The sequence below is a fragment of the Streptomyces sp. NPDC002564 genome (assembly GCF_042889645.1).
Taxonomy (GTDB): domain Bacteria; phylum Actinomycetota; class Actinomycetes; order Streptomycetales; family Streptomycetaceae; genus Streptomyces.
Genome location: NZ_JBIARE010000002.1, coordinates 190,950 through 248,620, shown reverse-complemented (window position 1 = coordinate 248,620; position 57,671 = coordinate 190,950). Strand labels below are relative to the sequence as shown.

Annotated in this window: 27 protein-coding genes (1 of these 27 only partly in view); 16 read left to right on the top strand and 11 right to left on the bottom strand. The window is 73.5% G+C overall.

From position 1 onward, the window contains the following. The 4 genes from ACFYXE_RS07820 to ACFYXE_RS07805 all read right to left on the bottom strand — a co-directional run. A protein-coding gene (locus tag ACFYXE_RS07820; RefSeq protein WP_389310085.1) for an SDR family NAD(P)-dependent oxidoreductase crosses the window boundary here: on the bottom strand, positions 1–2,004 show its 5' end (the start). The gene continues 10,221 nt to the left of window position 1, outside the view; the window shows 2,004 of its 12,225 coding nt (coding positions 1–2,004); it begins with the start codon at positions 2,002–2,004; its stop codon lies beyond the left edge, outside the window. A 66-nt stretch (positions 2,005–2,070) separates the two neighbouring features. Beyond that, on the bottom strand, positions 2,071–14,238 hold the full coding sequence (locus ACFYXE_RS07815; RefSeq protein WP_389310083.1) for an SDR family NAD(P)-dependent oxidoreductase: 12,168 nt from the start codon (positions 14,236–14,238) through the stop codon (positions 2,071–2,073). 52 nt (positions 14,239–14,290) lie between these two features. Beyond that, positions 14,291–20,935, bottom strand: coding sequence for an SDR family NAD(P)-dependent oxidoreductase (locus ACFYXE_RS07810; protein WP_389310080.1), 6,645 nt, complete (start codon positions 20,933–20,935; stop codon positions 14,291–14,293). Between the two features lie 6 nt (positions 20,936–20,941). Continuing rightward, complete coding sequence (locus ACFYXE_RS07805) at positions 20,942–29,974, bottom strand: beta-ketoacyl synthase N-terminal-like domain-containing protein (protein WP_389310078.1); 9,033 nt, start codon at positions 29,972–29,974, stop codon at positions 20,942–20,944. A gap of 308 nt (positions 29,975–30,282) precedes the next feature. On the opposite strand from ACFYXE_RS07805, the gene ACFYXE_RS07800 reads away from it, so the two are divergent. Next, positions 30,283–31,059, top strand: coding sequence for an alpha/beta fold hydrolase (locus tag ACFYXE_RS07800; RefSeq protein ID WP_361179987.1), 777 nt, complete (start codon positions 30,283–30,285; stop codon positions 31,057–31,059). A 291-nt stretch (positions 31,060–31,350) separates the two neighbouring features. On the opposite strand, the gene ACFYXE_RS07795 is transcribed toward ACFYXE_RS07800, so the two are convergent. Both ACFYXE_RS07795 and ACFYXE_RS07790 read right to left on the bottom strand, forming a co-directional pair. After that, the gene (locus ACFYXE_RS07795) at positions 31,351–31,926 is read right to left on the bottom strand and encodes a TetR family transcriptional regulator (protein ID WP_361174969.1); all 576 of its coding nucleotides are present in this window, start codon (positions 31,924–31,926) and stop codon (positions 31,351–31,353) included. Between the two features lie 13 nt (positions 31,927–31,939). Then, positions 31,940–33,475, bottom strand: coding sequence for a DHA2 family efflux MFS transporter permease subunit (locus tag ACFYXE_RS07790; protein ID WP_389310074.1), 1,536 nt, complete (start codon positions 33,473–33,475; stop codon positions 31,940–31,942). Positions 33,476–33,756: 281 nt separating this feature from the next. Here ACFYXE_RS07790 and ACFYXE_RS07785 point away from each other — a divergent pair, with 281 nt between their 5' ends. The 6 genes from ACFYXE_RS07785 to ACFYXE_RS07760 all read left to right on the top strand — a co-directional run bounded on the left by ACFYXE_RS07785 (position 33,757) and on the right by ACFYXE_RS07760 (position 41,158). Beyond that, the gene (locus ACFYXE_RS07785; RefSeq protein ID WP_361174963.1) at positions 33,757–34,623 is read left to right on the top strand and encodes a methyltransferase domain-containing protein; all 867 of its coding nucleotides are present in this window, start codon (positions 33,757–33,759) and stop codon (positions 34,621–34,623) included. 96 nt (positions 34,624–34,719) lie between these two features. Next, positions 34,720–35,649, top strand: a complete 930-nt coding sequence (locus ACFYXE_RS07780; RefSeq protein WP_389310071.1) for an alpha/beta fold hydrolase — start codon at positions 34,720–34,722, stop codon at positions 35,647–35,649. Positions 35,650–35,760: 111 nt separating this feature from the next. Beyond that, the gene (locus tag ACFYXE_RS07775) at positions 35,761–38,214 is read left to right on the top strand and encodes a type I polyketide synthase (protein ID WP_389310068.1); all 2,454 of its coding nucleotides are present in this window, start codon (positions 35,761–35,763) and stop codon (positions 38,212–38,214) included. Between the two features lie 31 nt (positions 38,215–38,245). Further along, entirely contained in the window at positions 38,246–38,563 is a 318-nt protein-coding gene (locus ACFYXE_RS07770) for an acyl carrier protein (protein WP_389310065.1), read from the top strand. Between the two features lie 171 nt (positions 38,564–38,734). Beyond that, entirely contained in the window at positions 38,735–39,934 is a 1,200-nt protein-coding gene (locus tag ACFYXE_RS07765) for an SRPBCC family protein (RefSeq protein WP_389310062.1), read from the top strand. Between the two features lie 186 nt (positions 39,935–40,120). Further along, entirely contained in the window at positions 40,121–41,158 is a 1,038-nt protein-coding gene (locus ACFYXE_RS07760; RefSeq protein ID WP_389310059.1) for a fatty acid desaturase family protein, read from the top strand. 33 nt (positions 41,159–41,191) lie between these two features. On the opposite strand, the gene ACFYXE_RS07755 is transcribed toward ACFYXE_RS07760, so the two are convergent. Together ACFYXE_RS07755 and ACFYXE_RS07750 are read right to left on the bottom strand one after the other, a co-directional pair. Next, on the bottom strand, positions 41,192–41,947 hold the full coding sequence (locus ACFYXE_RS07755) for an ANTAR domain-containing protein (RefSeq protein ID WP_389310057.1): 756 nt from the start codon (positions 41,945–41,947) through the stop codon (positions 41,192–41,194). Next, the gene (locus tag ACFYXE_RS07750; protein ID WP_389310054.1) at positions 41,944–42,804 is read right to left on the bottom strand and encodes an ANTAR domain-containing protein; all 861 of its coding nucleotides are present in this window, start codon (positions 42,802–42,804) and stop codon (positions 41,944–41,946) included. Before ACFYXE_RS07750 ends, ACFYXE_RS07755 begins: the two co-directional genes overlap by 4 nt. 673 nt (positions 42,805–43,477) lie before the next feature. Here ACFYXE_RS07750 and ACFYXE_RS07745 point away from each other — a divergent pair. Next, positions 43,478–44,050: a hypothetical protein gene (locus tag ACFYXE_RS07745; RefSeq protein ID WP_389310051.1), complete on the top strand. Its 573-nt coding sequence runs from the start codon at positions 43,478–43,480 to the stop codon at positions 44,048–44,050. Positions 44,051–44,132: 82 nt separating this feature from the next. Here the strand turns inward: ACFYXE_RS07745 and ACFYXE_RS07740 are convergent, their stop codons facing one another. The 3 genes from ACFYXE_RS07740 to ACFYXE_RS07730 form a co-directional block, all read right to left on the bottom strand. Further along, on the bottom strand, positions 44,133–44,915 hold the full coding sequence (locus tag ACFYXE_RS07740; protein WP_389310048.1) for an ANTAR domain-containing protein: 783 nt from the start codon (positions 44,913–44,915) through the stop codon (positions 44,133–44,135). 145 nt (positions 44,916–45,060) lie between these two features. Beyond that, the gene (locus tag ACFYXE_RS07735; protein WP_389310045.1) at positions 45,061–45,291 is read right to left on the bottom strand and encodes a DUF5133 domain-containing protein; all 231 of its coding nucleotides are present in this window, start codon (positions 45,289–45,291) and stop codon (positions 45,061–45,063) included. Between the two features lie 182 nt (positions 45,292–45,473). Next, entirely contained in the window at positions 45,474–45,923 is a 450-nt protein-coding gene (locus ACFYXE_RS07730; protein ID WP_389310043.1) for a hypothetical protein, read from the bottom strand. 460 nt (positions 45,924–46,383) lie between these two features. Here ACFYXE_RS07730 and ACFYXE_RS07725 point away from each other — a divergent pair, with 460 nt between their 5' ends. The 8 genes from ACFYXE_RS07725 to ACFYXE_RS07690 all read left to right on the top strand — a co-directional run. Then, on the top strand, positions 46,384–47,865 hold the full coding sequence (locus ACFYXE_RS07725) for a hypothetical protein (protein WP_389310040.1): 1,482 nt from the start codon (positions 46,384–46,386) through the stop codon (positions 47,863–47,865). Between the two features lie 49 nt (positions 47,866–47,914). Continuing rightward, positions 47,915–49,030, top strand: a complete 1,116-nt coding sequence (locus tag ACFYXE_RS07720; RefSeq protein WP_389310038.1) for a tryptophan dimethylallyltransferase family protein — start codon at positions 47,915–47,917, stop codon at positions 49,028–49,030. Between the two features lie 24 nt (positions 49,031–49,054). Beyond that, positions 49,055–50,398, top strand: coding sequence for a cytochrome P450 (locus tag ACFYXE_RS07715; RefSeq protein ID WP_389310035.1), 1,344 nt, complete (start codon positions 49,055–49,057; stop codon positions 50,396–50,398). 69 nt (positions 50,399–50,467) lie between these two features. Continuing rightward, the gene (locus tag ACFYXE_RS07710) at positions 50,468–51,079 is read left to right on the top strand and encodes a nuclear transport factor 2 family protein (protein ID WP_389310032.1); all 612 of its coding nucleotides are present in this window, start codon (positions 50,468–50,470) and stop codon (positions 51,077–51,079) included. Between the two features lie 635 nt (positions 51,080–51,714). Next, the gene (locus ACFYXE_RS07705; protein WP_389310030.1) at positions 51,715–55,113 is read left to right on the top strand and encodes a hypothetical protein; all 3,399 of its coding nucleotides are present in this window, start codon (positions 51,715–51,717) and stop codon (positions 55,111–55,113) included. 65 nt (positions 55,114–55,178) lie between these two features. Next, positions 55,179–55,640: a hypothetical protein gene (locus ACFYXE_RS07700; protein WP_389310027.1), complete on the top strand. Its 462-nt coding sequence runs from the start codon at positions 55,179–55,181 to the stop codon at positions 55,638–55,640. Between the two features lie 187 nt (positions 55,641–55,827). Continuing rightward, positions 55,828–56,355 carry a hypothetical protein gene (locus tag ACFYXE_RS07695; RefSeq protein WP_389310024.1) on the top strand — a complete coding sequence of 176 codons (528 nt, stop codon included), beginning with the start codon at positions 55,828–55,830 and terminating at the stop codon, positions 56,353–56,355. A 110-nt stretch (positions 56,356–56,465) separates the two neighbouring features. Beyond that, positions 56,466–57,671: trypsin-like serine protease (locus ACFYXE_RS07690; protein WP_389310022.1), on the top strand; the 1,206-nt coding region annotated here is incomplete at its 3' end.

The window sequence follows — 57,671 nt, the reverse complement described above, 5'->3', positions numbered from 1 at the left end:
CTGGATCACATCGATCCGCGACAACTCACCACCATCCCCGCGCAGCACACCGGTCAACGACCAGTCCACATACGCCGACAACGCCCCCTCACACTCCGCGATCCGCGCCGCGAACACCGGCGACTCATCCAGCAGCCGCGCCCCCATCCCCACCCACTGGGAGCCCTGCCCGGGAAAGACGAGGACCGGGCCGGGGCCGGTGGCGCCGACCGATCCGGCGACGACGTCCGGCGAGGCCTCGCCCGCCGCCAGGGAGCGCAGCCCCGCGAGAAGCGTGTCGCGGTCCTCGCCGACGACGACCGCACGGTTCTCGAAGGCCGTCCGTGTCGTGGCGAGCGACCAGGCCACCTCCCGCAGCGGGACGGTCGGCGCACCGGCGTCCCCGCTGCCGGCGGCGGTCACATGGTCGGCCAGCAGCGCGGCCTGGGCGCGCAGCGCCGCGTCACCGCGCCCCGAGACCACCCACGGCACCACACCGGCCGCCATCGCTCCGGCCGCCACCGGCCCGGGCGCTTCCTCGGCGGTGTCCGCCGCGGGAGCGTCCTCCTCGGGTGCCTCCTCCAGGATCACGTGGGCGTTCGTGCCCGACATGCCGAAGGCGGAGACGCCCGCGCGGCGCGGCCGGTCGCCGCGGGTCCACGGGACCGGCTCGGTGAGGAGCCTGACGGAGCCGTCGGACCAGTCGACGTGCGGGGTCGGCTCGTCGACGTACCGGGTGGCGGGGAGCAGTTCACGGCGCAGCGCCATCACCATCTTGATGACGCCCGCGACACCGGCGGCGCCCTGCGGGTGGCCGATGTTCGACTTGACCGAGCCGAGCCACAGGGGGCGGTCCTTCTCGCGCTCCCGCCCGTACGTGGCGAGCAGGGCGCCGGCCTCGATGGGGTCGCCGAGGCGTGTGCCGGTGCCGTGCGCCTCCACGGCGTCGACCTCGGCGGCGGCCAGGCCCGCGTTGGCGAGGGCGGCGCGGATGACACGTTCCTGCGAGGGGCCGTTGGGGGCGGTCAGGCCGTTGCTGGCGCCGTCCTGGTTCACCGCGGAGCCGCGGATCACGGCGAGGACCTTGTGGCCGTTGCGGCGGGCGTCGGAGAGGCGCTCCAGGAGGAGCAGGCCCGCGCCCTCGGAGAATCCGGTGCCGTCGGCGGAGGCCGCGAACGCCTTGGAGCGGCCGTCGGGGGACAGTGCGCCCTGGCGGGAGAACTCGGTGAACGCGCCGGGCGTCGACATGATCGTCACGCCGCCCGCCATCGCCAGATCGCACTCGCCCTGCCGCAGCGCCTGCGCCGCGAGGTGCATCGCCACCAGCGAGGAGGAGCAGGCGGTGTCGACGCTCACCGACGGGCCTTCCAGACCGAGCGTGAACGAGATGCGGCCGGACAGGACGCTCAGGGCGTTGCCGGTCAGAAGGTGGCCCTCGACCGCCTTGTCGGGCTGCGCGCCGCCGAATCCGAGCACGCCCGCGCCGACGTAGACGCCGGTGGAGGTCAGCTTCAGCGCGGTCGGGTCGATCCCGGCCCGCTCCACGAGCTGCCAGGCCGTCTCCATGAGGACGCGCTGCTGCGGGTCCATGGCCAGCGCCTCGCGCGGGCTGATCCCGAAGAAGGCCGCGTCGAAGCCGGGGGCGTCGTGCAGGAACCCGCCGCGCCGCACGTAGCTGGTGCCCGGGTGGTCGGGGTCCGGGTGGTAGAGCCCGTCGAGGTCCCAGCCGCGGTTCGTGGGGAAGTCCCCGACGGCGTCGCCGCCCTCCGCGACGAGGTCCCACAGGGCCTCGGGCGTGCGGGTGTCGCCGGGGAACCGGCACGCCATGGAGACGACGGCGATCGGCTCCTGCGACCGCTCCTCCACCTCGCGCAGGCGCTGCCGGGCCTGGCCGAGGTCCACGGTGACCCGCTTCAGGTACTGACGCAGCTTCGCCTCGGTACTCGTCGCTCCGGTACTCGTCGCTCCGGCACGCGACGCTTCGGCGGGCGACACTTCGGCACTCGACACTTCAGCACTCGACATGGAACGTCACTTCTCCATCAGTGAAGGGCACAGAAAGGGCGCCGAGGGGACGGGAGGGGCAGCAGGTCACAGCTCGCGGTCGATGAACGCGAACATCTCGTCGTCGGAGACGTCGTCGAGCGCGTCCAGGTCGGCCGCGCCCGCCGCGGCGCCCGCTGCGGCGCCGTTCAGCTTCGTCAGCAGGGCGTTGAGGCGTCTGCCGACGCGGCCCCGGGCGTCGTCGTCCAGGGTCAGCGCCTCCAAGGAGGCCTCGATCCTGCCGAGTTCGGCGAGGACCGGGTCGGCCGCGTCCTTGAGGGCCGGCGGCGCGCCGTCGGGCGCCAGGCGCTCCAGGAGGTGTTCGACGAGCGTGGCGGACTCGGGGTAGTCGAAGACGAGTGCGGCGGGCAGTTTGAGTCCGGTCGCAGCCGCCAGGCGGTTGCGCAGTTCCACCGCCGTGAGCGAGTCGAAACCGAGCTCCTTGAAGGACGTGTCGGGGCGGACGGCGTCGTGGCCGGTGTGGCCGAGTACGCCCGCGACATGGCCCCGGACGAGGTCGAGCAGCAGCCTGCGCCGTTCGGCGGGCGGCAGTCCGGCCAGCCGGGCGGCGAACCCGTCCGCCGAGACCTCGGTGGCCGCCGCCGCGGCGCGCCGGGTGGTCCGACCGCCCGGCAACGGCCCCGCCAGGGCGCGCAGCAGCACGGGCCGGGAGGCCGCGGGCTGCGCGGCGACGACGCGCGTGTCGAGGTCGACTGCGACGGCGTACGAACGGCCGTGGGCGTGCGCCGCGTCGAGCAGGGCGAGACCCCGCTCGGTGGTCAGCGGCGTGAACCCGGTGCGTTTCATGCGCGCCAGGTCCGTCTCCCCCAGGTGCCCGGTCATGCCGCTCGCCGTCCGCCACAGCCCCCAGCCGACGGAGAGTCCCGCCAGGCCCTGGGCGCGTCGGCCCTGCACGAGCGCGTCGCAGAACGCGTTGGCCGCCGCGTAGTTGGCCTGTCCGGGGCTGCCGAGGGTGGCCGCGCCGGAGGAGAAGACGACGAACAGGGCGAGCGGCAGGTCCCGTGTCGCCTCGTGCAGGTGGTGCGCGGCGGCGGCCTTCGCCGCCCACACCCGGGCGAGGCTCTCGGGGGTCTGCGCGGTGACGACGGCGTCGTCCAGGACACCGGCCGCGTGGATCACACCGGTCAGCGGGTGTGCGGGGTCCGTCTTGCCGACGAGCTCGGTCACCGCTTCCGGGTCGCCGACGTCGGCCGCCACGACGGTGACCTCGGCCCCCAACCCGGTCAGCCTGTCGACCAGTTCGCCGCTGCCGGGGGCATCCGGGCCGCGTCGCCCGGCCAGCAGCAGGTGGCGTACGCCCCACTCCCGTACCAGGTGCTCGGCCACCGCCCCGGCCAGGACTCCGGTGCCCCCGGTGAGGAGGATCGTGCCGTCCGGGTCGAGCGCGGGCGGTATCTCCAGTGCCAGCTTGCCGGTGTGCCGCGCCTGGCTCATGAACCGGAACGCCTCGCGCGCCCGGCCCAGCGGCCACGCGGTGACCGGCAGCGGCGCCAGCACGCCGGAGGCGAACAACTCCCCCATCTCCGCCAGCATTTCACCGATCCGGTCGGGTCCCGCGTGCGGCACCAGGTCGAAGGCCCGGTACCAGGCGCCCGCGTGGTCGGCGGCGACCTGCTCGGGGTCGCGCTTGTCGGTCTTGCCCATGTCGACCATGCGCCCGCCCCCGGCGAGCAGCCGCAGCGAGGCGTCGGTGAACTCTCCGGCCAGGCTGTTCAGTACGACGTCCATGCCGCGTCCGCCGGTCGCCTCCCGCAGCACCTCCTCGAAGGCGAGGTCGCGGGAGGAGGCACGGTGGGCCGCGTCGATGCCCATGCCGTCCAGCACCTCGTGCTTGGCGGGGCCGGCCGTGGCGTACACCTCGGCGCCGAGGTGGCGGGCGATCTGGGTGGCGGCCATGCCGACGCCGCCGGTGCCCGCGTGGATCAGCAAGGATTCCCCGGCCCGCAGGCGGCCCAGGTCCACCAGCCCGTACCAGGCCGTCAGGAACACCACGGGCACCGTCGCAGCCTGCTGGAAGGTCCAGCCGTCCGGGACGGGGACGACCATTCGGGCGTCCGCGACCGCCACCGGGGCGAAGGCCCCCTCGAACAGGCCCATCACCCGGTCGCCGACCGACAGATGGGTGACGCCGGGCCCGACCTCCGTCACGTGCCCGGCACCCTCGCTGCCCGCGAACGTGCCCTTGTCGGGGTACATGCCGAGTGCGATCAGCACGTCCCGGAAGTTCATGCCCGCCGCGCGCACGGCGATCCGCACCTGCCCCGGCTCCAGCGGTGCGAGGGCCTCGGGGGCGTCGACGACCGCCAGGTTGTCCAGGGTGGCCGTGCCGGAGGTGCCGAGACGCCAGACGGTCGCACCGACCGGCGGCACCAGCTCGTCGGCCGCCCCGGCGGGCGTCAGCCGCGGTACGGACAACCGGTCGCCCCGACGCGCGAGTTGGGATTCGTCGAGCTCGACGACGGCTCGCCGGACGAGAGCCTGCGGCAGACCGGCGAGGTCCGCACCGGCCACGGATGCGGCACGCCCACGCAGCCCCGCACCCGCCCCGTCGCGGTCGTCGACGTCGGTGTCGGTATCGGTGTCGACGTCGAGCAGGACGAAGCGGCCCGGGTGTTCGGACTGCGCGCTGCGGACCAGCCCCCACACCGCCGCCGCGGCGGGGTCCGTGTGCACGTTCCACCCGCTGTCCCCGTCGTCGTCCCCACCGACGGCCACGGCACGCCGCGTCACCAGCACCAGCCGCGACCCGGCCAGCCCCGGAACGGTCAGGAACTCCTGTACGAGGGACAGGGCACGTTCCGCGGCGGCGAGCCCGCCGCCGTCCGAACCGTCCACCCCCGCGACCACCGCCCACGGCGCGTCACCCTCGCCCGGCACCACGTCGGCCGGACCGGCGCCCTCGGCCAGCAGGACCCACTCACCGCCGTCGATCACCCCCGGAGCGGCAGGACCGGACGCAGGGACGGCGGAGGAGAGGTCCGCGGACTCGACCGCGAGAGGCGTCCAGTCCACGGTGTAGAGACCGTCGACCCCGACACCCCGGCCCGCCGCCGTCAGCCGGCCGGGATCGGCGGCCCGCAGCGTCAGCGAGTCCACGGCAAGCACGGGCGCGCCGGTCCCGTCGGCGATGACCACCCGGATGTCCCGCTCGGGCGAGTCCCCCTGCGGGGACAGCCGCACGCGGATGCGGGTCGCCCGCTCGGCGCTCAGCGACACCCCGTTCCACGCGAACGGCAGCCACAGCTGCCCGTCCTCGGGCCGGTCGAGCAGCATCAGCGGATGCAGGGCGGCGTCCAGGAGCGCCGGATGGATGCCGAACCCGTTGTGCGGACCGGCCCGTTCGGGCAGCTCGACCTCGGCGAGCAGATCCTGTCCGTCCCGCCACAGCCCCCGCACCCCTTGGAACGCGGGCCCGTAGCCGTACCCGGCCTCCTCGGCCCGCCCGTAGAAGTCCTCCACGTCCAGGGCTTCGGCACGCGCCGGCGGCCACTGCCCGCTCAACTCGACCGCGCCACGCACGGGTTCAGAACTGACGACGCCCAAGGCGTGGCACACCCATGCGGCGGCTCCGCCCTCCTGATCCGGACGGGCGTACACGCGCACCTCACGCCGCCCCTGCTCGTCCGCCGCGCCCACGGCCACCTGGACCTGGACCCCACCGGACTCGGGCAGCACCAGCGGCGCCTGGAGCATCAGCTCGTCCACGGTGGTGCAGCCCGCTTCGTCGGCGGCCCGCAGTGCCCACTCGACCAGGGCCGCGCCCGGCACCAGCGCCGCCCCGGCCACCATGTGCTCGGCGAGCCAGCTCGGCGCCTTCCGGGAGAGCCGCCCGGTGAGCAGGTACGAGTCTGCCTCGGCCAGTTCCACACAGGCACCCAGCAGCGGGTGACCGGCGGAGGCCATGCCCAGGTCGGCGGCGTCACCACCGAGCCCGGCGGGCTCCTCCAGCCAGTAGTGCTGGTGCTGGAAGGCGTAGGTGGGGAGGTCGATGGTGTGGGGGGCGGGGTCGGCCGGGAACCAGCGCCGCCAGTCCACTTCCGCGCCTGCGGTGAAGGCCTGGGCGGCGGAACGGGCGAGTTGGGCGGCATCGCCGTGGTCGCGGCGCAGGGTGGGGATCACCGAGGCGGAGACGTCCGCCCGCTCGATGGTCTCCTCCATGCCCAGACCGAGCACCGGGTGGGCACTGGCCTCGATGAACAGGCGGTAGCCGTCGGCGAGAAGAGCGTCGATGGTGTCGGCGAAACGGACCGGCTGCCGCAGGTTCGTGACCCAGTACTCGGTGTCCAGCGCGGTGGTGTCGGTGAGGCGTTCGGCGGTGACCGTCGAGTAGAACGCCACGTCGGTGGCAACCGGCCGGATGTCGGCCAGGCGCTCGGTCAGCAGGTCGTGCAGCTCGTCGATCTGAGGGCCGTGGGAGGCGTAGCCGACGTCGATCACCCGGGCACGCAGCCCGCGCGCTTCGGCCTCGGCGACGACGGCGGCCACGTGGTCGGGCGGCCCCGAAATGACGGTAGAGGATGGCCCGTTGACGGCGGCGACGCATACGCCCGGCCGGTCCCCGATGAGCTCGGCGGCTTGTTCGGCGCCCGTGCTGAGGGAGGCCATGTCTCCGTGACCCATCAACTGGCGCAGCGCGTCACTGCGTACGGCGACGATCCGCGCCGCATCCTCCAGTGACAGCGCACCGGCCACACAGGCGGCAGCCATCTCGCCCTGGGAGTGGCCGACGACAGCGGCCGGGGTGATCCCGTAGTCGGCCCACACGGCGGCAAGCGACACCATCACCGCCCACAACACCGGCTGGACGACCTCGACCCGGGACAGCTCAGCACCATCCCCCCGCAACACCTCACACAACGACCAGTCCACATGCGCCGAAAGCGCGCGCTCGCACTCCTCAATCCGCGCCGCGAACACCTCGGACTCGTCCAGAAGCTGAGCACCCATGCCCACCCACTGAGACCCCTGCCCAGGAAAGACCAGCACCGGCCCGGCCCCGGCCGGACCCCGCACCGATCCCTCGACGATGTCCGGCGACGGTTCGCCCGAGGCCAGTGAGCGCAGTCCGGCGAGCAGCGTCTCGTGGTCCGTGCCCAGGGCGACGGCCCGGTGTTCGAAGAGTGAGCGGGTCGTGGCGAGGGACCAGCCGACCTCGGCCGGCGTCTCCTCCGGGCGGGCGGACGCGAACTCGGCCAAGCGGCGGGCCTGTTCGCGCAGGGCCTCGACCGTCCTGCCGGACACCACCCACGGCACCACCGCCGCGTCCGGAGTCACGGCCGGCGTGGCACCCGAGGACGTCGCCCGAGGGGTCTCCTCCGGCGCCTCCTCCAGGATCAGGTGCGCGTTCGTGCCCGAGATGCCGAAGGACGACACGCCCGCCCGGCGCGCCCGCTCGCTCCTCGCCCACGGGACCGGCTCGGTGAGCAGGCGTACGCCGCCGCCGTCCCACTCCACGTGCGGGGTCGGCTCGTCGACGTGCAGGGTGGCGGGCAGCAGTTCGTTGCGGAGGGCCATCACCATCTTGATGACGCCCGCGACGCCCGCCGCGGCCTGCGTGTGGCCGATGTTCGACTTGATCGAGCCGAGCCACAGCGGCCGGTCCCCGGAACGGCCCTGGCCGTACGTGGCCAGCAGGGCCTGTGCCTCGATCGGGTCGCCGAGCGTCGTGCCGGTGCCGTGCGCCTCGACGACGTCCACGTCGTCGGGGGTGCGGCCCGCCCCGGCGAGGGCGGCGCGGATCACGCGCTCCTGCGAGGGGCCGTTGGGGGCGGTCATGCCGTTGCTGGCGCCGTCCTGGTTCACCGCCGAGCCGCGGAGCAGCGCGAGGACCTTGTGGCCCTTGCGGCGGGCGTCGGAGAGGCGCTCCAGGACGACCAGGCCCGCGCCCTCGCCCCAGCCCGTGCCGTCGGCGGTCGCGGCGAACGGCTTGCAGCGGCCGTCGGCCGCCAGGCCGCGCTGGCGGGAGAACTCCACGAACGTGTTCGGGGTGGCCATCACCGTCACGCCGCCCGCGAGGGCCAGGTCGCACTCGCCCTGGCGCAGCGCCTGGGCCGCGAGGTGCATGGCGACGAGCGAGGAGGAGCAGGCGGTGTCCACCGTGATGGCGGGGCCCTCGAGGCCGAAGGTGTAGGCGACGCGGCCGGACGCCACGCTCGGCGTGCTGCCGGTCATGATGCGGCCCTCGAAGCCGTCGGGCTTGCGGGCGAGGAAGCGGGAGCCGTAGTCGTCGTACATGATCCCGGTGATGACGCCGCAGGGGGTGCCGCGCAGGGTGGCGGGGTCGATGCCCGCGTGTTCGAAGGCCTGCCAGGCGGTTTCGAGGAGGAGGCGCTGCTGCGGGTCGGTGGCGGCGGCCTCGCGGGGGCTGATGCCGAAGAAGGGTGCGTCGAACCGGGCGGCTTCGTAGAGGAAGCCGCCTTCGCGGGTGTAGCTGTGGCCCACCCGGTCGGGGTCGGGGTCGAAGAGTCCCGCGGTGTCCCAGCCCCGGTCCTCGGGGAACGGGCCGATGGCGTCGGTGCCGTCGGCCACGAGCCGCCACAGGTCCTCGGGCGAGCCGACGCCGCCGGGGTAGTGGCAGGCCATGCCGACGATGGCGACGGGGTCGTCGTCCGTGGCCGTGGCGGGCGCGGCCGGGAGGGCGGCGGCGGGGGCGGTGGGCTGCTCGGCGTCGGGGAGGAGGCCGCGCAGGTGCCGGGCGAGGGCGCCGGGGCTGGGGTGGTCGAAGACGAGGGTGGCGGGGAGCCGGATGCCGGTGGCCGTGGAGAGGCGGTTGCGCAGCTCCAGGGCGGTGAGTGAGTCGAAGCCCAGCTCCTGGAAGGCGCGGTCGAGTTCGATGGAGTGCGGCTCGGGGTGGGCGAGGACGGTGGCGATCTGTTCGCGGACGAGGTCGTGCAGTGCGCGGTCGCGGTCGGCGGTGGTGAGCCGGGCCAGGCGTGCGGCCCAGGAGGCGGGTGCCGTCTCGTCGGCGGTGGCCGTCGTCGTCCGGGGGGTGCGGACCAGGGAGCGCAGGGCGGGTTGCAGGGTGCCCGCGGCGGCTTGGCCGCGCAGTACGGCGCGGTCGAAGCGGGTGGCCAGGAGGGTGGGGTGGGGGGAGGCCAGGGCCGTGTCGAGGAGGGCGAGGGCCTGTTCGTCGTCGAGGGCGGCGATGCCGGTGCGGTGGATGCGGGCACGGTCGGCGTCGGCGAGCCGGGTGCCCATGCCGCCGGAGGCGGAGTCCCATAGGCCCCAGGCGAGTGAGGTGGCGGTCAGGCCGTGGGCGCGGCGGTGTTCGGCGAGGGTGTTCAGGAAGGTGTTGGCGGCGGCGTAGTTGGACTGGCCGCCGTTGCCGAGGACGGAGGCGCCGGAGGAGAAGAGGACGAAGGCGGCGAGCGGCAGGTCCTGGGTGAGTTCGTGCAGGTGCCAGGCGGCGTCGGCCTTCGGTGCGAGGACGGCGTCGAGGCGTTCGGGGGTCATCGCGGTGATGAGGCTGTCATCGATGACGCCCGCCGTGTGGACGACGGCGGTCAGCGGGTGTGCGGCGGGGATGCCGGTCACGAGGGCGGTGAGCGCGTCCTTGTCGGTGATGTCGCAGGCGGCGACGCGGATGTCGGCGTCGTGGGGCGCGAGGTCGGCGCGCAGGGCGGCGAGTCCGTCGGCGGTCTCGCCGCGGCGGCCGGCGAGGAGCAGGTGGCGGGCGCCGTGGGCGGTGACGAGGTGGCGGGCGACGGCCTGGCCGAGGCCGCCGGTGCCGCCGGTGATGAGGACCGTGCCGTCGGCGGTGAGGCGCGGTGCCGTGTCGTCGTGGGGCGGGGTGACGGTGAGGCGCGGGACCAGTGCGGTGCCCGCGCGCAGGGCGAGCTGGGTCTCGCCGCCCGCGGTCGCGGCGGTGAGGGCGGCCGGCAGGGCGTGGCGGGAGGCGGTGTCCTGGTCGGTGTCCACGAGCAGGATGCGGTCGGGCTGTTCGGCCTGGGCGGCCCTGACCAGGCCCCAGACGGGTGCGGTGGTGAGTGCGGCGGGCGGGTCGTCGGCGCGGGCGGTGACGGCGCCGTCGGTGAGGAGGACGAGCCGGGCGCCGGGGAGGGCGTCGGTGGCGCACCAGGCGCGGACGAGGTCCAGGGCGTGCCGGGTCCGGGCGCGCAGGCGCGCGGGGATGTCGGCCCGCGTGTCCTCGGCGGGCAGGGTCGCGAGGACGACGTCCGGCACGGGGCGGCCGTCCGCGACGGCGGCGGTGAGGGCGGCGAGGTCCGGGTGGTGGGCGGCGGGGCCGAGGCCCGCGTCGTCGGGTCCGAGCGCGGCCCAGGTGGCGGTGTCCGTGGTGGTGCCGGGCAGCGGGAGCGGCTGCCAGTGCAGGTGGTGCAGTGGGAGTGTGGACGCCGGGCGGGCGGCGTGCCAGCGGTCGGCGGGGACGAGGCGCAGTTGCAGGGTGCCGACGGTGGCGACGGGTGCGCCTTCGGTGTCGGTGAGGGTGAGTCGGAGCTGGTCGTCGCCGCGGGGGGCGAGGTGGGCCCGCAGGTGGGTCGCGCCGGTGGCGTGGTGGCGTACGTCGTTGAAGGAGAACGGCAGCCGTACGGGCGGTTCCGTGGTGTCCTGCGTGTCCTGGTAGAGCTCGTCGACGGCGTGCAGGGCGGCGTCGAGCAGGGCGGGGTGGAGGGCGAACGCGCTTGCGTCGGCGCGCTGTTCGTCGGCGAGGCGGATGTCGGCGTACAGGTCGTCGCCGTGCCGCCAGGCGGTGTGGACGGCGCGGAAGGCGGGGCCGTAGCGGTATCCCTGCGTGTCGAGGCGGTCGTACAGCGCGTCGACGTCGAGGGGGGTGGCGTCGGCGGGCGGCCAGGCGGCGGGGTCGGGGGCGGCGGGTGCGGGGGCGGGCCCCGCGGTGAGGATGCCGGTGGCGTGCCGCCGCCAGCCGTCGCCGGCCGGGTCGTCGGTGGTGTCGGTGTCGTCCGCGGGGCGGGTGTGGACGGTCAGGGTGCGGCGGCCGGTCGCGTCGGGTGCGGTGAGGGCGAGTTGTACGTGGACGGCGCCGGCGCCCGCGCCGGTCCCGGTGTCGTCGAGCAGGAGCGGGGTCTCCAGGGTGAGGTCGTCGACGGTGTCGCAGTCGGCGTGCCGCCCGGCGAGCAGGGCGAGGTCGACGAAGGCGGTGGCGGGGAACGGGACGCCGCCCGCGATGGCGTGGTCGGCGAGCCAGGGGTGCGTACGCAGGGAGAGGCGTCCGGCGAGCAGGAGGCCGCCGTCGGCCCGGTGGATGACGGCGGGCAGGATCGGGTGGCCGGTCTCCTGGAGGTCGGCGGCGCGGGCGGGGGCGGCGGCGTCGGGGGCGGCCCGCCAGTAGCGGCGGCGCTGGAACCGGTAGGTGGGCAGCGGCAGTCGGCCGGTGCCCGTGGGCAGGAGGGCCGCGAGGTCGGCGGACTGGCCGTCGGTGTGGAGCGCGGCGACGGCAGAGACCAGGGTGCGGGTCTCGTCGTGTGCGGCGCGCAGGGTGGCGGCGACGAGCGGCGCGGACCGGTCGTCGTCGGCGGGCGCGGGCAGGCAGTCCTGGACCATGGTGGCCAGGACGGGGTCGGGTCCCAGTTCCAGGTAGCGCACCACGTTCTGGCCGTCGAGGGCGCGCAGTCCGTCGTAGAAGCGCACGGGTCGGCGGACGTGCCGCACCCAGTATTCGGGGTCGGTGACGAGGTCGGCGTCGGCGAGGCGGCCGGTGAGGTTGGAGACGAGGGGCAGCGTCGGCGCGTGGAAGGTCAGCGTGCGGGCGACGGACCGGAAGTCGTCGAGCATCGGCTCGATGAGCGGCGAGTGGAAGGCGTGGCTGACGTTGAGGCGCTTGGTCTTGTGCCCGCGCCCGCGCAGCGTCTTCTCGACCTCGGCGACGGCGTCGGCGTCGCCGGACACGACGACGGCGGCGGGGCCGTTGACGGCGGCGAGCGACAGGCGCTCCTCCTGTCCGGCGATCAGGTCGAGGACGGTGTCCTCGGGGGCCTGGACGGCGAGCATGGCACCCCCGGCGGGCAGCGCCTGCATGAGGCGTCCGCGGGCGGCGACCAGCGTGCAGGCGTCCGCGAGGGAGAGCACCCCGGCCGCGTGGGCGGCGGCGATCTCGCCGACCGAGTGGCCGGTGAGGTGGCTGGGGGTGATGCCGAGGGAGGTGACCAGGCGGTACAGGCCCGCTTCGAGGGCGAACAGGGCGGCCTGGGTCGTGCCGGTGGCGTGCAGGGCGGCCGCACCGGCGCTGTCGGCGGGGGCGAACAGGACGGGCCGCAGGGGCTGTTCGAGTTGCCCGTCGAGGTGGCCGCAGATCTCGTCGACGGCCTCGGCGAAGACGCCGAAGTCCGCGTACAACCGGGCGCCCATGCCGGGGCGTTGACTGCCCTGGCCGGTGAACAGGAAGGCGGTGCCGCCGGGCCTGGCGGGGCCCGCGGCGCCGGTCAGGGCGGGGTGGCTGCGGCCGGTGGCGAGCGCGGTCAGTGCGGCGGCGCGCTCGTCGTGGTCGGCGCCGAGTACCACCGCGCGGTGTTCGAAGAGGCTGCGGCCCAGCAGGGTGGCGGCTACGTCGGCGGTGGAGCCGTCGGGGTGGGCGGCGAGGTGCCCGGCCAGCGCGTCGGCCTGGGCGCGCAGCGCGGCGGGGGTGCGGGCGGACAGCAGCCAGGGCAGCGCCTGCCGCTGTCCGTCGGCCGCGGCGGTGGCGGTGGCGCGGGGAGCGGCGGTGGCAGTGGTCGCGGCGCTGGCGGTAGTTGCGGCGGTGGCAGTGGTCGCGGCGGTCGGGGTCGCGGTCCGCAGGGGTGCCTCGCGGCGCGGGTCTCCCCCGTCGCCGTCGTCGCCGTCGTCGATGTCGTCGGTGTCGGTTCGGGGCGCCTCTTCGAGGATGAGGTGGGCGTTGGTGCCGGAGATGCCGAAGGAGGAGATGCCCGCACGGCGGGTGCGCTCGCCCCGCGGCCACGGCACGGATTCGGTGAGCAGGCGCACCCCGCCCGACTCCCAGTCGGCGTGCGGAGTGGGCTCGTCGGCGTACAGCGTGGCGGGGAGCGTCTGGTGGCGCAGCGCCTGCACCATTTTGATCAGCCCTGCGGCACCGGCCGCGCCCTGGGTGTGGCCGATGTTGGACTTGACCGAGCCGAGCCACAACGGCCGGTCCTCGTGCCGCTCCCGGCCGTACGTCGCCAGCAGCGCGTCGGCTTCGATGGGGTCGCCGAGGCGGGTGCCGGTGCCGTGCGCCTCGACCGCGTCGACCTCGGCGGCGGACAGCCGGGCACCGGCCAGGGCGGCACGGATGACGCGCTGCTGGGCCGGGCCGTTGGGGGCGGTCAGGCCGTTGCTCGCGCCGTCCTGGTTGACCGCGGAGCCGCGGATCACGGCGAGCACGCGGTGGCCGGCCCTGCGGGCGTCGGAGAGGCGCTCCAGTACGAGGAGTCCGGCGCCCTCGGAGAAGGCCGTGCCGTCGGCGGCCGCGGCGAACGGCTTGCACCGGCCGTCGGCGGCCAGTCCGCGCTGGCGCGAGAACTCCGTGAACACGTACGGGTTGGTCATGACGGTGACGCCGCCCGCGAGCGCCAGATCGCACTCGCGCTGCCGCAGCGCGTGGGCGGCCAGGTGCACGGCGACGAGCGACGACGAGCAGGCCGTGTCGATCGTCACCGCCGGGCCTTCCAGGCCGAAGGTGTAGGCGAGCCGGCCCGAGAGGACGCTCGGGGCGCTGCCGGTGACCAGGTGGCCCTCGGCGGCGGGGTCGATGTGCGGGGTGCCGAAGCCGGGCAGGGCAGCGCCCGCGTACACGCCGGTACGGCTGCCCTGCAGGGAGTGCGGGTCGATGCCCGCGCGCTCCAGGGCCTCCCAGGCGCACTCCAGGAGGAGCCGCTGCTGCGGGTCGAGGGCGGCGGCCTCGCGCGGGCTGATGCCGAAGAACTCGGGGTCGAACTCGTCGACGTCGTGGAGGAATCCGCCCTCGCGGGCGTAGCTCGTGCCCGGGTGGTCGGGGTCCGGGTGGAAGAGCCGTTCCAGGTCCCAGCCCCGGTTGTCGGGGAAGGCGCCCAGGGCGTTGCCGCCCGCGTCGACCAGGTCCCACAGCTCTTCGGGGGTGCGGACCCCGCCGGGGTAGCGGCAGGCCATCTCGACCACGGCCACCGGTTCCTGGCCGCGTCCCTCCGCCTCGCGCAGCCGCTGCCGGGTGGCGTGCAGGTCCGCGGAGACACGCTTGAGGTAGTCGACCAGTTTCTCTTCGCTCACCATGTGCGCTTTAGCTCCCCGCCCGTGATCGCAGGGCGTGCGGCCGTCATGCGGCTCACACCCCGAGTTCGTTGTCGATGAAGTCCAGTACCTGTTCGGCGGTGGCCGCCTCCAGGTGGTCCGCCGCGTCGTCCCCGTCGACCGCCGCCGTCGTCGCCGTCGTGCCGGTGAAGCGGGCGAGCAGCGCCTCCAGGCGGGCCGCGACGGCCGCCTCGTCGAGGCCCTGTGCGACGCCGGCGGACAGGGCGTGCTCGACCCGGGCCACCTCCTGCAGGACCTGCGCGGTCATGTCGCCGGCGGGTCGTGCCCCGTCGGGGGCGAGCCGTTCGGCCAGGTGGGCGGCGAGCACGTGGGCCTGCGGGTAGTCGAAGACCAGGGCCGCGGGCAGCTTCAGGCCCGTCGCGGCGGCGAGCCGGTTGCGCAGTTCGACGGCGGTCAGGGAGTCGAACCCGAGCTCCTTGAACGGCGTGTCGACCTGCACCGCGTCCGGGTCGGCGTGCCCGAGGACCCCGGCCGCGTGGGTGCGGACCAGGCCGGTCAGGACGTCGATCCTGTCCTGCTCACCGAGGCCCGCGAGCCGGGACGGCCAGTCCGTCGCCCCGCCGGCCGCGGCAGCGGTGGGCCGGGCGGCGCCGGGCGTGCCGGCCGACGCCAGGGCCCGCAGCACGGCGGGTACAGCGGCGTCGGACGCGGCGGGGACCCGGGCGTCGAGGTCCATGGCGAGCAGGTCGGGGCGCCCGTGGGCGCGCGCGGCGGTCAGCAGGGCGCAGCCGCGGGCCGCGCCGGTCGGCTTGATGCCGTACCGGTCGATGCGGGCCCGGTCGGCGGCGGACAGCGTGCCGGTCAGCCCGCTCGTCGCCTCCCACAGCCCCCACGCCACGGACAGCCCCGCGAGTCCTTCCGTGCGGCGGCGGGCCGCCACCGCGTCGCAATAGGCGTTCGCCGCCGCATAGTTGGCCTGCCCCGGGGTGCCCAGGGTGGAGGCGAAGGAGGAGAACAGCACGAACAGGCCGAGCCGCATGTCCCGGGTCGCCTCGTGCAGGTGGTCCGCGGCGGCGGCCTTCGCCGCCCACACCTGGGCGAGTCGCTCGGGGCCCTGCGCGCCGATCAGGGCGTTGTCGAGCACTCCGGCGGCGTGCACGACACCGGTCAGCGGGTGTGCCGGATCGATCCCGGCGATCACCTCGGCGACCGCGCCGGGTTCGCTCACGTCGGCGGCCACGAAGGTGACCTCCGCTCCCGACTCGGCGACCCGTGCGGCGAGTTCGTCGGCGCCGTCGGCAGCGGAGCCGCTGCGGCTGACGACGAGCAGCCGCCGGCTCTCCCCGGTGCGGGCCAGATGTTCGGCCACGGCGGCACCGATGGTGCCCGTGCCGCCGGTGATCAGGACCGTGCCCTCGGGGTCGAGCGGCGCGGGCACGTCGAGGACCAGTTTGCCGGTGTGCTGCGCCCGGCTCATGAACCGGAACGCCTCCCGTGCCCGCCCGAGCGGCCGGGCCGCGACGGGCAGCGGCACCAGCGTGCCGTCGGCGAAGAGCCCGCCGAGCCGGTCGAGCAGCTGCCCGAGCCGTTCGGGCCCGGCGTCGGCGACCAGGTCGAAGGCGTCGTACGACACTCCGGGGTGGGTCAGCGCGATCAGCTCGGGGTCGCGGGGATCGCTCTTGCCCATCTCCACGAACCGGCCGCCCTCCCCCAGCAACCGCAGCGAGGCGTCGAGGAGTTCACCGGTGAGGCTGTTGAGCACGACGTCCACGCCGTGACCGTCCGTGGTCCGCAGGACCGCGTCCTCGAAGGCGGTGTCGCGGGAGGACGCGCGGTGGGCCGCGTCGATGCCCATCTCCTCCAGCACGGCGTGTTTGGCCGGACTCGCGGTGGCGAACACCTCGGCACCCAGGTGCCGGGCGATCTGCACCGCCGCCATCCCCACGCCACCGGTGGCCGCGTGGATCAGCACCCGCTCGCCCGCCTTCAGCCCGGCCAGCTCCACCAACCCGTACCAAGCCGTCAGGAACGCCGCCGGGGCGGCGGCGGCCTGCCGGGTGTCCCAGTCGGCCGGGGCGGGCGCCAGCATGCGCGCGTCGGCCACGGCCCACGGGCCGAAGGCGCCGTCCAGCATGCCCATCACGCGGTCGCCCACGGCGAGGCGGGTCACTCCCGGACCGACCTCCGTCACCACGCCGGCCGCCTCGGTGCCGGGCAGCGCGCCCGGGTCCGGGTACATGCCGAGCGCGATCAGTACGTCACGGAAGTTGACGCCCGCCGCGTGCACGGCGACGCGGACCTGCCCCGGTTCCAGCGGGAGCAGCACCTCGTCGCAGGCCCGCGCCTCGACGCCGTCCGGCGTGCCGGACGTCCCGCCCACGAGCCGCCAGGCCCGCGCCCCGGGCGGCCCGGACAGCCCGGCGGACGTGTCGGCCCGCGCCCAGCGGGGGACGAGCACCCGGCCGCCGCGCAGGGCCACTTGGGGTTCCCCGGCGTCGACGGCCGACCGGACGGCGGCGGACAGCTCGGCGGCTCCGGGAACGGGGCCGGGCGACGCGTCGGTATCGACGTCGACGTCGACGAGCACGAACCGGTCCGGGTTCTCGGACTGCGCACTGCGGACCAGACCCCACACAGCGGCGCCCGCCGGGTCCGCCGCACGCGGCACGCCCGCCCCATCGGCGGGGTCGGCCGCGTCCACCGCGCCCCGGGTCACGAAGACCAGCCGCGACTGGTCCAGTTCGGACGCGGCCAAGAACTCCTGCATCACGCCCAGCACGCGCCCGGTGAGAGCGAGCGCGTCCTCTCCCGCGCTGCTCACGGGCACCAGCACGGCGGAGGGCCGCCCGGCCGCCGAAGCGACGAGCTCGCCGAGACCGGCGAAGACCCGGCGATCTCCGAGGTCGAGACCGAGGTTCCGGCCCGGGCGCGACACGTTGTCCAGCGCCGCATTGTCCAGCGACGTGCTGTCCAGCGCCGCGAGGACGACATCGTCGGCGCCGGCTCCGTCGCCGGTACGGGAACTCGCGAGCGGCGTCCACCGCAGCTCGTACAGCCCGTCCGTCCCGGGACCCGCCGCCGCCCGCACCTGCTGGGCACTCGTGGACCGCAGACGCAGCTCCACCACGTCCGCCACGGGCCCGCCGACGGGATCGGTCACCGTCAGGGAGACGGTCTCCTCGGCGCCGCCGCGCAGCCCGGAGATCCGTACCCGCACGGTGGTGGCCCCGGTGGCCCACAGCGACACACCGCTCCAGGTGAACGGCAGCAGCACCTGCCCGTCCGCGGCACCGTCCCGCCGGGCGAGCAGCGGGTGCAGGGCCGCGTCCAGGAGCGCCGGGTGGATGCCGAACCCGTCGTGGGTACCGGCCTCTTCGGGCAGCTCCACCTCCGCCAGCAGGTCCTCACCGTGCCGCCACAGCGCGCGCAGCCCCCGGAAGGCGGGCCCGTACGCATACCCGGCGGCGGCGACTCCGTCGTAGAAGCCGTTCAGCTCCACGGGTTCGGCGCCCGCCGGAGGCCACGGCCCGCGCTGCGGCACGGGCCGCACCACGGCCTCGCGTCCCAGCTCGCCGACGGCATGACACACCCACTCCGCCGCCGGGTCCTGACCGGCCCGCGAGTACACGCGTACGTCACGCCGCCCCTGCTCGTCCGCCGCGCCCACGGCCACCTGGACCTCGACCCCACCGGACTCGGGCAGCACCAGCGGCGCCTGCAGCGTCAGCTCTTCGACGGTGCCGCAGCCCGCCTCGTCGGCGGCCCGCAGCACCCACTCCACCAGCGCGGCGCCCGGCACCAGCACGGTCCCGGCCACCACGTGCCCGCCGAGCCGCCCGCTGCCCCCGGCGGACACCTCGCCGCCCAGCACCACTCCCCCGTCGGCGAGGGCGACCGCGGTGGTCAACTGCGCGTGCCCCGACCCCGCGGACCGGTCCCGGCCCAGGTCGCGCGTCACGCTGTCGGCGAGCCAGTAGCGCCGACGCTGGAAGGCGTACGTGGGCAGATCGACGGTACGAGGGGTCGGCTCGGCCGGGAACCAGCGCCGCCAGTCGACGTCGGCACCCGCGACGAACGCCTGCGCGGCGGAACGGGCGAGCTGGGCGGCATCGCCGTGGTCGCGGCGCAGGGTGGGGATCACCGAGGCGGAGACGTCCGCCCGCTCGATCGTCTCCTCCATACCGAGGTTGAGGACGGGGTGGGGACTGGCCTCGATGAACAGCCGGTAGCCGTCGGCGAGAAGAGCGTCGATGGTGTCGGCGAAACGGACCGGCTGACGCAGATTGGTGACCCAGTACTCCGTGTCCAGCGCCGTGGTGTCCCTCAGGCGCTCGGCCGTGACGGTCGAGTAGAACGCCACGTCAGTGGCAACCGGCCGAATGTCGGCCAGGCGCTCGGTCAGCAGGTCGTGCAACTCGTCGATCTGAGGCCCGTGAGAGGCGTAGCCGACGTCGATCACCCGGGCACGAAGACCACGCTCCTGAGCCTGCGCCACCACCGCAGCCACATGCTCCGGCGGCCCCGACACCACCGTAGAAGACGGCCCATTGACGGCCGCGACGCACACGCCCGGCCGGTCCCCGATCAACTCGGCGGCCACCTCCGCACCCGCCCCCACGGACGCCATGTCACCGCGCCCCATCAACCGGCGCAACGCGTCACTGCGTACAGCCACGATCCGGGCGGCGTCCTCCAGGGACAGCGCACCGGCCACACAGGCGGCAGCCATCTCGCCCTGCGAATGCCCCACCACCGCAGCCGGAGTGATCCCACAATCCGCCCACACCGCAGCCAGCGACACCATCACCGCCCACAGCACCGGCTGAACAACCTCAACCCGGGCCAGCTCAGCACCATCCCCCCGCAACACCTCACACAACGACCAGTCCACATACGCCGAAAGCGCGCGCTCACACTCCTCAATCCGCGCCGCGAACACCGCAGACTCATCCAGAAGCTGAGCACCCATGCCCACCCACTGAGACCCCTGCCCGGGAAAGACCAGCACCGGCCCCGCGCCCACATCCCCGGCCACCCCGGACACGACACCGGGTGCCGTCGCGCCCGAGGCCAAGGCTTCCAGGCCGTCCGTCAGTGCGTCGCGGTCGGGGCCGACGACGACGGCCCTGCGCTCGAAGACCGACCGTGTCGTGGCCAGGGACCAGCCGACCTCCGTGGGCAGCGCCTCGGGGTCGCCCGCGACGAAGTCGGCCAGACGGCGCGCCTGTTCGCGGAGCGCTTCCTCGGTGCGGGCGGATATCAGCCACGGCACGACCGCGCCCGGTGCGTGCTCCTGCTTCTCGTGCCGGTCGTCGGCGGGGGCCGCCTCGGCGGCCTCCTCGGGTGCCTGCTCCAGGATCAGGTGGGCGTTCGTGCCCGAGATGCCGAAGGCGGACACGCCCGCCCGGCGCGGGCGGCCGGTCTCGGGCCATTCGGTGGACTCCGTGACGACCTCGACGGCGCCCGCGTCCCAGTCGACGTGCGGGCTCAGTTCCTCGACGTGGAGGGTCGCGGGCACCACGCCGTTGCGGATGGCCATGACGGTCTTGATGACCCCGGCGACACCCGCCGTGGCGTGGGTGTGGCCGATGTTGGACTTGAGGGAGCCGAGCAGCAGGGGGCGCTCGCGGTGCTGGCCGTAGGTGGCGAGCAGGGCGCCTGCCTCGATGGGGTCGCCCAGCCTGGTGCCGGTGCCGTGGGCCTCGACCGTGTCGACCTCGGCGGGGGTGAGCCGGGCGTTGTCGAGGGCGGCCCGGATGACCTGTTCCTGCGCCGCGTCGTTGGGGGCGGTCAGGCCGTTGCTCGCGCCGTCCTGGTTCACCGCCGAGCCGCGGATGACGGCGAGGACGTGGTGGCCGTTGCGGCGGGCGTCGGAGAGCCGTTCCAGCAGGAGCAGGCCGATGCCCTCGGAGAAGCCGGTGCCGTCGGCCGCCGCGGCGAACGGCTTGCAGCGGCCGTCGGGGGCCAGGCCCCGCTGGCGGCAGAACTCGGTGAACATCAGCGGGCTCGAGAGGACCAGCACGCCGCCCGCGAGGGCCAGGTCGCACTCGCGCTGGCGCAGCGACTGGGCCGCCAGGTGGATGGCGACAAGGGAGGCGGAGCAGGCCGTGTCGACGGTGACGGCGGGCCCTTCCAGGCCGTAGTGGTAGGCGACCCGGCCGGAGATGACACTGGTGAGGCTGCCGGTGGTGGCGTGGCCCTCGAACCCCTCGGGGATGCGGGGCAGTTGGGACATGTAGTCCTCGCTGGACACCCCGGCGTAGACGCCGGTGCGGCTGCCCTTGAGGGAGACGGGGTCGATGCCGGAGCGCTCGAAGAGCTCCCAGGACGTCTCCAGCATGAGCCGCTGCTGCGGGTCCATCGCGAGCGCCTCGCGCGGGCTGATGCCGAAGAAGTCGGCGTCGAAGGAGCCCGCGTCGTCCACGAATCCGCCATGGCGCACATAGCTGGTGCCGTAATGGGCGGGGTCCGGGTGGTAGAGCCCCGCCAGGTCCCAGCCCCGGTCGGCGGGGAAGTCCTCGATGGCGTCCTTGCCCGCGGCGACCAGGTCCCAGAGGTCCTCCGGGGAGGCCACGCCGCCGGGGAAGCGGCAGGCCATGCCGACGAGGGCCACGGGCTCCTGGCGGCGCTCCTCCTCCTGCGCCAGCCGTCGGCGCGTGTCGTGGAGCTCGGTGGTCACCCTGCGCAGATACTCGACCAGTTGCTCTTCACTCGCCATGTCAGGTCACCCGGCCTTCGGAGTGGGGGTCGCGCGCGAGGTGTCGGGCCCGACACCAAGCTCGTTGTCGATGAAGTCGAAGATCTGGTCGGCGGACGCGGCCTTCAGCAGGTCGCCGGCGCCGTCGTCGCCGTCGGCCGTGGCGGTCGTCGTCCTCCACCGGGCGAGGAGCGTCTCGATCCGGTGGGTGATCTCGCCCGACTCGCCGTCGGAGAGCCGCGCGGCGAGCGCGGTGAGGGTGTTCTCCATGCGGGTCAGGTCGCCCAGCACGGTGCCGACGGCGGGCGGCCCCGCGGGTGCCTGGAGGGCGGCTCCTGCGGGTGTTCCCTTGGTCCGGTCGGCGGGCGTGGCGTCGGCGCCGGTCAGCCGCTCGTGCAGGTGTGTGGCGATGGCGGCGGGGGTGGGGTGGCGGAAGACGAGGGCCGTGGGCAGGCGCAGGCCCGTGTCCTGCACGAGCCGGTTGCGCAGCTCGACGGCTGTCAGCGAGTCCAGGCCCAGTTGCTTGAACGTGGCGTCGCCGCGCAGCGCCCCGGGGTCGGTACGGCCGAGGACGGCGGCGGCGTGGCCGCGTACGGCGTCGACGAGGAGGCGCAGTTGTTCGGCGGCGGACAGGCCGGCCAGGCGGGCCGGCCAGTCCGTGGGCGGCGTGCGGTCGGCGGCGGTACGCCGGGCCGGGGCCCGGGTCGCCGCGAGGGCGCGCAGCGCCGGGGGCAGTGTGGCCGGGTCCTCGGCGGCCAGGGCGTGCGGCGCGAGGCGGGCCCCGAGGAGTGCCGAGCCGCCGTGTTCGCGGGCGGCTTCGAGGAGGGCGGGCAGGTGTGCGGGCGGGGTCGCCCGGACACCCGGCCCGGGCGCGGTGGCGGGGCCGTGGGCCAGGGCGAGTCCCGTGGTGCCGGTGGCGTGCCGCCGCAGGGCCAGGGCCTCGCGGAAGGCGTCGGCGGCAGCGGTGCGCGACGGGATGCCGAGGACCTCGCCCGCCGGGGACAGCACGGCGAACAGGGCCAGGGGGAGGTGGAAGGTCGCGGCGTGCAGGGCGGCCGTGACGCCTGCCCGCGCCCGCCACTCCTCGGCGGACGGGACGTCGGCCGGGACTCCGGGGGCTCCTGCCGCCACCACGTGGACGACTCCTGTGAGGGGGTGCGCGGCGTCGACGGCGGCGACCGCCTCGCCGACGAGGGCGGTGTCGGCCAGGTCGCCGACGACGACGCGTACGTCGGCCCCGAGCCCTTCCAGTTCGGCCACGGTCGATGCCGGGTCGCCGCCTCCGTCGGAGAGGAGCAGCAGATGCCCGCACTGGCCGCCGCGTACGAGGTGGGCGGCGAGGTCGGCGACCGAGGCGCCGGCCGACGCGGCCAGCAGCACGGTGCCGTCCGGGTCGAGCGCGCACGTCTCCTCGGGGGCGGCGGCGCTCACAGGCGCGACCAGGCGGGGGGCCAGGGTCCGGTCGTCGCGCAGGGCGAGTTGGGGCTCCTCGGCGGCGAGCGCGGTGGCGACGGCCTGCGCCACGGCCGCGTCGGCGGGGCTGTCGCCGGTCGCGGAGTCCGCGCCCGTGGCGGGCCCGGTCCCCGCGGCCGGGTTCGGGTGCGTGTCCGGGTCCGGGTCCGGGTCCGGTCGCCCGGCCCGGTCGGCGGGGGCCCGGTCGACGAGGAGGAAGCGGCCCGGGTGGTCGATCTGTGCCCGGTGGATCAGTCCGCGGACCGCCGCGGCCGTGGGGACGGGCGCGGACCCGTCCACCGCGGCGACCGCACCTCGGGTGAGCAGCACGAGGCGGCTGTCGGCGAGCCGCTCGTCGGCCAGCCAGCGTGCGACGAGGGCGGCGGTGCGCTCCGTCGCGGCCCGCGCGTCGGCCGTCTCGTCGCCGGTGGCGGATGTCGGCGCGGCGGCGAGGACGACAGGCGGGACCGGGGTCCCGGCGTCGAGGGCCGCGCCGAGGGCATCCAGGTCCGGGAGCCCGTCCTCCCCCAGGGTGAGCCAGCCCGAGGTGTCGGGGGCGCCGTCCGCGGCGGGCAGCGGAGTCCACCGCAGCGCGTACAGGTCGGAGGTGCGCCTGCTCACGGCACGCAGGTGCCGGGAGTCCGCCGCGACGAGGACCAGGCCCTCGCACGTCAGGACATCGGCACCGGTGGGGTCGCTCACGCGGATGCGCCAGGTCTGCCCGGCCTGCGGGCCGTCCGGGCCAGGCTGCCCGTGGGCTTTCTGTCCGTTGGCGTTCTGTCCGTTGGCGTTCTGTGCGTGGGAGTCTCCCGCCGTGTCGCCGGATCCGTCGCCCACCGGGGACAGTCGGACGCGTACGGACGTGGCTCCCGTGGCCCACAAGGACACCCCGGTCAGGGCGAAGGGCAGCCACACCTGGCCGTCGCCTGCCGGGCGCCCGCCGAGCAGGGCGGGGTGCAGTGCGGCGTCCAGGAGGGCCGGGTGGATGCCGAACCCGGCCGCGTCCGGGGCCTCTTGGGGCAGGACGACGTCGGCGTACAGCTCGGCACCCCGCCGCCACACGGCGCGCAGCCCGGTGAACACGGGCCCGTAGCCGACCCCCGTCCCGGCGGCCCGGTCGTAGAAGCCGTCCAGGTCGACGGGCTCGGCGCCGGACGGCGGCCACGCCCTGTCCGGTGCGTCGGCGTCCGGTGCGTCGGCCGCGGTCCGCGGGGCCTCGGCGACCAGCCGGCCGGCGGCGTGGCAGGTCCAGGGCGCGCCCGGCTCGCCCGGAGCGGCCTCGTCGTCCGGGCGGGCGTAGACGTGGACCTCCCGGTGGCCGTCCGCCGCGTCGGCCGGGCCCGCCACGATCTGGACCTGCAGCCCCGCCGAGTCGGGCAGCACCAGCGGGGCCCGCAGGGTGAGCTCGTCGACGCCCGCGCACCCGGCCTCGTCGGCGGCGCGCAGCGCCCACTCGGCGAGGACGGAGGCGGGCACGACGGGGGTGCCGAAGAGCGTGTGCTGGGCGAGCCAGGGGTGGCTGTGGCGGCTGACGCGGCCGGTGAGCAGGTGCACGTCGCCGTCGGCGAGTGCGGTGGTGGCGCCGAGGAGCGGGTGCCCGGCCGCGGCGAGCCCGAGGCCGGCCGCGTCCTGCGTGCCGGTGGCGGCCTCCAGCCAGTAGCGGCGCCGCTGGAAGGCGTACGTGGGCAGCGCCGGGACGGGCGGTCGGGAAGCGCCGGGTGCCGGGGCGGCGGCGCGGAACCAGTTCTCCCAGCGGACCGCGCACCCGGCGCCGAAGGCCTGGGCGAGGGAGAGGGCCAGGCGGGTGAGGCCGCCGTCCTCCCGGCGCAGCGTGGGGACGGTGACGGCGTCGGATCCGGCTTCCTCGAAGGTCTCCTGGAGTCCGAGGGTGAGGACCGGGTGGCTGCTGGCCTCGATGAAGACGCGGTGGCCGTCGGCGAGGAGCGCGCCGACGGCGTCGGCGAACCGGACCGGGCGGCGCAGGTTGGTCACCCAGTACGCGGTGTCGAGGCCCGAGGTGTCGATGCGGGTGCCGGTCACGGCCGAGTAGAACGCCACCGGGGCGGCGACCGGACGGATCCCCGCGAGAGTGCCGGTGAGTTCGTCGGTGATGACGTCGACCTGCGGGCTGTGCGAGGCGTAGTCGACGTCGATGACGCGGCCGCGCAGCTCGCGCGCCTCCGCGTCGGCGACGACGGCGGCGACCTGCTCGGGCGGGCCCGAGACGACGGTGGACGAGGGGCCGTTGACGGCGGCGATGCCCACTCCGGGGTGCCCGGCGACGAGCGCGGCGGCCTGTTCCTGTCCGACGCCGAGGGAGGCCATGGCGCCGCCGCCCGAGAGCTTGCGCAGCGCCTGGCTGCGCAGGGCCACGATCTTGGCGCCGTCCTCCAGGGTGAGCGCCCCGGCCACGACGGCTGCGGCGATCTCGCCCTGCGAATGGCCGACGACCGCGGCGGGGGTGACGCCGTGGTCCGCCCAGACGGCGGCGAGCGAGACCATGACGGCCCACAGCACCGGCTGGACGACCTCGACCCGGGACAGTTCGCCGCCGTCCCCGCGCAGCACGCCGGTCAGCGACCAGTCCACGTACGCGGAGAGCGCCTGCTCGCACTCCGCGATGCGTCGGGCGAACACGGGTGATTCGCCGAGGAGTTGGGAGCCCATGCCCACCCACTGCGACCCTTGGCCGGGGAAGACGAGGACGGGTCCGGGGCCCACGTCCCCGGCGATGCCCGACACCACGTCCGGGGACGCCTCGCCGGCGGCCAGCGCCGCGAGTCCGGCGGTCAGGCTCGTCCGGTCCCGGCCCACGACGACGGCGCGGTGCTCGAACGGCGACCTGGTGGTGACGAGCGCGCGGCCCAGGGCGGCCGCGGAGGCGTCGGCGGCCGGACCGTCGGACACGCACCCGGCGAGGCGACGGGCCTGTGCGCGCAGCGCGTCGGCGGTGCGTCCGGAGACCACCCACGGCACCGCGGCGCCGTGCGGCGGGTCCTCGGCGGGCGCGTCCGGTGTCGGTGCCGTCTCGGCGTCCTGCCGCGCCTCCTCGATGACCAGGTGCGCGTTCGTGCCGGAGATGCCGAAGGACGAGACGGCGGCGCGGCGCGGGCGCGCGCCCGGCGTCCAGGCGACCGGCTCGGTGAGCAGCCGCACGGCGCCCGTCGACCAGTCCACGTGGCCGCTCGGTTCGTCGACGTGCAGGGTGGCGGGCAGCAGGCCGTGGCGCAGCGCGAGCACCATCTTGATCACGCCCGCCACTCCGGCGGCGGCCTGGGTGTGCCCGATGTTCGACTTGACCGAACCGAGCCACAACGGCCGCTCGGGGGAACGGCCTTGGCCGTACGTGGCGAGCAGGGCCTGCGCCTCGATGGGGTCGCCCAGCGTGGTGCCGGTGCCGTGCGCCTCGACCGCGTCGACCTCGTCCGCGGTCAGCCCGGCGTCGGCGAGCGCGGCGCGGATGACGCGCTGCTGGGAGGGTCCGTTGGGGGCGGTCAGGCCGTTGCTCGCGCCGTCCTGGTTGACCGCGGAGCCGCGGATCAGTGCCAGGACGTCGTGGCCCCTGCGCCGCGCCTCGGAGAGCCGTTCCAGGAGGACGAGGCCGACGCCCTCGGCCCACCCGGTGCCGTCGGCGGCCTGCGCGAACGGCTTGCAGCGGCCGTCGGGGGCGAGGCCGCGCTGACGCGAGAACTCGGTGAACATGCCCGGGGTGGCCAGCACGGTGGCGCCCCCGGCCAGCGCCAGGTCGCATTCGCCGCGGCGCAGCGCCTGGGCGGCGAGGTGCAGCGTGACCAGCGACGAGGAGCAGGCCGTGTCGACCGTCAGGGCGGGCCCTTCCAGGCCGAGGCTGAACGCGACGCGGCCCGAGGCCACGCTGGGGGTGCTGCCGGTCAGCAGATAGCCGTCGGTGGACTGGGACGGCTCGTGGAGCCGGGGACCGTAGTCCTGTCCGGTCATGCCGACGAACACGCCGGTGGGGCTGCCCTTGAGGGTCCGCGGGTCCAGGCCCGCGCGCTCGAAGGCCTCCCAGGCGCATTCGAGGAGGAGGCGCTGCTGCGGGTCGACGGCGAGCGCCTCGCGCGGGCTGATGTCGAAGAACTCGGCGTCGAAGTCGGCCGCGTCGTGGAGGAAGCCGCCCCGTCGCGTGGAGCTGGTGCCGGACCGGGCGGTGTCCGGGTGGAAGAGCCGCTCCAGGTCCCAGCCGCGGTCGGTGGGGAAGGCGCCGATGGCGTCGGTGCCGTCGGCGATCAGCCGCCACAGGTCCTCGGGCGTGCCCGCGCCGCCCGGGTAGCGGCAGCTCATGGCGACGACGGCGATCGGATCGTCGTCGGCGGCCGGGGCGGGCTCCGGGGCGGTCGGGGCGTCCGGTCCTGGCGTCGCGACGAGTCGGGCGCGCAGGTGCGCGGCGACCGCCAGGGGGGTGGGGTGGTCGAAGGTGAGGGTGGCGGGCAGCGCGAGGCCGGTCGCCGCGCCGAGGCGTTCACTGAGTTCGGCGGCGGCCATCGAGTCGAAGCCCGACTGCTTGAAGGTGCGGGCGGTCCCGACCGTGCCGGAGGCGGCTCCGAGCACGACGGCCACCTGCCGGGCGACCAGGCCCAGCAGGGTGCGTTCCTGGTCGGCGACGGAGAGCGCGGCGAGCCGCGCGGCCAGTTCGGCCCGCACACCGCGCTGCGGGGACGCGTCCGGCGCGGTCGGCTCGGCGGCCCGCTCTTCGTCGGGGGCGTCCGCTTCTACGGGGTGTGCGGGGGCGGTCTGCAGGGGGTGTACGGGGGCGGTCTGTACGGGTGCGGTCTGTACGGGTGCGGTGTCCTCGGGCCAGTACCGCTCGCGCTGGAACGCGTACGTGGGGAGGCTCGCGCGGCCCGGGCCGAGGTCGCCGTAGGCCGCGGTGAAGTCCACGTCGGCGCCGCGGACGTAGGCCTGCGCGAGGGCGGTCAGGAACGTGGTCGCCTCGTCGCGCCCGCGACGGCAGGCGGCCAGCGCGGCGGGCCTCGGGCGGCCCGGCTCCGTGGAGGCGGGGAAGCACTCGCGGGCCATGGCGGACAGCGGGGCGTCCGGGCCGAGCTCGACGAAGGTACGCACTCCCTGCTCGCACAGCGTCCGCACGCCGGCGAGGAACTGCACGGGGCGGCGCGCGTGCCGCGCCCAGTAGTCGGGGTCCGCGTACTCGGCGGCCGTCACAAGGCGTCCGGTGACGTCGGAGACGACGGGGACGACCGGCTCGTGGAAGGTCAGGCCCGCGGCGACGGCGCGCAGTTCGCCCAGGACGGGGTCCATGTGCGGGGAGTGGAAGGCGTGGCTGACCTTCAGGTGGTGGGCCTTGTGACCGCGCTCCTGCCACCGGGCGGTGAGTTCGCCGACGGTGTCGAGGTCGCCGGAGATCACCACGGACCGGGGGCCGTTGACGGCGGCGACGGCGACGTGCTGCTCGTGCCCGGCGAGGAGTTCGGCGGCCTCCTCCTCGCTCGCCTGCCACGCGGCCATCGCCCCGGGCGTCGCCACGGCCTGCATCAGCCGTCCCCGGGCGGTGACCAGGGTGCCGGCGTCCGCCAGCGAGAGGACACCGGCGACGTGCGCGGCGGCGATCTCGCCGACCGAGTGGCCGAGGACGAAGTCGGGGCGCAGGCCGAAGGAGGCGGCGAGGCGGTACAGACTCGTCTCGAAGGCGAAGAGCGCGGGCTGTGTGTAGGCGGTCCGGTCGAGGAGGGCGCGGTGTTCGTCCCCCTCGCCGAGGACGAGGTCGCGCAGCGGGCGGTCCAGATGGCCGTCGAGGGCGGCGAAGGACTCGTCGAGGGCGTCGGCGAAGACGGGGAAGGTCGCGTACAACTCCCTTCCCATGCCGAGGCGTTGGGCGCCCTGGCCGCTGAAGAGGAAGGCCATCCCGCCGTCGCCGTCCGCCTCGCCGCGCAGCACGGAGCCGCTGTCCTGGCCCTCGGCCAGCGCGTCCAGGGAACCGAGCAGCTCGGGGATGTCGCCGCCGAGCAGGACCGCACGGTGGGCGAGGGGCGCGCGGGTGGTGGCGAGCGCGTGGCCGATCCGCGCGGCGTCGAGGCCCGCGCGGGCGTCGGCGTCGGGTCGGTCGCCGGGACGGTCTCCGGGTCGCCCGGTGGGGCGGTCGGTGAGGTGGGCCCGCAGTCGGGCCGCCTGGGCGCGCAGCGCGGGGGCGCTGTGGGCGCTGACCGGCCACGGGGTGGGGGACGCGGGGCGGGCGGGCGTGCGGCCCTCGGCGGTCGTCCCGGCCACGGCCCCGGAAGGCTCGGACGGCTGGGACAGCTCGGACGACTCGGACGGCTCAGACGGCTCGGGCGACTCGGACGGCTCGGGCGGCGCGGCGAGGATCAGGTGGCTGTTCGTGCCGCCCATGCCGAAGGAGGAGACGCCGGCGATCAGCGGCTGCCCGGGGCGCGGCCAGTCGGCCAGGTCCCGCTGGACCGCCAGGCCCAGGTCGGCCAGCGGCACGTCCGGGTGGGGGGCGGTGAAGTTGAGGCTCGGCGGGAGCTGCCGGTGGTGGATGCTCAGCGCCGTCTTGAGCAGTCCGACGATGCCGGCCGCCGCTTCGAGGTGGCCGACGTTGGTCTTGGCGGAGCCGACGGCGAGCGGAACGGTGCGCGCCGCGTCCTGCCCGATGGCGGCGCCGAGCGCGGCGGCCTCGATGGGGTCGCCGACGGGGGTGCCGGTGCCGTGCAGTTCGACGTACTGAACCTGATCGGCCGTCACACCGGCCCGGGCGCAGGCGAGTCGGACGACGTCCTGCTGTGCCGGGCCGCTGGGCAGGGTGAGTCCGTCGGTCGCGCCGTCGCTGTTGACGGCACTCCCCCGGATCACGCAGTACACGGTGTCGCCGTCGCGCCGGGCCGCCGCGAGCGGCTTGAGCACGACGAGGCCACCGCCCTCGCCGCGCACGAACCCGTCGGCGTGCGCGTCGAAGGTGTGGCAGCGGCCGGTGGCCGAAAGGCCGCCGAAGCGGGCGGCAGCGAGCTCGGTGGAGTGCGGTGAGCAGATGAGGTTGACGCCGCCCGCGAACGCGGCCTCGCACTCGCCGCGCCGGATGCTCTCGCAGGCCAGGTGGACGGCGACGAGCGAGGACGACTGCGCGGTGTCGACGGTCAGGCTCGGCCCCGCCAGATGGTGGGCGTAGGAGACGCGGTTGGCGAGGATGCCGCGGTGCACGCCGGTCAGGGTGTGCCGGGTGACGGCGCCCTCCGGCCTGCGGTCCAGGACGCGGGCGTAGTCGTCCCAGAACGCGCCGACGAAGACGCCGGTGCGGCTGCCCGCGAGGTCCGGCGGCCGGATGCCCGCGTCCTCCAGGGCCTCCCAGCTCAGTTCGAGCAGCAGCCGCTGCTGGGGGTCCATCTCGACGGCCTCGCGCGGGCTCACGGCGAAGAAGGACGCGTCGAAGCCGTCGACGCGGTCCAGGTATCCGCCGGGGCCGCTGAGGCCGGAGTCGGTCCGCCGGTGCGCGGGCGGGGTGTCGCGCACACCGCTCGCGCCGCCGCTCAGCAGCTCCCAGAAGGCGGCCGGATCCGATGCCCGGGGCAGGCGGCAGGCCATCCCGACGACCGCGATCGGCTCGGGGAGGTCGCCCGTGCCGGAGGGGGACGTGGCCATCACGTCAGCTGCGGTCGGGCGCGGAACAACTGGCTGCCACACAACATCAACGGCGCTCCCGGTCCGATTTCGGAGATCGCTACGAGTACCGGGCTCATCGTGAGCGGGCTCTCTAAAGGCCAACCAAACCCCGGCTAGCCGTTCGCCGCTTTAGCCCGGCGCTATGCCCTGCGGCCAGCATCGGGGGCGAGCGGCACCCGTTCCGCCCCCGGCCGCGCGGCCCGACGACGCCGCCGCGGGCCGCGGCCGTGTGCCCTCGGGGCGGGCCCGGCGGAGCGCCGCGGTCCAGGGGAACGAGAGGGAGAGCGATGGACAGGGGCACGGCGCAGGCACCGCAGACGACCGGGACCGGGGTGTGGTTGCGCCGCTACCACGACGCCGCGTCGGCGCCGGTGCGGCTGGTCTGCTTCCCGTTCGCGGGCGGTTCGGCGAGCTACTACTTCGGCCTCTCCGGGCTGCTGGCGCCCGGTGTCGAGGTCGTGTCGGTGCAGTACCCGGGGCGGCAGGACCGGCACACGGAGCGGGGTCTCGAGTCGGTGGCCGGGCTCGCCGACGGTGTGGTGGCCGAACTGCCCGCCGACGGCAAGCCGTTCGCGCTGTTCGGGCACAGCCTGGGTGCCATCGTGGCGTTCGAGGTGGCGCGGCGCCTGCGGGGGCCGGACGGCCCCGGCCTGCCGGTGCATCTGTTCGTGTCCGGGGGGCTCGCGCGGGCCTACCGTCCGGCGGGGCGGACCGGGGAGCTCGCCGACGCGGACATCCTGGCGCACCTGCGGGCGATGGGCGGCACCGACGAGCGGTTCTTCACCAGCCCCGAGCTGCAGGACCTGATCCTGCCCGCGCTGCGGGCCGACTACCGGGCCGTGGCCTCCTACGACGCGCCGGGTCCCGAGCGCCTGGACTGTCCGATCACGGCGCTGATCGGCGACCGTGACGACCGGACGTCGCCCGAGCAGGCCGCCACCTGGCAGGAGCGGACGAGCGGGGCGTTCGACCTCCGGGTGCTGCCCGGCGGCCACTTCTACCTCGACGCCTGCCAGCAGCAGGTGGCGGGGGTCGTCGCCGCCGCGCTGGCCGCGGGGCGCTGACCCCGCGGTCCCGCGCCCCCGCGCCGGGGAGCCGGACAAGCCCCTGGCGTGCTCCGCCGAGGGAAGTCGGAGCACGCCAGGTTGGACCGGACGCGGCAGCCGGGGGGACAGGCCGCGCGCGGTCGTCTTTCGGTGGGTCCCCGCGCCCCTGCGGGGGATGTGAGGGGCGCGGGGGTCGTACGCGCCGGCCGGTGGCCCGCGCGTACGACGCTCGGTGACGGGCGGGACCGCGGTCCCGTCCCGGCGGCCGGCCGGTGACGTCCTCGTGGGGTGTCACCGGCCGGCCCGCGGTCAGGGCCGCAGGTCCTCCAGGTAGTGCAGGGCTTCGTCCAGCGTGGTCGCGAAGTCCATGTCCGGGTCGTTCGCCCAGTCCATCGAGACCTGCAGCATCACGCCGAACACGGCCCCGGTGTAGGCGCGGACCGCCGGGTCCCCCGGGTCGCGGCCGGCCCGCTTGGCCACCTGTTCGCTCATCACCTGCATGGTCTGGCCGATGTTGCCCAGGCTGGCCCCCCAGAGCTCCGGCTCGGAGACGATGAGCACGAACCGCTCGCGCTGCAGGGCCAGTTCCTGCTCGCTGATGTCCTCGAGCATGGACCGGATGGCCTGGCGTTCGGCCTGGATCGGCGTCAGGTCGGGCGCCTGGGCCTGGACCATCATCGCGAAGGGCAGGTCGTAGTCGTGAGAGAAGACCAGGTCCTGCTTGGTCGCGAAGTAGCGGAAGACGGTGCTGGGGGCGACCTCGGCGGCTTCGGCGATCTGCTCGATGGTCGTGGCGGAGTAACCCTGTTCCCTGAACAGGCGCACCGCCTCCCGCTGGATCGCGGCTTTGGTCCGGGCCTTCTTGCGTTCTCTCAGTCCAGGCACTGATGCGGCCTGGTCAGACTGCGTCTGCGGCTTCATGCTCAGATTCTGCTGTCTTGGCGCTGCTCTGACCAACATGGCGCGGCAGCCACACCACGGCGAGCAGCACACCGAGCAGTCCGAGGCCGCCGGAGACGACGAGGACGACGTCCAGTGCGTGGACGTACGCCGAGCGCACCGAGTCCCCGAGTGCGGAGGACTTGATGGCGCGGGCCACCGCGAGGCCGCCGAAGACCGAGTCCTTGGCCGCGTCCTGCGCCTGCGCGGGCACCCCGTCCAGGTCGAGCTTGCCGCGGTAGCTGGAGTTGAGGACGGAGCCGAGGATGGCCGCGCCGAAGCTGCCGCCGAGGGTTCGGATGGACTGGTTGACGCCGGAGCCGACGCCCGCGGAGTCCTCCGAGAGCGCGCCGAGCGCCGCGTCCATGGCGGTCGGCAGGGCGATGCCGAGGCCCAGGCCGTACGCCGCGGTCCAGGCGGCGGCCAGACCGGTGCCGCTGTCGGTGCCCGTGGTGGCGCCGTAGAAGAGGCCGGCGGCCAGCAGCGCGAAGCCGATGCCGACGGCGGTCTTCGGGCCGAGCCCCTTGGCGATCTTGTTGGCGACGGTGACGCCGACGAGCAGGCCGCCGACCATCGGCAGCAGTCGGAAGCCGCTGCCCATCGCGTCGGTGCCGAGGACCGCCTGGTAGTACTGCGGCATCGTGAACAGCACGCCGAACATCGTGAAGTTGATGACGGTGCCGAGCACGGTGCCGGAGGTGAAGCGGGCGGAGCGGAACAGCGACAGGTCCACCAGCGGATCGGCGACCCGCTTCTCCCAGAGGACGAAGAGCACGAGGGCGAGCACACCGCCGATGCAGGGCACCAGCGTGGTGACGTCGCCCCAGCCCTTCTCGCCGCCCTGGATCACGCCGTAGGTCAGCGCGGCGAGACCGACGCTGGAGAACACCAGGCCGCCCACGTCGAACGGCTTGGCCTCCTTGGCCTTGGACTCCGGAAGCCAGGCGTACACCGCGAAGAAGGCGAGGATCACGACCGGCACGTTGATCAGGAAGACCGAGCCCCACCAGAAGTGGTTGAGCAGGTAGCCGCCGAGGATCGGGCCGAGCGGATAGGCGAGCATCGCCGCGCCCGCGACCGCGCCGATGGCCTTGGGCCGCTCCTCGTCCGAGAACATGACCGGCAGCAGCGAGAGCGTGGTCGGCATGATCAGTGCGGCACCGAGGCCGAGCACCGCGCGCGCGCCGATGAACGTGCCGGACGCCGTGGCGTAGGCGCAGGCCAGCGAGCTGATGCCGAAGATGACCAGCGCGACGAGCAGCACCTTCTTGCGCCCGAAGCGGTCACCGAGCATGCCCGCGGGGATCATGCCCGCCGCGAACACCAGCGTGTACGACGTGACGAACCACTGCAGCTCGACGTTGTTCGCGCCCAGGTCGTCGGCCATGGCCGGCAGGGCCAGGCTCAGGATCGTCACGTCGAAGCCCACGACCATCGAGGCGAGCACGAGAGCCGCGACGGCCCACCACCGCCGCGCACCGAGTTCTGCTGACACGAAAGTCGACCTCCTAAAGAGAGCTCAATATCTAGTCGGAGCGTACTCTCACTTTTTTTGGTCGGCTACCACCGGCCGCGTATGGAACGCGTCAAGGCTTCGCGGCACCCCCGCGAGGCCCCTCCAGGGGTGGCCGGGGCCGCTCTCCTAGGGGTGCCGGAGGCCCCGCCGTAGGGGTGCTGGTGGCCCCGTCCTAGGGGTGCCGGTGGCCCCGTCCTAGGGGCTGTTGAGGGGCAGGGGTGGGGTTGTGACCGCGCCCGCCGCGCCCCGACGCTGAGGTCGTGACGGAGAACGCGACGACCAAGAAGCCCCCGACGGTGAACAAGACCGTCGCCCCCGAGCCCAGCGACATCGGCCACTACTACGACCACAAGGTCTTCGACCTGATGACCCAGCTCGGAGACGGCAATCTGCACTACGGCTACTGGTTCGACGGCGGCGCGCAGCAGGCCACCTTCGACCAGGCCATGGTGCAGATGACGGACGAGATGATCCGCCGCCTCGATCCCGCCCCCGGCGACCGCATCCTCGACATCGGCTGCGGCAACGGCACCCCGGCCATGCAGCTGGCCCGCGCCCGCGACGTCGAGGTGGTCGGCATCTCGGTGAGCGCCCGCCAGGTCGAGCGCGGCAACCGCAGGGCGCGCGAGGCCGGCCTCGCCGACCGGGTCAGGTTCGAGCAGGTCGACGCCATGAACCCGCCGTTCGCCGACGGGTCCTTCGACCACTGCTGGGCCCTGGAGTCCATGCTCCACATGCCCGACAAGCAGCAGGTCCTCACCCAGGCCCTGCGCGTCGTGAAGCCCGGCGCCCGGATGCCGATCGCCGACATGGTCTACCTCAACCCGGACCCCGGCGCGGCACGGACGGCCACGGTCAGCGACACCACCATCTACGCCGCGCTCACCGACATCGGGGACTACCCCGACATCTTCCGCGCGGCCGGCTGGACGGTCCTCGAACTGACCGACATCACCGCCGAGACGGCCAAGACCTACGACGGCTACGTCGAGTGGATCCGCGCCCACCGGGACGAGTACGTCGACATCATCGGCGTCGAGGGGTACGAGCTCTTCCTGCACAACCAGGCGGCCCTCGGCAAGATGCCCGAGCTCGGGTACATCTTCGCCACCGCGCAGCGCCCCTGACCGTGCCGCACCGGCCACCGGCCGCGCGCCACGGCGCCCGGCCGGCCCGGGGCACCCGCCTCGCCCGCTCCGCTCTCCCAGTTCAGGGGCCCGTCTGTGAAGACCTTCCGCATCCCCGTGTCGGCGTCCGTCTCCCTCAACGTCAGGCATCGGCCGGCGGCCGGACCGGGCGCCGCCCGCCGCCCGTACCTGCTGCTGCACGGCATGCTGTCGAACGCCCGGATGTGGGACGACGTCGCCGACCGGGTGGCCGCCGCCGGACACCCGGTGTACGCCGTCGACCACCGCGGTCACGGCGAGTCGGACACCCCTGCGGACGGGTACGAGAACGCCGCCGTCGTCGAGGACCTGGTCGAGGTCATCGCCGCGCTGGGCCTGGCGGACCCCCTGATCGCCGGGCACTCCTGGGGCGCGCACCTGGCGCAGCGGCTCGCCGCCGAACACCCCGACCTGGTGTCCGGGCTCGTCCTGGTCGACGGCGGCTGGTACGAGTTCGACGGCCCGGTGATGCGGACCATCTGGGAACGCACCGCCGAGGTGGTCCGGCGCGCGCAGGAGGGCACCACCAGCGCGCGGGACATGGGCGCCTACCTGCGGGCGATGCACCCCACCTGGTCGTCGACCTCCATCGAGGCGCGCCTCTCGGACTACCGCGTCGGGCCCGACGGCCTGCTCGTCCCCCGGATGACCTCGGAGCAGGTCATGTCGATCGTCGCGAGCCTGCAGCGCGAGGCCCCCGTCGACTGGTACCGCAAGATCACCGTGCCGGTCCGGCTGCTGCCGATCATCCCGGCGGTGCCCCGGCTGGCCGACCAGGTGCGCGCCTGGGTGGCCGCCGCCGAGGCCGCCCTGGACCGAGCCGATGTCCACTGGTACCCCGGCTCCGAGCACGACCTGCACGCCGAGGCGCCCGACGAGGTCGCCGCCGACCTGCTGCGGCTCGCCCACGACGTCGACGCGCCGCCGGTGGACCGGCCGGCGGCCCGGGTCGTGCCGCCCGAGTCCCGGCGGCAAGGCAGGGGTTAGACCCGCTTAAGCAGCCGCGGCAACCCTGGCGGGGACAGCGTGCGGCCCGTTCCTGCCCGCACCGTCCCGCCTGAGGCTTCACGCGCGAGAACAGGAAGGCTGGCCATTCCCGTGGCGAACGAGGACAAGCTCGTCGAATACCTCAAGTGGACGACCGCCGAGCTGCACCAGACCCAGCAACAGCTGCGCGAGCTCAAGGCCGCACGGAACGAGCCGATCGCCGTGGTCTCCATGGCCTGCCGGCTGCCCGGCAGGACCCACTCCCCCGACGACCTGTGGGACCTGGTGTCCGAGGGGCGCGACGCCGTCACCGGCTTCCCCGACGACCGCGCCTGGGACCTCCCCGAGGACGCGGAGTACCCGAAGCTCGGCAACTTCCTGGACGACGCGGCCGGCTTCGACGCGGGCTTCTTCGACATCGGCGCGACCGAGGCCGTGGCCACCGAACCTCTGCAGCGCCTCATGCTCCACCTCGCCTGGGAGGCCGTCGAGCGCGGCCGCATCGCCCCGCACACCCTGCGCTCCACCCTCACCGGCGTGTACGTCGGTGCCACCGGGCACGACTACGCGACCCGCCTGGAGACGGCACCCGACGACCTGCTGCCCTACCTCGGCGGCGGCACGTCCGGCAGCCTCGTCTCCGGCCGCATCGCCTACGCCCTCGGCCTCGAGGGCCCCGCGATCAGCGTGGACACCGCCTGCTCGTCCTCCCTGGTCGCCCTGCACCTGGCCTGTCAGGCGCTGCGCCGCGGGGAGTGCCGCCTCGCCCTGGCCGGCGGCGGCACGATCATGTCCACACCGCACACCTTCCACGCCTTCGCCCACCAGAAGTCCCTCGCCGCGGACGGCCGGTGCAAGTCGTTCGCGGCGGCGGCGGACGGCATGGGCCTCGGCGAAGGCGTCGGCCTCGTCCTGCTGGAACGGCTCGGCGACGCACAGCGCAACGGCCACCCCGTGCTCGCCGTCATCCGCGGCTCCGCGGTGAACCAGGACGGCGGCGGCTACGGCCTCGCCGCGCCCAACGGCCCCTCCCAGCAGAACGTGATCCGCGCCGCGCTGGCCGACGCGCAGCTCGCCCCGGACCAGGTCGACGCCGTGGAGGCGCACGGCACCGGCACACCCATCGGCGACGCCATCGAGGTCCAGGCGCTGCTCGCCACGTACGGCGCGGGCCGCTCCGCCGACCGGCCGCTGTGGCTCGGCTCCGTCAAGTCCAACACGGGGCACATCCAGGGCGCCGCGGGGACCGCCGCGCTCATCAAGATGGTGCAGGCCTTCCGGCACGACACGCTGCCCCGGACCCTCCACGTCGACCGGCCCACGCCGCTGGCCTCCTGGAAGAAGGGCGGGGTCCGGCTGCTCACCGAGGCGGTCGACTGGCCCCGCCGCGAGGAGCCGCGCCGGGTCGGGCTCTCCGCCTTCGCCACCTCGGGCACCAACGCCCACCTGATCCTCGAGGAGCCGCCGGCCCCGCAGACACCCGCCGCCGCGGACACCGCCCCCGGCACCGGGGAGACAGACCGCGACGCCGCGGCGCCCGACCGCCCCGTGGCCTGGGCCCTCTCCGCGCGGACCCCCGAAGCGCTCCGGGCGCAGGCGGAGGCCCTCGTCGGCCACCTCGCCGCCACCGACCCCGCGCCGGACCCCGCCGAGGTGGCGTACTCCCTCGCCACCACCCGTAGCCCCCTGGAACACCGTGCCGTCCTCCTCGGCACGGACGCGGCGGACCTGCTCGCGGCAGCCCGCGCACTGGCGGCGGGCGAGGACCACCCCGGCCTGGTCGTGACCCCGCCCGACGCCGCCCCCAAAAAGCTCGCCTGGCACTTCGGCGGCCCGGCCGACCCCCGCTCCGACGCATCGACCGGCGCCGGTCTTTACGCGGCCTTCCCCCTCTTCGCCGCCACCTTCGACGAGGCCCGCGCACTCCTCGCCCCGCACCTGGCCGCCCCTCTGCCCGCCGATCCCTTCGGCTCCGCCCGGCCGGAGCACGCGGAGCCGCTGCGCTTCGCGGTCCATGCCGCGCTGGCCCGGCTGCTGCTCGGCGCCGGGGTCCACCCGCACACCGTGACCGGGCACGGCGTCGGTCACATCGTCGCCGCGTACGCCGCCGGGGTCCTCACCCTCGACGACGCCTGCCGCCTGGCCGCGGCCCACGCCACCGCCACCGCCGAGGGCGGGCAGCCGACGCCCGACACGTACGAGCCGGTCCTGCGGCAGCTCGACCTCCGGCCCGCCACGCTCGCCCTCACCAGCACCGCCCCGGCCGACACCCCCCTCGCCTCGCCCGCCTACTGGCACCACCACCTCACCTCCCCCGCCGCGGCGACCCCTCCCCCCGAGACCCACACGGTCCTCGCCCCGGGCTCCCTCTCCCCGGACCCGGCGACCCCCGCCGCCCACGCGCTGCTCACCGCGCTGGCCCGGCTGCACACCGGGGGCGGCACGGTCGACTGGGCGCCCCTCGTCCGGCCCGCGCGGCAGCCGCGGACCGTGGACCTCCCGACGTACCCCTTCCAGGCCACGCGCTACTGGCTGCACGACCACACCACCCGCACCGCGGTGTGACACGTCCCGACCCACTCACACAGGAGCCTTCATGACCAGCACCGACAACACCCCCGGCCAGGACGCCACCGCGCTCGAGAAGCAGCTCGCCGCGGCCACCCCCGAAGAGCGCGAGCGGCTCCTCACGGAGACCATCCGCACGCAGGCCGGCACCCTCCTGAACACCGCCCTGAGCGACGACAGCAACTTCCTGGAGAACGGCCTCAACTCCCTCACCGCCCTGGAGCTGACCAAGACCCTGATGTCGCTGACCGGCATGGAGATCGCGATGGTCGCCATCGTCGAGAACCCCACGCCCGCCCAACTGGCCCACCACCTCGGCCAGGAGCTGGCCCACACCTCGGCGTAGGCACCCCGGCGCCGCCCGCACGACCCCGCCCCCGGCCGCACGGCGCTCCGGGGGCACAAACATGCGCGGCACCACGACGAACACCTGTGCGCCGCAGGCCGTTTTGGCGGCGCGGCACGGGATACCCGGCGGAGCACACATCCGGCACCACCCGGAGCAAGGAGAAGTGCGATGCCCGCGAAGCAGAATGCGTTCGCCCAGGTCGCCGGGGGGCCAGCCGTCGAGAAACTCAAGTCGGAGGCCCAGGCCTACCTCATGGCCCAGGTCCAGCGGCTCGCGGTGGGGGCGGGACAGAAGGTCAGCTCGGGAGCCGGCAAGCTCACCTCGATGGCCGAGGGGGCGAGCCCCGGGCCCCTCAAGCTCGCGCTCGACAGCGGCCGCAAGCTGGCCGAGGGCAAGAGCCCGGCACGCACGGCCCTGGAGGTCGGCGCCGGTCACCTCAAGGACAAGGTGAAGGGCCTGTTCACGGGGTCGGGCGGCAAGGGCAAGGGCAAGGGTGGGGGTGGGCAGAAGCCCACGGTGATCCTGGAGTCCATCGATGTGGGTGTGCCGTTGCGGGACGCCTATGACCAGTGGACGCAGTACCAGGAGTTCTCGACGTTCGCCAAGGGTGTCAAGAGCGCCTCGGTGGCCGGCGACACGGACTCGGACTGGCAGCTGAAGGTGTTCTGGTCCAGCCGGAGCTGGAAGGCGCACACCACCGAGCAGGTGCCCGACCAGCGGATCACCTGGACCTCGGAGGGCGCCAAGGGCACCACCAAGGGCGTGGTGACCTTCCACGCGCTGGGCGACAACATCACCCGGGTCCTGCTGATCATCGAGTACTACCCCAAGGGACTCTTCGAGAAGACCGGCAACATCTGGCGCGCCCAGGGCCGCCGGGCCCGCCTGGACCTCAAGAACTACGCCCGGCACATCTCGATACGCGGTGAGGCGAGCGACGGCTGGCGCGGCGAGATCCGCGACGGCGAGGTCGTGCGCACCCACGAGGACGCCGTGGCCGAGGAAGAGGAACAGCGCGAACAGGACGAACTCGACGGCCAGGACGAACACGAGGACGCCGGCGAAGCCACCGCCGAGACCGACGAAGACGCCGAGACCGACGAGGACGCCGACGAACACGAGGACGCCGACGAGGACGCCGACGAACACGAGGACGCCGACGAGGCCACCGCCGGGACCGACGAGGAATACGACGACGACGCGGCCGAGGCCGAAGAAGCCGACCCGGACGACGACCCGGACGAGGACGGGGAAGCCGCGAGGGAGGACCCCGAGGATCCCGACCCCGAGGACGACGTCGTGGACTCCGAGAAGGGCGACGAAAAGCAGCCGGACCGCAGGAACTCCCGGCGCTACGCCCGTTCCTGACGGCCCCGCGCCGGGAGAACGCGCGGAGTTCTCCACCGAAGAACGTTTGGCTCACCACTCTCTGTCCCCAGCCCCGGACAGCTCATCCGATCCGGCGACGCGGCAGCCACCCGTGCAGGACACCTGCGGAGGCTGCCGCACACGCATCCGTGCGCCGGTCGCTGACGGTTCCGAAAGGCCGGGAACATGCCCGAATCCGCACCGACCGCACCCGTACGCCGCCCGGGGAGTGACTTCACTCTTCTGTCGAAGAGGATCAAGGCCGCCGGGCTGCTGGCCCGACGCCCCGGGTACTACCTGACCCGCACGTCCCTGGTCCTGTCCGGCTACGTCCTGGCCTGGGCGGCTTTCGCGCGGGTCGGGGACAGCTGGTGGAATCTGGCCACGGCGGCGGCACTTGCCTTCGTGTTCGGCCAGGTCGCGCTCCTGGCGCACGACGTCGCCCATCTCCAGGTGTTCCGGCGGCGCGCGACGAGCGCCCGGGCCGGACGCCTGCTGGGAAACCTCGGCATCGGCATGGGATACGGGTGGTGGCAGGACAAGCACTCACGCCATCACGCCAACCCCAACCACGAGGACCTCGACCCGGACGTGCGACCGGACATCCTCCTCTGGAGCGCGGGCCAGGCCCGACGGGCGCAGGGCTGGCTGCCGCGGCTGGTGGGGCGGCGACAGGCCTACCTCTTCTTTCCCCTGCTGGCGCTCGAAGGGTTCAATCTGCACGCCGCAGGCCTGCGCTCCCTGGCGGACCGGACGCTCAGGCGCCGCAGGACGGAAGCGCTTCTGCTGCTCGGCCACCTCGCCCTGTACGCGGGCGCCTTGTTCCTGACCCTCCCCGCGGGCAAGGCGGTGGCGTTCCTCCTCGTCCACCAGTGCCTGTTCGGTCTCTACCTGGGCTCCGTCTTCGCCCCCAACCACAAGGGGATGCCGCTGCTCGCGGGCAAGGACCGGCCCGATTTCCTGCGGCGCCAGGTCCTCACCTCGCGCAATGTGCGCGGCGGCCGTCTCACCGACCTCATGCTGGGAGGCCTCAACTACCAGATCGAGCACCACCTCTTCCCGCAGATGCCCACCCCTCACCTGCGCCGGGCGCAGGACATCGTGCGGGCGTACTGCCGGGACGCCCGGGTGCCCCACGCGGAGACGGGCCTGCTCGCCTCCTACCGGGAGGCGCTGCGGAGCCTGCACGCGGCCGGGGAGCCCCTGCGGCACCCGGACTCCTGAGCCCTCGACGGCCTTCCCCGCGCCCGCCGGTGATCATGAGCCGGAGGGGGCGGGCGGGCCGGCCGGTGCGGGCAGGGCGAGGGTGTCGAACGTTCCCGCCGTGATGCCCATCGCGAGGTCGACGAGCGAGCGCCCGTGCGACCGCGCATAGGCCCGCAGGGTACGGAAGGCCGCGTCGGGGCTGGTGTTCCAGCGCTCCGCGAGCATCCCCTTGGCCTGTTCGACGGCGATGCCGCTGTGCAGCGCGTGCTGGAGCTGGTCGCGCTCGGTCTCGACGGCCATGATGGTGCGCTGCTGCAGGAGCGCGATGGTCGCCACGTCGGCCAGGCCCTGCCCCAGGGCGATGTCGGAGGCCTCCAGCGGCTGCGGGGACGACCGGAAGAGCCCCAGCACGCCGATGCTGCGTCCCCGCAGCCTCAGGGGGAGGGCGTTGGCACCGGCGAGTCCGCTCTGCAGGGCGGCCGGGGTGAAGTGGGGCCAGTTCCGGGTGGCGGCGCCGGTGGTGAGGTCGATGCCGGTACGGGCACTGCCGGTGCGGTAGCACTCCTGGCAGGGACCCTCCACGTGGTGCAGCGCGAACAGTTCGAGCAGCCGAGTGTGTTCGTCGGAGGCGGCCAGCACGCGCAGGGCGTCGTCGGCGTCGGCCAGCATGACGCCGGCCGCCTGGATGTTGAGCAGGTCCGTGCAGTGGCAGCAGAGGCGGTGCAGGAAGTCCAGGACGTCGAACTCCGCTGTGAGCGAGTCGGCCATCTCCACGAAGACGGTGGCAAGGAGTCGGTCGCGGTTCATGCGGGCGGGTCCTCCGGATCGGGAGCGTCGGGTTCGTCGTCGATATCGGTGAGACGGCTGTCCAGGGAGTCGCTGCCCAGCCTCAGGCGGCGGGCGATGACGGCGTGCGCCACGTCGTCCAGGGGGCGGCCGCTGGTGTACGCATGCGCCCGCAGACGCACCAGCGCGTCGGCCAGACCGATCCGCAGCTGGGCGCTGAGCATGCCCGTGGCCTGGTGGATCTCGGCCCGCTCCAGGCTGTCCGCGGCGTCCAGGAATCCGGGAAGCGCGAACCCGGCCCCGGACCCTCCCGCGGGGGGCCCGTCCGGCGGGACGGCGTCCGCGGCCGGCGGGCCGGGGCCCGCGCGGGTGGAGCGGCCCGACGGACTCTGGCCCAGGCAGTAGCGCGTCAGCGCGCGTGCGAACAGGTCGGCGTCCTCGTTGGACACTCCGGTCAGCGGCCCCGGGTGGGTGCGCAGCAGGGTCAGGACCCCGATCCGCAGCGCGCCGATGCGCAGCGGGAAGCAGAAGACCCCTCGCACCGGCCCCGTGTCCACGGCGGTCAGGGCGGGCCAGCGGTCCTCCCGCACGGTGGCCAGGTCGTCGACCCGCACGACCGAGCAGTACCGCATGCTGTCCAGGCTCGGCCCCTGGCCGCAGGTGAACTGCAGATCGCTGAAGGCGCGCGCGGCGGGGTGCGAGAACCACATGGCTTCGAGGGCTCCGGTCTCGTCGGCGCTCAGGCACACGGCGACCCCGTCCACCTCCAGCACCTCGGCGGCGGCGACGACCGCGTGGGGAGCGCCGTCGGACCAGCCGTCGCCCTCCAGCAGGCGCAGCACTCCCATGATCCGGTCATGGCTCACGGCGAGGCCCACGGGTGGCACCTCGGTGGGGCGTATCGCAAGGTCGGCACGTCCGGCTCCCTGCAGTCACGGGTGGTGCTCCGCGCGGCCGGGGCGGGACGGTGGAGCCGGCCTGGACACGCGAGGCATGGGCCGGAGGGAGGCGATACCCGACCGGCGGACGTCAGGGGCCGGGACGCCCGTCCAGTCTACGGGCCCGGGGCCACGGACCAGCCGGATTCCGCCGATGGGCCGACGGTTCCGGTACGGCGCGGAGGAACCGTCCCGGTACGGCGCGGAGGACGGTCCTGGTCCGGCGCGGAAGGACGGTCACGGTACAGCGCGGAAGGACGGTCACGGTACGGCGCGGAAGGACGGTCACGGTACGGCGCAGAGAACGCGCCAGATCCGCGCCCCCGCACGAGTCGGCCCCGAAGGTGGGTGGCCAGGGCGCCCCACCCGGCCTAGTCTGGCGGCGAGCCCCTGCCCCCGGCGCACCCGTTCTCACGGTCCTGACAGCCGGACGTCGTACGGCACGGCCACATCCCGGGTGTCGCGTCCCCTGTTTCCCGGCCGGGAGAACTCCTGACGGCGGACGTCGCGGAGCGACGGTCGGAGCCGTCCTCGCCCGGTGCCCGTTCCGATCGCGGCCGACACGCACACGTCGCCGCACAGGAGCCGGAGCACCACCAGCCCAAGGATCATCATGACCGAACGCAACACCTTCCTGCGCACCGCACATGACGTGGGCCTGGCCGCCTGGTTCGGGGGCTCCCTCATGGGAGCCGTCGGGATCAACGGAGCCGCCGAGGCGGAGGGCGTCACCGAGGTCGGAACGGCTCGGATCGCGTCCGTGGGCTGGTCGAAGTGGGCACCGCTGGGAGCCGCCGCGATCGGCGCGCATCTGTGGGGCGGCGCCGGGCTGCTGGTGGCCAACAGCGGGCGGGTCCGCGGCCAGCGCGGCGTGGCCGCCGCCACGATGGCCAAGACCGCTCTGACCGGGGCGGCCCTCGGCGCCACGGTCTACACGCGTGTGTTGGGCAAGAAGGTCGACCTCGCGTCCTCGGAGAAGACGGCCGACCAGGAGGTGGCGGAGGAGATCCCCGTGGCGGTCGGCCAGGCGAAGCGGCAACTGGCCCTGATGCAGTGGACGATCCCGGCCCTGACGGCCGGCATGCTCGTCCTGAACGCGCTGCAGGGCGAGCAGCAGCGCCCCTCCCAGCAGACGGTGGGCGCGCTGCGCAAGACGCTGGACCAACTCGTGCAGCGGCGGCGCTAGTCCACCGGGCCGAGGCCTTCACCGGCCTCGGCCCCCGCGGCTCTCCGCGGGGGCCGGTTCCCCCGCGCCGCGGCCGGGTGCCTCAACTGCCGTCCGGGCCGCCTCGGTTCGAGGGGGCCTTCCCGGCGTGGGGTGCGGCCTCGGCGAGGATGGCCGTGGTGTCGTAGCTGCCGTCGATGACCTGGTGGGCCAGTTCGGCGAGGCGCAGGTGGCGGGCGCGGGCGTACTTGCGGAAGGTGGCGAACGCCTCGTCCGGTGAGGTGTCCCAGCGTTCCGCGAGGAGCCCCTTGGCCTGCTCGATCAGGATGCGGTTGTTGAGGGCCGTCTGGAGCTGGCCCTTCTCCACGTGGGACTGTTCGAGGGTGCGCTGCTGGAGGATGGCGATGGTGGCCACGTCGGCGAGCGCCTGGGCGAGCACGAGGTCGTCGTCGTCCAGATGGCGGGGTTCGGTCTGGAAGAGGCTGAGCGCGCCCACGTTCCTCCTGCGCAGCCGCAGCGGAATGGCGTGGGTGACCGCGTAGCCGGTGCGGCGGGCGTGGGTGGCGAACTGCGCCCAGGCCATGGTGGTCTCACGGCGGCTCAGGTCGATGTTGGTGCGGGGCTGCCCGCTGCGGTAGCACTCCACGCAGGGGCCCTGTTCGTGCTGGAGCGCGAAGAGTTCGAGGAGCTGGGTGCGCTCGTCGGACGCCGCCACGGTCCGCAGGTCGCCGTGGACGTCGGCGAGCAGGATGCCCACGGAGGCGACGTCCAGGAGTTCGACACAGCGGGTGGACAGGCGCTGCAACAGGTCGAGCACGTCGAAGTCGTCGATGAGCGTGTCGGCGATCTCCACGAAGACCTCGGTGATGCGCTGTTCGCGGGCCATGGTCATCCTCCCTTGCCCTCGTCGGGCGAATCCGGCCCGTATCCATCGTCCCCGAAGCGGGTCGGTCTGGCGACCACGCCTTCGGCCACGGTCGCGCTCTCCGGGCAGGCCCTGCCAGAGGGTCGTCGGGCACGAGCACGACGGCCTACGGGGCCGTCCTCTTCAGGTGCGGCGAGTCCCAGTCCTGCTGCAGGATCTCGTCGGCCGTGGCCAGTGCCGTCGCCAGGTCGCCGGTCCCCGTCAGGACGCACAGGGCGTCGGCGGATTCCTGGCGTCTTCGGCGGCTGCCCGCCGTCGAGTGGCACAGGTCGGCGATCATCCTGTCGGCGAAGCGGGCCAGCGCGGCACGGGTGTCCGTGGCCGTGGGTTTCAACATGGGGTCTCCCGGTGGTGAAGGTGCCCATGAACCCACGGAGTGCGTTCGAAGTGGCACAGGACGACGGGGCGGGCGCTCGGCAGCCGGTGCCGGGGCCCGTGGTGGTCCCGGGCGCCGGGTCCCCAGGAATCACCCTGCTCAACCCTTGTCCCGGACGAATGTCGGGCGGTGGGGCCGGGGCGTCACCGCCCGAGGTAGTCGGGCACGCCCTCGGCCCTGCGCAGGATGGAGCGCAGCTGGAGGGCGACGGAGCGAGCGGGTACGCCGGTGAGCTCTGCCACCTGCCGGCAGGTGAGCCGTCCGAAGAACAGCAGCCCCATCAGGGCGCGCTCCTGTTCGTAGGACCATGCGGGCACGGGCCGCACGGGTGCGGTACGGTCCCCGCCGCGCGGGAACGACAGCATGGCGGATTCCGGTGCGCACCGGCGCCAGAGATACGCGACGAGACCCTGCCTCTCCTGCACCTCCGACGAGGGCCCGGTCCCGGCCGCGCAGACCTGCGCGATGGTGTCCGCGACCGTCGTGACGGCCCTGCGGTCGTCGTGGCAGAGCAGCAGGGCGAGGGAGAGCAGAGCGTCGCCGTGCCGCTCGCAGACGGCCGTCTCCGCGCCCGTGATCGCCCCGGATTGCACGGTGTCGGAGCGTGGGAGCCTGTCTGTCCGGACACTGCTCGGGCTCATCTGATCGGCCCTGCGGAGCGCCATCGCCTTCACCAGCTTCTGCCTTCTACCAAACGGCCAATGAGACCGCCGGGGGCAGGGGCGCCTGTTTCACAGCGTATACCCGCCTTGTCCCGGCGCATTCCCCGACCGACGGGCCGACGCCCGGCGGATCCTCGTTGCGGCCGCATCCTCTGGGGACCGCAGGCCCCCTCCACGCACTGGTCCCCCTCATGCCGCCGTCTGCTGGACCAGATCAGGCGCCGCATCGCGCCACTTTCCGCCAGAAAGCAAGGCTGCGCCTGTGCGCCCCCCTACGCGCCCTGCTCGCCTGCGAGGGCTGCCCAGGAATCTGGAACAGCGGGCGCGTCCGTGCCCCCGAGCCCTACCGGTAGATGCGCCTCTCCCCCGAAGGCGCGTCGGAGGTGCTGTGATGCAGTGGACCCGCCAACTCATCGAGAGCCTGGGACGCAGCTACGACAGCCTCCCGCTGCACGGCTGGTTGACGGAGAACAGCCATACATCGCCCGAAGTTCTGCTGCGGCTGGGCTTGTATGCGGCGCCGTTCCCGGTCTCGTTCAAGGACATCAACCGGTACCACATCTCCTACGGCGAAGGTCCCGGCCTCGACGACCGGCGCCATCTGCTGTCGGCGCACGCCGCCGAGGACATGACGCACCTCAGCCTGTACGTCCAGGACGCCCGGACCCTCGGCTGGGATGCCCTCACCGGTTTCGACACCGCCCACAGCCTGCATTGGCTGACGGCTGCCGCGGAGACCGAGGACGAGCGGAAGACAGCGGTCCGCCTGGCGGCGCGGCTGGAGAGGGCGAAGGACCCCGTTCTGCGTTTCGCGATCGTCGAGTCCTTCGAGAGGGCCGGGAGCGTGCTGTTCGCGCAGACCCCCAAGGTGGCAGCCCGTTATGAGGAGGCGACGGGAAGGACCCTGGTCTTCTGGGGTGCGGGGCACCTCGCGCAGGAGAACGAGCACGGCATCAGCGAGGAAGACGTCTTCGACCGTGTCGTGCTGACATCGGAACAGCGCACGCACGTGGCCCGGGCCGTGGTCGACACCTTCGCCGACTTGGAGTGTCAGAACCACCACCTCTTCCACTGGGTGCAGCGGGCAGTCGAGAGCGCCCCGCAATTCGCCCGTGCCCGTGCCCATGCCGTTGATCGAGCACGACAGCAGGCCGGGACTCCCGCGGATATCCTCGAAACGCTCAGTGAGCAGCCCCTTCACTCCTCCCAACGGCCTCTGCTGGACGGGATGCGCAGGCACCTGTCGCGCCTGGCGGAGCAACTCCACCACCCACGCTCACAAGCCACCGCGTCCCGCGCCGACTTCGCGCGCACATCGTTGCTGCTGGCCGGGGCCGAGTCGGCCTGGCTTCCCAGCCAACTGCGCCACGGCCTCCCGTTCGCGGCACCCTCGGGGCAGTTGGAACGAGCCGTGAGTCGGCTCGGCGCTCAGTGGGCACAGTCGTTCGTTCCTGTATGGGCGACGCACGGATGGGAGGAGCACGGCGTCGAGGAATGGCTCGGCTGGGGGTTCACCCGGACCGTGCGCTTTCTCCACCTTGATGAGGCCACCGAGCCTGCCCGAGCTCTGCGGGCCATCGCCCTCCGCCACCTGGCCGTCGACGCGGACCCGGTGCACCGGGCATGGACGGCGCTGTTCCTCATGGCCTGGGCGCAGCATCGCGCGGCCCAGGATGACCAGACCGGCGGCGTCGGGAAGGCGACATCGGCGGGGCCGTCCGCCTATGACAAGGACGCGCTGGCTCTGGTGCTGTCGCATCCGGTGGACGAGCCCGTGCTGCGGCGTGCGGCCGACATGCAGCGGGAGATCGGCGACGCGTACGTGCGATGCATCCACGCACAATCCGCCTGGTCGCCTCCTTCCGGCGGATAGACGCGCGTCACGCTCCCCCGACGGACGTTCCCGAGCTGAGGAGGACCCAGTGACGAGCGAGGGCACCGTTCCCTTACCGGAACGCGAGATCGGCCGGGCAACCTTCACCGACTTCGCACTGCCCACCCTGGAGCGTCTTCTGGCCACGGCCGGACTCCCCACGGACGACGCGGTGACGGCGACCGAGGCCATGCTCGGTTCGTGGGGTCAGCGCCCCATCGGGGAACGCCCGGCCTGGTACTCCGACGTGTGCGCCGATGACTCCCCGCTGGAGTTCTCCGCCGTCTTCACTCCCAACGGAGTGCAGGAGGTGCGGATCTCGGCGGAAGCGATCCCGGACGACCCCGGTGCTCACGCCCTGCAGACGGCCGCCACCGAGCTCACCCACGCCATCGCGCGGCAGCCGGGCGTCAGTCTCGAACGGCTGCACGCGGTCTGGGACCTGTTCATGCCCGACACGGAGCCGCTCGGGTTCTCCATGGTCTATTCCGCTGTCTTCCGCACCCACGGCAAACCACTGTTCAAGGTCTACGTGAATCCGGCCGTGAGCAACGCCGTGAGCGCCGAGGAACGTGCCCTCATGGCACTGGAGCGCTGGGGGGTCCCCCAGGCACGGGACACCGTCACCGCGTATGCGCGGCGCGGGCCGGAACTCGATCCGATCGTGCTGCTGAGCCTGGACCTGGCGGAAACATCCGACGCCCGCATAAAGGTGTACTTCCGCCACTATGGCCTCACCGCCGCGCAGTTGGACGACTTGATGGCGATCGCCCCTGGACACCGCCCCGGCTCGGTCGAGGCATTCGCCCGCGCCGTCTCCGGCCATACCGGGAGGTTCGAGCCGCAGCCGCCTGTCACGAACCTGACCTTCACCACGCGCGGCGGTGCCGTCCCGGTCTCCGCGACCGCGGACGTCCCCCTCTGGACGTACGGTCCGCACGACAAGGACACCCAGGACCGTGTCGCAGGCGCGCTGGTCCGGCTCGGTATCCCGCCCGGCCCCTACCGCGCTCTGCTGGCGGCCGTTGCTCGACGCCCCTTGGGCCAGGGGCGCGGCATCCACACCTACACCTCGCTGCGCGTCCACCGTGCGGGGCCGCGGGTCACCGTCTACTGGTCCCCCGAGTTCTACGACCGGTTCCCTCCGGCGTGCTACCAGCGATAGCCGGCGAAGAATCGGGAGGGGCACATGGCAAGGGAATGCGACTTCGTCCACGGCAAACCTCCCGTGCCGCACTCACCGGCGGGCCATGCCGTGGCGCTGGCCCGTCACCCACTCCAGTTCATGGGCGCACTCCACCAGTTCGGGGACCTGGTCGAGGTCCAGCTGGGGCCGCAAGCGGTGTTCGTCCCTTGCCACCCCGAACTGATATGGCGCGTGCTCTCCGACCCGCGGACCTTCGACAAGGGCGGGATCATGTTCGACGGTCTGCGCCGCTTCGTCGGCCACAGCCTCGTCACCTGCCCCTACGAGGATCATCACCGCCAGCGCAGCCTCCTCCAGCCCGCCTTCCAGCATTCCTCGCTGCGCGCTTACGGGCAGATCATGGAGGAAGAGATCACCGCCCTGTGCGACAGCTGGCGCCCGGGCCAAGTCATCGACGCCCTGCCGACCTTCGCCCGGATGGCGCTGAACATCGTGTCCCGTTCCCTGTTCAACCGGACAATCGACGCCCGCTCGCTCACGACGCTGCAGCAGGACTTCGAACTCGGCAACACCGGCATCATCCTGCAGACGCTCCTGCCCGCAGCTGTGCGCCATCTGCCGCTGCCCGTCGTACGCCGCTACGCCCAGGCGCAACGACGCGCCCGCGCCTTCGCGTCCCGGATGGTCACAGAAAGCCGCAACGCCCCAGAGCCGCGGACCGGCCTGCTGGCCGTCCTGGACGTGCAGGCGTCGGGCACCGGCCGTCGGCCGAGCGACGTCGACCTGCGCGACCAGGTGATCACCATGCTGATGGGCGGCTCCGACACCATCCCTACGACTCTCGCCTGGTGCACCCATGTTCTCGCCCGGCGCCCCGACCTGTGGCACCGGCTGCAGGAGGAGACCGACCAGCACCCCACCGGAACCACCGCCCGCTGGGGCGACTTGCCGCAACTGCGGCTCACCGACCGCGTGCTCACCGAAACCCTGCGCACGCATCCGCCGGCCTGGCTCACCACCCGGGAAGTCACCCGCGACACCACCATGGCGGGCCACCCCCTGCCCGCGGGATCCACCATCGCCCTGAGCGCCCCCGCCGTACACCGCCGGGCATCCCTCTACCCCGACCCCCTGCGCTTCGACCCCGACCGCTGGCTGCCGGGCCGCGCGGCCGCGCTGCCTCCCGGCGCCTTCCTGGCGTTCGGCGGCGGCAACCGCAAGTGCATCGGCGACACCTTCGGCTTCAACGAAATGTCGCTGGCTCTCGCCACCATCGCGGCTCGTTGGAACCTGGTCCGCGCAGCCGGCAGTGATCCACGCCCCGTCACCCTGTCCGGGGTGTACCGGCCACGCCGCATTCTCCTTCGCGTGGAACCCCGTGACTAGCGAAGGACACGCGCCCGTGACGCACACCCGGTACCCGTGACGCACACCCAGCAAAGGAGCGCATCCTCAATGGACGATGCCACTGCGGTCGCCCAACTGGTCCTGCATGAAAGGCAAGCCAGAAACCGCCACTGGTGGGACGCCATGCGCCAGTGCTACGCCACCGATTCCCTCGTGCGTGGAGACTGGTTCCGCGGAAGCGGCGCCGAGTTCGTCACCCGGTCCCAGGCCATGGCCGCCACTGGCCCCCGCTCCACCCACCGACTGGGCCCCGCCATCGTGGACATCGCCGGATCCCGTGCGCTGGCCGAACTTCCCACCACCATCGAGATCACCACCCGGCTGGGCGACACCGAGGCCCTCCTCGCCTGCCACACCCGCCTTCTCTACCGCACCGTCAGAATCACGGACAGCTGGCGAATCAGCGCACTCGACCCCATCTACGAGCGCGACAACCTCACCCCCACGCTCCCCGGCGCCGCCCTCCCGATCGCCCCCGAAGAGATCAACAACTCCCGTACCCCGTACCGCTTCCTGCGGTACGTCCTCCACCAGTACGGCTACACGATCCCCGACGACCTCTACGGCGACGACCGCCCCGAACCAGTCGCCGCCCTCTACGAGCAGGCCCACCTTTGGCTGCGCGGCGCCGCAGAGACCGAAGACCCGGAGCACGCCTAGGCGCTTGGCGCCTTACTGGCCGACAAGCGCGTTCGAAGCCCGGGACGAGCCGCTGCGGACCTCGTAGCTTTCTACGAAATCCTCCACGGGGCGAAAGTCCGGCCCAACTTACGCAAGAACCCTTAAGAAGATGGATTTTTCGCCCGCCCGCGGCACCCCCCTTTTTGCAAGCCCCTCCCACCGGGCGAGAGTTGGGCAATGCGAAGGTAAAGCGGCTCGGCGACCGGAGCGATGCGCGATCCCCTCCCGTTTGCACGAAGCCCTCACGTCGAGCCTCTCTCGTTACGGTTTTGCAATCGAGTAATTGATCCCTAAATGTCTCGTTTGGGGGATTGCTGAGCTGTTCTAATGAACTAGCCGCTCAAGAGGTGATTTGAGTCGGGGAGCTTTCGGCTACCCAACTGGGGAAATGCGGATTTTGGTAACGATTTATTGCGTTTCGAGTGGGGGGTTGATTCAGCTGCGGTGATCCTGGCTTCTGCCCGGTTCGCCTGAGTGCGGCATTCAACGGTCCGGTATTTCCTGGGGGGTTTCCTGTTGCCCGTCGGGGCCATTGAAAAGGCGATTAGGCAGCGCGAAAAAATCAACAGGTAGAACGCCGGTCCTGAATTCTCGATCGAGAAAGAGTTGTCTTCTTGACTTCCACCTTCCTAAGCCGACGCGCACTCCTCGTGGGCATCGCCGCCGGGGCGGCCGTTGCCGCCGTCCCCACCATCGGCAGCGGTCGCGCCCACGCAGCCGGTCTGCCCGACATTCCCGATGACGCGGGTCTGCCCGACACCGACCGGGGCAGGGCCGTCTGGGCGTACAAGCTCGGCGGCAAGGCGGTGAAGGAGGCCGCTGCCGCCGCCCTGACGACCGGTTCCGTGAGCGCCTTCCTGGCGACCGGCTTCGACCGGGCCCGCGCCGAGGACAACAGGTTCACCCTGTTCGAGTCCCTCGCCTACGCCGGGAAGTCGGTCAGCGACAGCGTCTCCACCGCGCTGTCGGGTGGCGACAAGGCCATCGACACGTATCTGTCGGACGGCTGGCAGAAGCCTCTGGTGACCGACCTGCGCGTCGAGACGTTCACCGTCATGAGCGGCGGCGGCAAGGCCGTCCAGCGCGAAGCGTCCAAGGCGTTGGCCGAGGGAAGCCGCAAGGCCCTGGACACGTTTCTGACCGACACTCAGTACACGGCCCACGCCGAGGACGAGAAGGTCGAGGTCTTCACCCTCCTCGACGGTGCCTCGCCCGAGGTGAAGAAGTACGCGGAGCGGGCCCTCGCCGACGGGACTCCGGAGGCGATCCACTGGTTCCTCGTCACCGGCCAGCACATCGCCCGTGCCCGCGACGAGGAGAAGGCGACGATCGATCAGCTCGTCGCCATCGTCGAACGCGAGGGCCGGCAGGCCAAGGCGACCACGGAGCGCGCCGTCGCCGCATCCGACCAGGCCAAGGCCGCCGCGGAGAAGGCCAAGCAGGCCGCCCTGACGGCGGCCGAGGAGGCCAAGGCCGCCCAGCAGGACGTGGACAAGGCGGCCGGCGCCGCCAACAAGGCCGCGGGCGCCGCCCGTGGTGCGGCCGCCGCGGCGACGACCGCGATCTACGCCTCGCGGACCGCGCAGGCCGCCTCTGCCCGTGCCACCCGTGCCGCGCAGGCCGCGGCTGCCGCGGCCGCCACCGCCGGCCGGGCCGCCTCGCGTGCCTACGGCGCCGCCATCGCCGCTTCCAAGGACGCCTCCCAGGCCCGCGCCGCGCGCCTGGCCGCCGAGGGCGCCAGGGACGCCGCGAAGAAGGCGCGTACCGCGGCCAAGGCCGCCGACGCCGCATCGACCGCCTCGAAGCAGGCTTCCGCGGCGGGCGGTTCCGCCGCCTCCGCGGCCCGGAACGCCGCTGCCGCCGCGACCGCATCGGCCGATGCCGCCGACGCCGCCGGAGTCGCCACCTCCCAGGCCCGTGAGGCACGCCAGGCCGCGGGCGAGGCGAATTCCGCGGCTACTCGTGCCACGCGCGCCGCCGCCACCTCGCAGTCCCTGGCCAACAGGGCGTCCGCCGCGGCCGCGACCGCGCATCGTGCCGCCAACTCCGCGGCCGACCACGCGGACAAGGCCGCCGACGCTGCCGAGGACGCCGCGAAGAACGCGGGCAAGGCCATCGAGTACGCCAAGCGCTCCACCGCGTACGCCGAACAAGCCGTCAAGGCCGCCAACACCGCCATGGACGCGGTCAAGGAAGCCCAGGAGGTCGAGAAGGCGGCCCGCGAAGCCGAGACGAAGCGGATCGAGGAAGACACGCAGGCAGGCATCGCGCTCGCCCGCGAACAGGCGAAGCAGGAGGCCGAGACCCTCGAACGCATCGAGCGCCAGCGGGACTTGGCCGACCAGGCCGACAGGACGACCAAGGACCTCATCGCCGGGGCCGAGCAGGCCCTCGCAGCGGGTGACCGGGCCAAGGCCACCGTGGCGGGTCGCAAGGCCACCGCGAGACTGCTGGACAGCCACGGCACCTGGACCAGGGCGGCCGCCGAGTTCGCACTCGCCGGAACCGATGCGGACGTCCTGAACTGGATCGACGTCGACCGGGTCGCCGCCCAGCGGCAGGACGACCGCGAAAGTGTCCTCGTTCTCGCCGAGGTCGCCCCGGCGGCCGTGGCCGAGGCCGCGCAGAAGGCCATCGACGGCGACGACCCGGACGCCGCCACCAAGTTCCTGGAGACCGGCCGGATCAAGGCCTCCCTGACCGACAACCGCGTCGCGGTCTTCAAGATCCTCGGGCTGGAGCCCGGCAAGGCCGTCAAGGAGGCGGCAGAGGCCGCTCTCTCGGACGGCAGTGCCGAGGCCCTGGACCGGTTCCTGACCTCGGGCCTCGGCAAGGCGCTTCAGGAGGACGACAAGGTCGAGGTCTTCCGGCTGCTGAACGACGGCGGCCCGAACCTCAAGTCCGCCTGCCAGGTCGTCCTGGAGGGCCCGGCGCGGATGCGGCGGTTCTTCGTCGCGCGCGACCACCACCACATCGCGCAGGTCGACCACGACGCCGCCAGCCACGTCTCGGCGATCCGCGCGTCGATCGCGCATGCCGCGAAGGTCGCCGCCGAGGCCCTCCAGGACGCCGCGCACGCCTCCAAGGCGGCCGCGGAGGCCAGGAAGGCGGCCAAGGAGGCGTCCGACTGGGCGATCAAGGCGAAGAACCACGCGGCCGACGCCTCGGAATCGGCCGGCGAGGCCCGCAAGAACGCAGCGGCGGCCGACGCGTCCGCGGAGAAGGCCCGGGCCTCCGCGCAGAGCGCGAAGAAGGCCGCCACCACCGCCCGCAGCGCAGCCCGCACGGCGAACTACGCGGCCAACCAGGCCTACGACTCCGCCGGCAGCGCGGTCGCCTCGGCCAACTCCGCGCAGGCCTCCGCGGCCAGGGCGAAGGCGGCCGCCGTCCAGGCGGGCAAGGACGCCAAGGCCGCGGCGGTCGCCGCCGGTGAGGCCCGCGGCATCGCCATCGCCAAGCGGAAGGCCGAGGCCGCCGCAGCGGCCAGGGAAGCCGTCCGTAAGGCCAAGGAAGCCAAGGCGAACAACAAGAACCCCGCCGACACGTCGGCCAACGACCAGTGCAAGGTCGAGCAGCCGGGCACCTGGCTCGGGCACAACGCCCAGGAATGGCAGGACGCGACCTCGCAGGCCAGCACCGTCCTGGGAACGCTGAGCCTGGGGGCCATGGGCCTGGGCGGTCTCGCGCTCGCCACCGGGATCGGCGCCCCCGCCGCACCGTTCCTGTTCGCCGCCGGGGCCATTCTGGGCGGCGCGTCGTGGGTGGCGCAGGGGTTCAACGTCCTGGCGCACGGCTTCGACGACCGCATGGGACGCGGCTGGTGGAGCGCGCAGTTCAAGGAGTCCCTGGGCATGTTCGCGCTCGGCGGCATCTTCATGGGCAAGGGAGCGATCGTCAGCAAGCTCGGCTACGGCTTCAAGGTGGCCAAGGACGGCGTGAAGAACGTGGGCTCGGCCATCAGCGAAGCGGCCGGCGGGATCGTCACCACCACCATCGGGTGGCTGACCTGGTAGCGGACCTCCGTCCCGCCAGAGCAGAAGAAAAATACGCCAGAGCAGAAGAAAAATAAAAGAGACGGGTGGCGGTACCCGACCGCCACCCGCCCATTCACCCTTCCCTTCTGAGAGAGTTCTTCATGTTCGGTTCCGGCCTTTCCGTCGGCCAGTGGATAGTGCTCGCGGCCGCGTCAGCATTTCTCCCGGGCCTCGCCATGCTGCCGTACATCCGGAAAGCGAAGAAGAAGGCGCTGATTCCTCTCTTCTTCGTCGTTCCCGCCGGCATCGGAGCGCTCGGCATCTGGGGGAGCGCCACGGCCCGTGGTCACGGCGCGGCGGAGTCGCTTGAGATGTACGCCTGGTGCATGGCGGGTCTGGCCCTGCTCATCGTCCTCGGACGTCCGCAGATCAAGAAGAACGAAGAACTTCAGGCCGCGGGCAAGGATATGGAGCAGCCATCAGGCCTCTATATGGCGGTGGTCTTCGTTTCCCTGGGAATCGCCGCCATACTTGCCTTCCTGGTCAGGAAATACCTCATCGGGTGACCTCCCGTCCCGCGTGCCGGGTTCCACATTCGACCACACGGGACGCATTTCTTTCGCCGTCATTTCCGGCTGGACTTTCCGCGAGGGAAATAATTGTGTTGACATCACTTCCGGCAGGAAACGCGCGCAAATCCCCCCTCCCCCTTTCCCCTTTATCCTTTCTATTTCACGAAGAGGACATCACTTGATGAATCCCATACGGCGGATCTCTGTGATCGGCGCCGCCGCGGCGGCCGGGGCCGTCGCGATCGTCGCCCTGTTCCCCTCGACCGGCTCGGGCGACGCCGTGGCCCAGCCCCGGGTGGACGGCGGCAAGGCGGTCGCGGCCGCCGACAGCCAACCCGGCTACGCGGTCGAGGACTTCAACTATCCCGACGCCGACCGGATCCTGAAGGACAAGGGCATCGTCCTCAAGCGCGGCGACGGACACATCACCCTCGCCGAGTGCGGCTCCGCCGACGGCCTCATGGAGGTCTACTCGCGGCGGAACGAGAGCATCTGCTTCAGCACCACCGGCACGTCCGGCTATCTCACCATGGAGATCCCCGCCGTCTACGGCGTGAAGACCAGTGCCATGGACGCCGATCTCAAGCTGAGCGCCGAAGGCAAGCAGTCGACGGTCGCGGTCGACAAGAACACCTTCAAGCCGGTCGGCGAGACCGTCGACCCGGGCGGGCGCGAACACGTCCTCCTGGAGATCCGCACGTCCAAGTAGCCCTCGCCCGACACCGCGCGCACCGCGGACACGCGGCACTCCGCAGTTCCACGACGCCTTCGATGCGCCCCGCAGCACTTCACCACTCCACGAACAAGGGAACGAAACACGTGTCCGGCAGCAACACCCGCTCGGCGCGGGCGCCCCGTCTCCTGGCGGCGGCTCTCGCCTCAACCCTCTGTGCCCCGGCCATCGCGATGCTCGCCACGGCACCCGCCGCCCACGCCCTGACAGGCGACCGCGCCCCGGCCGGTGACCATTCCTTCACCGCGCAGCTCCACATAGGCGGGAAGGACCCGCTCCGCGGCTGCTCCGGCGCGGTGGTGAGCAAGCAGTGGCTGCTCACCGCGACGAGTTGCTTCGCGACCACCCCCGGCGCCGACGTCCCGGCCGGGAAACCGGCTCTGAAGTCCACGGCCACGGTGGGCAAGCAGAGCATCGACGTCATCGAGGTGGTCCCGCGTGACGACCGCGACGTCGCCATGGTCCGCCTGGCGCGTCCCGTCGCCGACGTCGCCCCGGTGCCCGTGTCCGGCGATGCCCCCGCCACGGGCGAGACCCTGACCGGTGCCGGGTTCGGCCGCACCAAGACCACCTGGGTGCCGGACGCGCTGCACACCGGCTCCTTCCGGGTGGATTCCACGGACGGCACCACCGCCGCCCTGACCGGCCTGGACGGCGCGTCCGTCTGCAAGGGCGACGCCGGTGGGCCGCTGCTCCGCGTCAAGGGCGGCAAGTCCGAACTGGTCTCGGTGCACAGCCGTTCCTGGCAGGGCGGGTGCCTCGGTTCGCAGGCCACCCGCACCGAAGCGGTGGACGCGCGGGTCGACGACCTGGCCGGCTGGGTCAAGGACGTCAGCCACCGTGACCGGATCCATCCCGCCGACATCGACGGCGACGGCAAGGCCGACCTCCTCGTCCACCGCACCAACGGTGACGTGGTCTACCACCGCAACCTGGGCAACCGTTTCGCGGCCGGCACGGTCATGTCCTCCGGCTGGGGGCGCTTCGTCGACGGCAAGGACATGGGGCGCCTGTACTTCTCGGACGTGACCGGTGACGGCAAGGCCGACCTCATCGTCCACGGCCGGGACGGCAAGGTCGCCGTCCGCAAGAACATGGGCACCTACTTCGACGGCGGCACCGACTGGTCCAGCGGCTGGGGCCGCTTCGTCGACGGCAAGGACATGGGCCGCCTCTACTTCTCCGACATCACCGGCGACGGCAAGGCCGACCTCATCGTCCACGGCCGGGACGGCAAGGTCGCCGTCCGCAAGAACATGGGCACCTACTTCGACGGCGGCACCGACTGGTCG

Excerpts from the sequence above, each read along its gene's own strand:
- ACFYXE_RS07815 (WP_389310083.1), bottom strand. The coding sequence starts at position 14,238 with ATGGTGAGCGAAGAGAAACTGGTCGACTACCTCAAGCGTGTCTCCGCG.
- ACFYXE_RS07810 (WP_389310080.1), bottom strand. The coding sequence starts at position 20,935 with ATGGCGAGTGAAGAGCAACTGGTCGAGTATCTGCGCAGGGTGACCACC.
- ACFYXE_RS07805 (WP_389310078.1), bottom strand. The coding sequence starts at position 29,974 with ATGGCCACGTCCCCCTCCGGCACGGGCGACCTCCCCGAGCCGATCGCG.
- ACFYXE_RS07800 (WP_361179987.1), top strand. The coding sequence starts at position 30,283 with ATGGACAGGGGCACGGCGCAGGCACCGCAGACGACCGGGACCGGGGTG.
- ACFYXE_RS07770 (WP_389310065.1), top strand. The coding sequence starts at position 38,246 with ATGACCAGCACCGACAACACCCCCGGCCAGGACGCCACCGCGCTCGAG.
- ACFYXE_RS07765 (WP_389310062.1), top strand. The coding sequence starts at position 38,735 with ATGCCCGCGAAGCAGAATGCGTTCGCCCAGGTCGCCGGGGGGCCAGCC.
- ACFYXE_RS07760 (WP_389310059.1), top strand. The coding sequence starts at position 40,121 with ATGCCCGAATCCGCACCGACCGCACCCGTACGCCGCCCGGGGAGTGAC.
- ACFYXE_RS07755 (WP_389310057.1), bottom strand. The coding sequence starts at position 41,947 with ATGAACCGCGACCGACTCCTTGCCACCGTCTTCGTGGAGATGGCCGAC.
- ACFYXE_RS07745 (WP_389310051.1), top strand. The coding sequence starts at position 43,478 with ATGACCGAACGCAACACCTTCCTGCGCACCGCACATGACGTGGGCCTG.
- ACFYXE_RS07740 (WP_389310048.1), bottom strand. The coding sequence starts at position 44,915 with ATGGCCCGCGAACAGCGCATCACCGAGGTCTTCGTGGAGATCGCCGAC.
- ACFYXE_RS07735 (WP_389310045.1), bottom strand. The coding sequence starts at position 45,291 with ATGTTGAAACCCACGGCCACGGACACCCGTGCCGCGCTGGCCCGCTTC.
- ACFYXE_RS07725 (WP_389310040.1), top strand. The coding sequence starts at position 46,384 with ATGCAGTGGACCCGCCAACTCATCGAGAGCCTGGGACGCAGCTACGAC.
- ACFYXE_RS07715 (WP_389310035.1), top strand. The coding sequence starts at position 49,055 with ATGGCAAGGGAATGCGACTTCGTCCACGGCAAACCTCCCGTGCCGCAC.
- ACFYXE_RS07710 (WP_389310032.1), top strand. The coding sequence starts at position 50,468 with ATGGACGATGCCACTGCGGTCGCCCAACTGGTCCTGCATGAAAGGCAA.
- ACFYXE_RS07695 (WP_389310024.1), top strand. The coding sequence starts at position 55,828 with ATGAATCCCATACGGCGGATCTCTGTGATCGGCGCCGCCGCGGCGGCC.